The sequence below is a fragment of the Streptomyces malachitofuscus genome, from assembly GCF_055571035.1.
The window spans coordinates 152365-204312 of the sequence record NZ_JBVIGA010000017.1; the positions used below are offsets into that span (position 1 = coordinate 152365).

The window sequence follows — 51948 nt, forward strand, 5'->3', positions numbered from 1 at the left end:
GCCTTACGGGCCTCATCGGCGTACGGGGACCTGGCCTCGACCATGTCGGCGAGGATGCGGATCGCCGTCGCCGACGCCTCGGCGGTGCCGCAGCCGACCAGCGCCTCCAGCCACGCACGCACATCGGCACGCTTGTGTCCGGCCGCCCCGAGAATGTGCTCGACCTTGCCGGCACGCAACGTGTCGACCTCGGCGTTCGGATGGAGCCAGTCCGACGGGCGGCCGGGGCACTCGTGCCACATCCGCAACCAACCGGCGCTCCGCTCCTTGTCGAGACGAGGGGGAATCCGCAGTCGGGTCGGTACGCGCAGTGTGCCCTCCTGATCGGGCAGCGAGGGACGGACCGCCGTCTGCTTCCAGATTTCCTCGGTGAGGAACGCGTCGGCCCAACTGATCGCCTCCTTCACCCGACCGGGCAGCAGGGGAAGGTATGCGGCGGGGTCCTCGGCAGGGGCGAGTCGCGGGAGGGAATCGACCACCAACGTGGCCGAGACCCGGATCATCTCCTCGTTGAACGCCGAGGAGTCGAGCAGATTCTGCCGGTCCTCGTTGGTCTTCCAGGCGCCGTTGAGGATGCCGCTCAAGGACATCTCGTACTTGGTGGGGAAGAAGGACCAGAAGCGGCCCCGCCCCCGCGCCTGCGGACTCACCCGGAGTCCGCTCTTCGGGTCCTGCTCCAGGTCCGGGACGGCCCACGCCAGGTCGAGGGTGAGCCGGTCGTGCAGCTCGCCGGCGTCCGCGCGTGCGGCCGGACCGGGTTCGTGCGTGGTGGAGAAGACACGCCACCGGGCGCTCGTGGGCGTCCGCCCCGTCCGCTCCTCGAACACGGTGTGCAGATCGCCCGACTGCTCGGTGGTCAGCACCCGGCGGACGGCCGGACGAGGCCGGCGGTCCTCGAGGACCACCTTCGCGACATGGGGCGACAGGAGTTGGAAGCCGAGCGGAAACTCCTCCCGGGACGAGCCACCGGCCCGCCCGCCGTGCATGTCGAGCGCCAACCTGCCGACGGCGTCCTTCAGCAACGGCAGGCGGACGACCGTGGTGGCCCAGCCCAACAACTCGTCGAGAACGGGATCCTGGGCACGCTCGGCATCGGCGTCGAGAGGACGCGCCATGCGCAGGACCGGCGCCTCGAACTCCTCACCCAGCCGCTCTCGTACGCCGGGGACGGAACGGATCTTCTCACGTGCCCATTCGCGATCGAAACCGAAGGATCCGGAAGTGCTGAAGAACTGGGGGGCGTCGGTGACCACCAGCACGGATTTCACACCCACGCCGAAACGGCCGATCTGGCCGCCTCTCTTGCGCGACATGCTCATTCGGAGAATCGTCTCCGCGCCCTCGGGGGTCACCGGGTCGCCCTCGTTGGCGCAGTAGAGGTGGGCGTCGGTGAGGACGACCTGGACACGGCCTCCGGGCTGAGCGGCGATTTCGTCCGCGGCGTTCTGTACGAGTTCGAAGAGTTGACGATCCCCGTAGCCGCCCTGCGTGATACGACGTTCGCCGTTGGCATGCTCCGGAATGAGACCGGGATCGACCTCGTACGTCTGCAGTACACGAGAGGACTGTTCGAGAACGGTACGGATAACCTGCGAGGAGTGAGCGGACATTTCTATCTCGATTCTCGTGCGAGGTCAATGGCCTGAGAGACGGTCGAGTGGATCGGGCCAGGACGATTCAGCCGGTACGACCTGCGATGACGCACGGCCAGCGGGTCAGTCGTCGTCGACGTCGAAGTCGTCCGAGGCGGTCGGATCGAGGGATCCGGGAAGGCCGCGGAAGAGTTCGCGGGCGTGCTCGATCGATAAGCCGTACCAGGTGAGGATCTGCTTACGCTCCGTGGTTGAACCGGCCGTGAAGAGGGCCAAGTAAATGGAATCGATTTCGCGCATCGAGTACGGGGGCGTGTCGTACGGGAGTTCCGTCTCCCCGGGAGGGTCTTCCATAGCTGTTTCGGTTCCTCCGGTCGTTTCGAGGATCCCCGCACCATGAGCGCGTTCGGGGTGAGCGAGTGGAATTGGATACACCTCACCCCTTGTCGCAGGGGTGTCGTTCCGAGCGAGGCGGACAGTGCCGCCGTCAGGATCCTAGAGGATTCACTCGATCGTGTCACTCCCAATCCCGGCTCGATTTAGGGGAGTTGGGGATTCCGCTTCACTGGATGTTCCCGACTGCGAATCGCATCTCGGGTGCAACTCGTTGGATTCCTCGACGTTTCGGGACTTACTGGATGAAGTGGACAGCCGGACTGGTGATCGAGGCGGTCGGCGCTTCGTCAAGCGACAGTTGACGCTCGTCGCCGTGTCAAATTAGCCTGTCCGGGACCCTGGGCACAACGACAACGGTGAAGAGCGGGAGGCCAGATGGAGGCCGGCGAGGAGTTCGGGCCCTGGTTGGCCCGTCAGCTCAAGATCGCGGGTATGACGCAGGCGGAGCTGGCGGAAGAGCTGGGACTGACCCGAGCCGCCGTCTCTGCGTGGATCACCAAGCGTTCGGTCCCGCGTCCGACCGTCATGGGCGAGATCGCCAGGGCGCTGGGCACGGACCTGGGCACCATTCACACCCGCACCACCGACACGCAGGCCGGTCTGCCCATCACCTGGTACCACCGCCCCGGCTACCGGGACGGCGGCCGGGACGGCGGGAACGCCGCCGCGTTCGCCTTTGACGCGGACGTCCAGGTGCTCGCGCGGGAGACCTGCCAGAACAGTCTCGACGAGCGCCTCGTGGAGAACGGGCGCCCGGTCCGCGTGCGCTACACGATCCACGAACTGACCGGCGAGCCTCTGGAGGCGTTCCGCGCCGCGATCCTCTGGGACGAACTCCAACCCCACTACCTGGCGGTCTCGGAGACAGCCGCCGATCAGAAGGTCGGACGGGTCGTGGACGCCGGAGTGCGCGACATGTTCGAGAAGGGCCGCCTGATCCTTCTGCGCGTCGACGACTACAACGCCTCGGGGCTCACCGGTGACGACTACGACGACGGAAAGTTCGCGGCCGTCGTCCGCCGGCAGTTGGAGAGTCTCAAGTCGGGTAGCAGCGCGGGCGGTTCGTACGGCCTCGGCAAGGCGACCCTCTGGGCGACCAGCGCGCTCGGCATGGTCCTGATCAATTCCACGCTCTCCGTTCCCCATGAGGGCCGCACCGAACGCCGTGTCATCGGACGACTGGAACTTCCGTGGCGCTCCGTCGAGGGCCGAGAGTGCGCGGGCCCCGCCTGGTTGGGGCGCCCCGACCCCGAGACGCCCGGCGCGGAGGTGGTCCGCTCGTGGTGGGCGGACACGGAGACGGTCGAACGACTTCACCTCGCCCGCGACAGCGACGAGCCGGGAACGTCCTTCCTCATCGTCGGCGCCCACGACGTGGCGAGTCTCGCGTCGGACAAGGCGGACTCGGTCATCGACGAGGACGAGAACGGTGGCAGCGAGGACGACGGGACTCGTGACATCACCGTCATGCACCGCCGCCTCGTCGAGGCGCTGGGCCGGGACTTCTGGGCGGCCATGACCGGCGGGGGCAGCAGACTCCCCTTGCTGGAGACGTCCGTCCGGACACTGCGCAATGGCGAGGTCGTCATCCCGGAGGAAAAGGTCGACCCCGGCGTCACGCAGCCCTCACGTACTCGGGCGTTGCGGGCCTTCTACGAGGGGACGACTGTGGACCGGCTCACCCAGGCCGGCCAGGTGGCGCTCCGCAACGTTCCGCTTCGTCTGCCCCTCGCCGGAGGACGCCGGGGAACGCTCGGCATCCACCAGGGGGTCCTGCTGGTCACGGAGGCGGAGGACAGGGACGGCGTGCCGAATCAGGTGCACTCGTTGCGCGGCAACCGCATGACCGTCAGGAAGGCCGGCGTCAGTGGGTTGCCTCTGGGCGTCAACACCTTCCAAGCGGTTCTCCTGGTCGGACAGGCCGCAGGCGAGTCGGCACCCTTCGCGGTGGAGGCGGAGGAGTTCCTGCGCGCCGCCGAACCACCCGAGCACGACCGCTGGGGCCAGACCGAGGAGCTGACCCTGCGGTGGTCGCACAGCGCGCACTATCGGATCTCCAGGTTGACCACCGAGGTCAACGCGGCGGTGAAGGAGTTGGTGGTCCGGCCGAAGAGCGCCGGGTCGCAGGAGAACGCCAAGCTGCGCAAGAAGCTCACCGTGCAACGCAAGACCTCTGCTCCCAAGCGAGCCTCCGGCCCGACGCTGCCTGAGCTGGACGGGCTGACCGCCGAGATCGGGGCCGCCGGGGAGTGGAGGATCACCGCAGAGGTGAAACTGCCGCGCGCCGACGAGCTGCCCGCGATGAGCCCGGTGGTCCTGTTGGACGTCCGATCCGGCAGCCGGCCGAAGCTCGACTGGGCCGAGTTGGTCGCCGTGGACGGATGCGAGGTCGAGGGCGGAGCACTACGTTTCGCACCGCATGCCCGCCGAGCCGTCTTCAGGGGCTTCACCGACGTCACCAGCCATCCGGTACGCAGCGAATTCACGCGGCTCGTTCTGGAACTCCGTGCCGGTGCGCAGGGGAGTGAGGCATGAAGTTCTACCCGTACAAGCGACTCAACCGTCCGATCGCCCTACGGGTGACGTCGGCGACGCTCAAGCTGCCCGATGGCACCTTCGACCCCTTGGACACCTCCGCCTATTCCGTTCCGCAGCGGACCGTGGCTCTGGGCGTGGCCCAGCACGAGGACTGGATCTCGGCCAGGATCGGTCTCTCCGCCACCCTGCCTCCCGGCGCCACCGACGCGGACGCCCCGTGGAGCGACCTGCGAGTCCTGGCGGTGCTGACCGACGGGGACACCAATCTTCGAACCACCGTGGAGCTGCGGCAGGACGCTCCGGACAGCAAGGAGTGGTCGGGTCAGATCGAGGTGCTCCGGGACGACCACGCGGGACGTGCGAGTCTCGCCGCCTACGCCGTCGCCACCGTCGACGGCGTGGAAGGGCGGTCGATCACCGAGACCGATGCGGACTGGACCGTCGACGTGGTCGCCGAAGAGCCGCTGGGCGGCCTGCGGCTCGACGTGAAGCAGGCCGGCTTCTCCAAGAGCGCGAGGGAGTGGCTGCGTCCCTACGCCGACGTGCCGTGGGTGATCGACACCTCGGGTCGACTGCCACTCGTGATGATCAATACGGACGTCGAGGGGTTCTCGGACCTCCTGGGCGGCAATGGCGGCGGGATCGAGAACAAGATTCACGAACTCCTGCTCTCCCAGATGGCCACGGATGTCTGGACTGCGGTGTTCCACAGTGCCGTGGGCGATCTGGAGGTCGAACCGGACGGCTCGCCGGTCTTCCCCACCGACTGGAGGGGAGAGGTTCTGCGGGAGATGCTCCCCGACGTGGCCCCGGGGCTGCACGTCGAGGAGGCACTGCGCCGGGTCCATCGACGGCGGACCGACGACGCCGGCTGGGTGGAACTGCAGACCCGAATCCACTACGCCGCCGTACGTCGCGCGGGTGCGAGCAAGGCGGTCGCCACCGCCCTGCGCGCGTTGCAGCAGATGAACCGAGAGGACAGCGAGTGATCGAGAAGCCCCATCACGTTCCCGAGCGGCTCGGTCTCCTGTCCGGAGCCGCCGCCGACCCCTTCCTCACCGAGGACCTTCTCAGAGGGGTGCAGGGACACGGCGGTGTCGACCTGGCCAAGGTCGTCGAGCGCCTGCCGGAGGACGACGCCAGGTGGGCGGTGGAGCCGCTGAGGGACCTGGTGGACGACGCGATGTTCCAGTTCAAGGAGAATCGGACGGACGCCGACGGCTGGTTGGCGCCCCGATTGCACGCGACGCTCCGCCTCACCCGGCGGGAAGCCGCGGACAAGAGGATCTGGAACCACATCGCGCTGGCCGTCGCGCCGGACTACGTGGCGTGGAGGCACCCCCCGACGGCTTCGGAGGGCAAGGTTCCCCGCATCAACCCGGTCCGGTTCAAGGGCGCTCCGGACCGTCAGTGCTTCTCCCGGTTGTGGTGGGCGGCGGAGATGTTCCGCAACGGCGCCGACTACACGCCGGTGGTGAGGGCCTGCTCCAACCAGGACCTCATTCACAACGCCCTGCGCGTGAGCCTGGTGGACCACAGGCCCACGGCTCAGGCCCTGGTGCGGATCCTGGAACGAGGCATCGCCACCACCGGGCGGGAGATCAACGGGCTGATCACGGCGATCAACACCGCCGGCGCCACTGTGATCTACGACGCGTTCGCCGAGGACGAGCCACGCGAACCCGGGGCGCTGCGCCAGTGGATCGCGGATGCCGAGTCCGCGCCGCCCGTGCCCCGGCACGTTCTGCCCACCGGGCCGGATGAGGAACCCGTCCGGGAGGATTCGGTGGCGAAGCTCACCGAGTACTTCGCCGACCTCTTCGAGACGGCACCGGTCAGGGGACGGACACCGCAGGGCTGAGAGGAGGGGTCACTTGCCGGTGAGCGGGTGCCCTTCCCACTCACCGTGCTCGCGTACCTTCGCCGGCTCGCCGGGCCGCCAGGCCTCCAGATCCGCGACGGCCTGCTCCAGCCTGGCGCGCGCCTGTTCGTCCGACAATTCGGGTTCGAGGACGTGCCGCAGCACGTGCAGGGCGAGTAGGGGCGGCACGGCGTTGCCGATCTGCTGGGGCTGGTCCTTGCCGCTCCAGGGGTATGCGACCGGAAAGGTCTGGAGCACTCCGGCCTCCGCGAAGGTGAACCGGGCGCACTCTTCCGGGAGGTCCTCTTTCGTGTCCTTGTGCACCAGCCGGTTCCGGGACACCTTTCCCGTGATCGTCGCGGACGGCGCGTCGTGGTCGCGTTCGCCCCGCGCGCCGGGGTCGCCGCCGGTCCCGTAGTTCGAGACGACGGTGAAGGCGGGGCGGTCCGGAAGATCGGGCGCGATGCTCCGTGCCTTCTTGAGAGCCGTCTCCATGGACACCCATGACTTCTTCGGAGTCCTGTCCACGGCCGTCTCCTCGGGGTCCCAGAGGAGGGCACCCTCCTCCTTCGACGCCCGGGTGGGAACAGGGCGACGGTAGCGCTCATGGGTCTCGGCCACCTCGGGGATCTCGGCCTCACCGCGCCGGGCCATGAGCACCGCGCGCTTGCGGGTCTGCGGGACCCCGAACGCCTCGGTGAACATCAGCTGCGTCCTCGTCCGATAGCCGAGGGTGGCGAGCACCTCGGTGTACTTCTCCCACACCGGCATGACAGCCGGGACCTGCTCCAGGATCACGGCCTCGAAGGGCTCCAGCCCTGGGCGTCGGGACCGCTCGATCACCCACCACAGCGGTTGGAGGACCAACCCCGTCCGCTCGTCGCCCAGTTTTTCGAGTTCGGCCTTCTTGCTCTTCAGCACGGCTCCCAGGGAGCTGTACTGCGCGACCAGGTCATTGAGGTCCGCGTCCTCGGGAGCGAGATCCCTCGAGGCCCTGAGTGCCTTCAGAACGCGATCGATTCTCTCCTGGGAACTGCCGTCCTCCTGGAGGCTCTTCCGGATGGCCTTGCGTTCCACCGCACGGAGAGCGTCGACCTCGCGCTTCTCGGCCTTGATCCGCTTGGCCTCGGCGGCCTTTTCCCCGAGTTCCTCGGTGATCTCCCGCCAGGTGCGGGAGATGTCCTCCCACTTCGTCTCGTCCCCGCTCACGACGGCATGCAGGCGTTCGATGTACCCGAGGACATCGTCCAGGGCTCTGCGACCTGCACCGTGGCCCGCCACGGTGAAGGTCTGGCAGGGAGGCCCCCCAGTCAACACCTGTGCGTGGGGAAAGTGCGATGCACTGTACTTCCTCACGTCGCCGTGGAAGGTGTCCATCCCCGCGGCCTCGCGGGTGGCGCATGCGTCGTCGTCCCATTCGATGCCGGTGACCTGATACCCCAGGACATCAGCTGCCACATCCAGTCCGCCCGGCCCCGCGAACAGATCCAAGATGCGGAAACCCGCAGGTGGGGGCGGTGCGTTCTCGATGTGACTCATGGGCTTGAAGTGTAGCCGGCGATCGGGGGTGCCGTTCCCCCCTTTGCCTGTGCTCCCGCGGGCGACCGAAGCGCGGCCGAGATGGCTGCGCCGAGCGCTGCGCCCACGGGCGGAGGAGTCGCGTGTCCGATCTGTCGGTAACGAGCTGTCTTCCGTCCCGTGATCCGCCACTCCGGTGGGAACGACTGGAGTACGGCCGCCTGGTCCACCGTGATCTTCAGCATCTCTGAGACGTCGTTCGAACGCGGCCACACGTAGTCCGGCCCCGGCACCTCGTCGGCGAACGCACCGGCGTTCACCCCCATTCGTGCCCAGGCACGCTTCGTGCCGGTCGGACCGAGGTCCGGCCCGCCCCTGTTGTCCGAGCCGCCGACGAGCGTCGGTGCCACGGCCCGCGCCTGATCCGCCCAGGCGTCCGCCTCGGCCCAGCCCCGGGCGCCCATCGAGCGACGAAGCGCCCGACCGGCCGAGACGTGTTCGCTCACCGTCGGGGTAGGAGGAGCGAAGGTGCGGGCCCACGGCTTCTTGAGCGCCACCAGAACGCCTTGCAACCGTTCCTGCGGGACGCCGAAATCGGCCGCATTCAACACGAACCAGTGGAAGTCGTAGCCGAGATGCGTCAGCTCCGCCTCGATGAACGACCTGATGTCCGCGTACAGGGGCGAGTCGACGAGGGCGGGCATGTTCTCCAGCAGCAGGGCGCGCGGCTGGACGGCGTGGACCAGGTAGACAGCGGCCTTGAGCAACCGCAACTCGGGCTCGCTGTCCCCACGTCCCACTGCGGCGGAAGCCTTCACTCGGGGAAGTCCCGCCGAGAGGAGATCGACGTCCAGGGCCTCGGGATGCTCCTCCGGTAGGAAGTCGATCAGGTCCTCGCAGACGACGTTCCACTGCGGACGATTGGCCAGCAAGGTCTCGCAGGCCTGAGATTTGTTGTCGAGCAGCAGCGCCGGTGAGAAGCCGGCGCTCTCCAGCCCCGAGGCAAGACCGCCCGCGCCCGCGCAGACGTCCACGAAAACCAACGGGTCAGCCATGTGTCCCCCCTCTTCCCCCGCGTTACATACGGTCCGACGGTCCCGCACTCTCCTCGGGGCTCCCCTCGCCCCGCTTCTTCAGCGTCACCGTGGCCTGCACTGCCGCCGCCACCTCGTCGGGCGGGACGTGTTCCCAGAACCGTAGAACGGTCCATCCCGCGGACGTGAGATGTCCAGTGGTCTCCTGGTCCCGTGCCATGTTCCGGTCCAGCTTGCGGCGCCACCACTCCGCGTTGGCCTTGGGGCTCGTCGCATGCTCGGGGCACCCGTGCCAGAAGCAACCGTCAAGGAACACCGCGATCTTGGCTCTGGGAAAGACGATGTCGATCGTCCGTCGGGACATGCCCGGCACGGGCACGTTCACTCGGTATCGGAACCCCGCGGCATGAAGAATCCTCCGCACCGCCACCTCCGGGACCGTGTCGCGAGAGTTCTGGCGACTCATGCGGGCGGAGACGCTGGGGGAGGAAGGGACAGCACCAGGCACACCAGCATTCTGCCGGCGCCACGGATGGCGCGGGAGGCAGCCCGCGCGCACCCAGGCTGACCAGGCCCGCGTGCTTCTCCCACATGCTTCCCTGGATTCACCGTATGACTGATGAGCCTTCCTACCCAGCCGCTGTCCGGGAGTCGTACGACACCGTGGCTGACGCCTACGCCGCCCTCGTCAAGCCACCGTCCGAGCTGGACCCGTTGTCACGCTCGACGCTGACCGCGTTCGCTGAACTCGTACAGGCATCCGACCGAGGACCGGTCGCAGACCTGGGCTGCGGTCCGGGCAAGGTGACGGCGCACCTGGCGGGCCTCGGGGTATCGCCAATCGGCCTCGACGTGTCCCCGAAGATGATCGGACTCGCGCGAACCGCCTTTCCAGACCTGCCGTTCCTGGTGGGCTCCATCACCGCCCTGGCGTTCGCAGAGGGCGCGCTCGGTGGCATCTTGGCCTTCTGCTCCACCCACCACACGCCTCCCGAGCTGCTGCCAGTCGTGTTCGCCGAGTTCCACCGCACCCTGGCGCCGGGTGGACATCTTCTCCTCGTCGGCCACGTGGGTTCAGGTGAGCATCGCCGCCCCACGCAGGCCTACGGCGGCCACGCCGTGTCCTTCGAGTCGTATCGCCTGCCCACCGACCGGCTCGCGCGCTTGCTGGACCAGGCCGGGTTCACCATCGACGCTCAGCTGGTGCAGGAGCCCGACGAGGAGTTGAAGTGGAAGAGCGCAAGCTTCCTCGCCCACAAGCCGACCACCGAGGAGGCCGGCTTGACCTCTCAGCCCCCGAGACGTCTCAGAAGTGAGTGCTGAGTGCCCTGACCTGCTGACGAAGCGCTTCCAGGTCGTGCAGGAGCGAGCATCGCCGGTCGCCATAGACTCCCCACATGGTGCAGAGCAGCGCAGCAGACGTCGACGCCTACCTGGCCGAGGCCCCCGAGGAGCGCAGGGACGTTCTCGTCAGGTTGCGGCAGCTGTGTCGGGCCGAGCTCAAGGGGTTCGACGAGGTCATGGCGTACGGGATGCCGGTGTATGAGCGGGGCGGGGTCGCGGAGATCGCGTTCGCGAGTCAGAAGCAGTACATCTCGTTCTATCTGATGCGCGGCGACGTCCGGGATGCGTTCGAGGAGCGGCTGGCCGGACAGAACATGGGCAAGGGGTGTCTGCGGTTCCGCAGGCCGGAGGGTGTGGATTTCGAGCTGGTGCGGGATCTGCTGCGGGCCACCGCGGCCGCGCCGGGTGCCGTCTGCTGAGTGACGGTCGGCGCGCCGGCGGGGAGTGAGCCGCCGTCCCGGACGGCCGCTTCACAGGAACGCCGCCATGCCCATCCCCACCCCGAACAGCACGAAGAAGACCCCCCAGGCGAGATGCGCCGTCGCCGAGTACGACACCCTCCCCGGCCTGCCGTCCTTCGTGTGGACGACGACCACCCGGCGTGGGTCCCTCGGGTCGTAGCGCAGGACGACCGGGATGCCCGCGTGCAGGGGGTGGGACTCGTGGTTGAGCGGGGTGCGGCGGTAGGTCTGGGTGGGCGGGGCGTCGGGGCGGTCGACGGGCGGGGCGTGATAGCGGACCTGCGGGGGATGGATCGTGGGGCCCTCGCGGCGGGCGCTGCGGGCCACCTCGCCGCGGGTGCGGACGCCCCGGACGCCGAGGCGGTGCAGGGCCCGCCTCCGGCGCAGGGCGTCGCGCAGGACGTGGGCGCCCCAGGCCGTCGCGGCGGCGGCCATGACGAGCGTGATCGTGACCCATGGCTGGTCCATGTGGCCTCCCCCGAAGCCGATTTCAGTCGTCCCCAGGGAGACGGATGCGGTCGGGCGCCGGTTCCGGCCGGTGGTGCACCTGGGCGTCCGTTCGCCGAGATTCAGGGGACGGACGCGCACGGCCGGTCAGTCGGCTCCGTGGCACTCCCCGTACGGCCGGCCCGAGCCGCACCAGCACGCCGCCGTCCGCTCCGGGGGCCATGCCACCGCGCGGCCCCGGGCCGCCAGGGTGGTGGCGTACTGGGGGAGCAGGGCCGGGTCGGCGGGGGAGCTGAGCTCCGAGGCGGCGAAGGCCTCGTACGACGGGACCGTGCCCGTGACGATGCCCAGGTTCGGTGTGCCCGACGACGCGAGCTCGCGCAGAGCCGCCTCTATGGTCGCCAGGTGGGCGTCGTAGGACGGGTACTCCTCCGCCAGGTCCGGGTACGCCTCCGTCAGTTCCGTCAGCTCGTTGGCCGGCCAGTGCAGGACCGCCACCGGGAACGGGCGGGACAGGGCCTCGCGGAACGCGCCCAGCTCCGCGCGCAGGCGGACGATCTCCGCCTCCAGTTCCGCCGGGTTCTCCGAGCCGAGCGACCACACGCGCTTGGGGTCGTGGAGTTCGTCCAGGGTGATCGGCAGGGTGTGGACGGTGTCCGCCAGGGCGTCCCACTCGTCGTGCGCCGCGCCGAGCATCCGCCGGACGCGGTGGCGGCCGAGGAGGAGCGGGTGGGTGGCGCGGGGAGGGGTGGTCCCCTCGGTCAGGAGGAGGCGTACCGCCTGCGTGAACGTCTCGTGTGCCTGTTCCAGCTCGTCGTGCGACTCCAGGGACTCCGCGACGATCACCCAGGGGGCGGGGTCGCGCGGGGCGGCCGCGCGGATGCCGGTGATGATCGCGCGGGCCTCCGCCTCGTGGCCGTACTCCCACAGGTTCGAGGCTTTGAGGGCCCGGACCAGGTACGGGGCGTCCAGTTCCTGGGAAGAGGCCAGGAGCCGGTCGTAGAGGGCGGTCGCGGCGGGGCGGTCGCCGGAGAGTTCGCGGTGGGCGGCGGCTCGCAGGAGCAGGGCCTCGGCGTCCTCGGGGTAGAGATCGGCGGTCCGCTCCAGTCGGGCGGCTTCGGCGGTGTGGTCGACGTTTTCGGCAGGCGTGTCGGGGCGCATGGGGGACACCGTACTGCCGACGGGTGACAGGGGGTGAGAGCGCAGGGGCGGGCGGTCCGCGCCAGGACCGTTCTGTCGCTCCCTGACTGTCACCTCCACCACCAGCGCCGGGACCGTTGCTGCGATGTCCGTGCCCGTGGCGTCCGGCACACCGGCCGCGGAACCGTCGTGCCCGGCCGGACGTTGAGGTGGTGCCGGGGCCCGGACTCGATCCGGACCCGCGATCCGGTATAACTCCGGTAGGGGCAGGTTCGACACGGCTCCATGAGACAGCGACAGGGAGGGGGGCCACGGGTGATCCGTCATCGGGTGACCGTGCGTTCCGGCTTCGCCGTGCTCCTCCCGCTGCTCCCGGTCGTGCTGCTCCTGCTGCCCGCCGCCGGTGGCCTCTCCGTGGTCGACGTCGCGCTCGCCGCGACCGCCGCGGCCGGCACCGCGCTCTCCGTCTGCGCGTTCGTCGCCGCGCGCTGCGCGCCCGCCGTCCCGCCCACCCGGGTGCGCACGGCCATCCGCGACCGGGACCGGCGTACCGCCTTCCTGCCCCAACGCGATCCCGACGCCAAGGGACGCACCCGGCCCCGAGCGCCCGGACACGCCCTCCCGGCGACCGCCGCGTAGGGCACTTCTTCACGCTCGTTCGTTCACCGTGCCCCGCTGCGGGTCGTCCTGCCGTCATTCCCCACCCCGGTTCTTCCGGTACTTCCGGCACGACGAGACCCCCGGAGGGCTCACCCATGTCCGTCTTCGCAAGCCTTGTCGACCACCTGGCCGACCTGCTCCAGCCGCTGTTCGGCCTCTCCGCGGCGGCCGCCGCGATCGTCCTGTTCACCGCGCTCGTACGCCTTCTCGTCCACCCCCTCTCCCGGGCCGCCGCGCGCGGGCAGAAGGCCCGGGTGGCGCTCCAGCCGCGCATCGCCGAGCTGCGCCGCAAGCACCGGCACAACCCCGAGAAGCTCCAGCGGGCCGTGCTGGAACTGCACACCGCGGAGAAGGTGTCGCCGCTGTCCGGCTGTCTGCCGAGCCTCTTCCAGCTGCCCGCGTTCTTCCTGCTGTACCACCTGTTCTCCAGCGAGACGATCGGCGGACGCGCCAACGAGCTCCTCGGACACCGGCTGCTCGACGCTCCGCTCGGCGGACGGTGGGCGGACGCGCTCGGGGACGGCGGGGTGTTCGGCGGGGCGGGGCTCGTCTATCTCGGGCTGTTCGCGGTCGTCGCGGTGGTCGCCTGGTTCAGCTACCGGCTGTCGCGGCGCATGATGGCCGCCCAGCCGATGGCAGCCGGCGCGGGGGACGGCGAGCAGGTGCCGGGACTTGGCGCGGTGACCAAGGTGATGCCGTTCATGTCGTTCCTCACGCTCGTCACCGTCGCCGTCATGCCGCTGGCGGCCGGGCTCTACATGGCGACGAGCACGACCTGGAGCGTCGTGGAGCGGGCCGTGCTCTACCGGTGAACGCCGTTCACGCACGGTCCAGTACGTGAACCGGGTCTTGCGGAGTGCACCGCCGACTTGGAGGATCGACCAGTCCTCCGACGGCTGCGCCCCGCCGCATCCGGATCGTTTCCGTCGGACGGGCCCCGCGATCGAGGGAGACGTGACCATGAAGCTGCTGCGAGTCGGTACGGAGGGACAGGAGCGGCCCGCGCTGCTCGACTCCGAGGGGATCCTGCGGGACCTCTCGGGGCTCGTCGCCGACATCGACGGGGCTCTGCTCGCCGACGGGGCGGCGCTCGACCGGATCCGCGCCGCCGCCGACACGGGCGAACTGCTCGCGCTGGACGAGGAGGGGCTGCGGATCGGACCGCCGCTGGCGCGCATCGGCAAGATCGTGTGCATCGGGCTCAACTACCACGACCACGCCCGTGAGACGGGGGCCGAGCCGCCCGCCGAGCCGGTGATCTTCTTCAAGGCGGCGGACACGGTCGTCGGTCCGAACGACACGGTGCTGGTGCCGCGCGGGTCGGTCAAGACCGACTGGGAGGTCGAGCTGGCGGTCGTGATCGGGCGGACGGCGCGGTATCTGGAGTCGGCGGAGGAAGGGCTCGCGCACGTCGCCGGGTACGCCGTCGCGCACGACGTCTCCGAGCGGGAGTTCCAGATCGAGCGGGGCGGGACCTGGGACAAGGGGAAGAACTGCGAGACGTTCAACCCGTTGGGGCCGTGGCTGGTGACGGCGGACGAGGTGGGTGATCCGCAGGATCTGTCGCTGCGGCTGTGGGTGAACGGGGAGCTCAAGCAGGACGGGTCGACCGCTGATCAGATCTTTCCGGTGGGGGAGGTCGTGCGGTACGTCAGTCATTTCATGACGCTTTATCCCGGGGATGTGATCAACACCGGGACGCCGGCGGGGGTGGCGATGGGGCGGGCCGAGCCGAAGCCGTATCTGCGGGCGGGGGATGTGGTGGAGCTGGAGGTCGGGGGGCTGGGGCGGCAGCGGCAGGTGTTCGAGGGGGCGTGAGGGGGGAGGGGGGTGGGGGTGTTTTTCGCCCCCGCCGCCCCTTCCCGTCCCGTTCCTGGGGCTCCGCCCCAGACCCCGTTCGCGCAGTTCCCCGCGCCCCTAAGCCTCCTGGGCCTGGGTCAAGTAGTGGTCCAGGGCTTCCACCACCATTTTGTGGTCCTCGAGTTGGGGGAGGCCTGAGACCGTCACCGCTCCGATGACGCCTGCGCCCTCCACCGTGATGGGGAAGGAGCCGCCGTGGGCCGCGTAGGTGTCGAGGTCGAGGCGGGAGGAGGCCTCGAAGGTCGTGCCCTTGGCGCGGTGGCGGGCGCCCACCAGGTAGGAGGCCGAGCCGTAGCGCTCCACCACCCGGCGCTTGCGGGCGATCCAGGCGTCGTTGTCGGGGGCCGAACCGGGCAGGGCGGCGTGGAAGAGCTGCTGGCCGGAGCGGTGGATGTCGATGGCCACGGGAGCCTGGCGCTCCCGGGCCATCTCCACCAGCAGGGAGCCGAGCGCCCACGCGTCGTCGTACGTGAACTGCCGGAAGACCAGGCGGCGTTCCTGGGCCTCGAGCTCCTCCACGGTCGGGGTGAGTTCGGGAGTGGTCACAGCGTCACCGTCACCTTCTCGTGGGCGGAGCGGCGGGCCGCCTCCAGTACGTCGAGGGCGGCGGCCGCCTCCAGCGCGGTCACCGGGTTGGGGGCGCCGTCCAGGAGGGCACGCGCCACGCCCGTGTAGTAGGCGGGGTAGTCGCCCGGGAGGGTCGGTACGGCGGTGCCGCCGCCGGTCACCGGGGACTCGCCGGCGCCGACGCGGCCCCACAGCTCCTCGGGCTCCGTGCCCCAGCCGGGGCCGGGACGCGCGCCGTCGCGCAGGGCGGCCTCCTGGGGGTCGAGGCCGTGCTTGACGTAGCCGGCCTTCGAGCCGAGGACACGGAAGCGCGGGCCGAGCTGGGCCGTGGTCGCGGAGACGTAGAGGTGGGAGCGGACGCCGCTGGCGTGCGTGAGCGCGATGAACGTGTCGTCGTCGGTCCGCGCGCCCTCACGGCGGATGTCCGTCTCGGCGTACACGGAGGTCACCGGGCCGAAGAGGACCAGGGCCTGGTCGACGACATGGCTGCCGAGGTCGTAGAGGAGACCTCCGATCTCCGCCGGGTCGCCGGACTCGCGCCAGCCGCCCTTGAGCTGCGGGCGCCAGCGCTCGAAGCGGGACTCGAAGCGGTACACGTCACCGAGCCCGCCCTCGTCGATCAGCCGGCGCAGGGTGAGGAAGTCGTTGTCCCAGCGGCGGTTCTGGAAGACGGAGAGGAGCAGTCCGCGCTCCTCCGCGAGCGCCGCCAGCTCGCGGGCCTCGGCCGCCGTACCGGCGACGGGCTTGTCCACGACGACCGGCAGCCCGGCCTCGATCGCGGTGGTGGCGAGCGGGACGTGCGTCTTGTTCGGGGACGCGATGACGATCAGGTCCAGCTCGTCGGCGCGGTCGAACAGCTCGTCCGGGGTCGCGGCGAGGCGTGCGTCCGGGAACGCGGCGCGGGCCTGCTGCTGCCGCTCGGGGTTCGAGGTGACCACCGTGTCGAGCGCGAGGCCCTCGGTCGCGGCGATCAGCGGGGCGTGGAACACGGAGCCCGCGAGGCCGTAGCCGACGAGGCCGACGCGGAGGGGAGTGCCAGTCATGGGACTACTTTCGCAACGCTGTTGCCAAAGTGCAAGCGGGAGGGAGAATGGGCGGGTGATGAGGTCGAACGAGGGCAGCGGTGCGGGCGGCGGCGCGGGCAGCGGTGCGGGTGGCGGCGCGGGCAGCGGTGCGGGTGGCGCGGGGCGCGCGAGCGGTGCCGGGCAGCTGGGGGTGAACCTGCTCGCCCTGCGCAGCCACAACACCGCGCTCGTGCTGGATCTGCTGCGGACCGCCGGAACGGAGGGCATCAGCCGGCTGGAACTCGCCGAGCGGACCGGGCTCACCCCGCAGGCCGTCAGCAAGATCACGGCCCGGCTGCGGGAGGACGGGCTCGCCGCGGAGGCCGGACGCCGGGCGTCCACGGGCGGCAAGCCGCGCACGGTGCTGCGCCTGGTGCCGGAGGCGGGGCACGCCGTGGGTGTGCATCTCGACCGCGACGAGACACGGGCGGTGCTGGTCGACCTCGACGGGACGGTGGTGGCCCGGCGGAGGGCGCCGCTGGACCTGGGGGCGGGGGCGGACACGGTGCTCGCGGGCGTGGCCGGGGTCGTCGAGTCGCTGCGGGCGGAGATGGCCGGCAGTCGGCGCGCGCCGCTCGGGGTGGGGGTGGCGCTGCCGGGGCCGCTCGATCACCGGCGGGGAGTGCTGCACCGGGTGACGGGGTTTCCCGAGTGGGACGGCTTCCCGCTGCGGGACGCGCTGGCGGAGCGGCTGGATGTGCCGGTGGTCGTCGACAAGGACACCAACGCGGCGGCGCTGGGGCTGGCGGTCGGGGGAGTGGGCGGTTCGTTCGCCTACCTGCACCTGGGGACGGGGCTCGGGGCGGGGCTGGTGATCGGGGGGAGTGTGCACCGGGGGCCGCGGACGGGGGCGGGGGAGTTCGGGCACCAGGTGGTGCAGCTGGACGGGCCGCCGTGCGGGTGCGGGGACCGGGGGTGTGTGGAGGTGCTCTGTCTGGGGGCGGTGGCTCGGGGGGAGGTGGAGGAGGCGGCGCGGGTGCTGGGGGCGGCCGCGGCGAATCTCGTGGGGTTGCTGGACATCGATCTCGTGCTGCTCGGGGGGCGGACGATCGAGGCGGCGGCGGAGACGTTCCTGGAGGGGGTGCAGGCGGTGTTGGCGGCGCGGGCGGGGCGTACGGGGGAGGCGACGGTGCCGGTGCGGCTCGCGGGGGGTGGGGTGCTCGGGGTTGCGGAGGGGGCGGCGCAGCTGGTGCTGGCGCCGGTGTTCGGGCGGGGGGACGCGTGAGGGTGTGGGCCGGGGGGTGTCTGCGCAGCCCGGCGTTTGCGGGGTGCCTCCCCCACTCTCGGCTTCTCCCCCACCCTCGGCTGCGCTCGGGCGGGGGGACCCCCATGAGCGGGAGGTACCCCCACCGCCCACCCGTGCCGCCCTGGGGGCACCTCCCAGGCCGTTGAGGCACTGGGGGAGGCACGACTGCCCGCGGCTGCGCAGGGGCATTCCCTCATGATCCGGGGCTGTTTAGGCTGGGGCGCACGCAGGAACGCGTACGGCAGGAGATCCCGCACATGGCAGACCGCAAGCCGATCGAATCGTGGCTCACCGACATGGACGGGGTGCTGATCCACGAGGGCGTACCGATCCCCGGCGCCGACGCCTTCATCAAGAAGCTGCGCGAATCCGGCAAGCCCTTCCTGGTCCTCACCAACAACTCGATCTACACCGGGCGCGATCTGCACGCCCGGCTGCGCCGCATGGGGCTGGAAGTCCCGATCGAGAACATCTGGACCTCCGCGCTCGCCACCGCCCAGTTCCTGGACGACCAGCGTCCCGGCGGCTCGGCGTACGTCATCGGCGAGGCCGGACTGACCACCGCGCTGCACGACATCGGTTACGTCCTCACCGACCACGAGCCCGACTACGTGGTGCTCGGGGAGACGCGCACGTACTCCTTCGAGGCCATGACGAAGGCGGTCCGTCTCATCAACGACGGCGCCCGCTTCATCTGCACCAACCCCGACGAGACCGGCCCCTCCGTCGAGGGACCGCTCCCGGCGACCGGCGCCGTGGCCGCGCTGATCACCAAGGCGACCGGCAGGCAGCCGTACTTCGCGGGCAAGCCGAACCCGCTGATGATGCGCACCGGGCTCAACACCATCGGGGCCCACTCCGAGAGCAGCGCGATGATCGGCGACCGCATGGACACCGACGTGCTGGCCGGCATGGAGGCCGGGATGCAGACCTTCCTGGTGCTCACCGGCCTGACGAGGCCGGAGCAGGTGGAGAACTTCCCGTACCGCCCCTCGCAGGTCGTGGACTCCATCGCGGACATCGTCGACCTGGTCTGATCCCGGCACGGTTCACCCGTACGGAGCAGTCGGCGCCGGAGCGGGGATGCGGGTGCCAGGACCGCGCGGGACCCTCCAGGTGTGTCTGGAGGTTCACGATGGGTTCCCTGCGCATCACTCTCCGTGCGGACGGGGGTCGCCGGGAGGAACGCCTCCCGTCGGGCACCGGACGGCTGCTCGCCGGGGTGGCCTGGCTGGTGCTGCTGCTCGGGCTGTGGCTGTGGGGCGGTCCGGCACCGGCCGGTGCGCCCGCCGGGCTGACCGGGCCCGCGACCGGCGACATGGCGGCGGCCGGACGCCCGTCCCCCGCGCACTCCACCGCGGTGCCGCGCCGTCTCGACATCCCCGCTCTCGGTGTACGGGCTCCGGTGACCGCCCGCGGTCCGGACGAACACGGGGCCCTCGCGCCGCCCCCGCCCGGCGCGGTCGCCTGGTACGCGGACGGGGCGGCCCCGGGCGCTCCCGGCACCGCGCTGATGGCGGGGCGGATCGGTGACGCCGGGAACCCGCCCGCCGTCGGACAGGAGATCAGGGTGGTCGGTGCGGACGGCGAGACCGCCGGGTTCACCGTGCGGGACGTCCGGGTCGTCGACCGGGACCACTACGACGCCCGGCAGGCCCACGCCCCGCGCCGCGACGGACGGCCCGAGCTGCGGCTGATCGCCTGCGCCGGGGCCTGCGTGGACTACGTGATCGCCACCGCGTACCCGGCCGGCGGCTGAGACACCTGGCCCGGCCGGCGGCCCGCTCCCCGGAGGCCGCCGACCGGGCCGGTCCTCGACCGCGCGGACGGCACGGGCCGCGGGAGTGACCCGGCGGGCCGCGCGGGAGGCCGGGAGGAGCCGGGGAGCGCGGGAGCACCGGCCGGACAGGGGCGCCGCCCGGCCGGGTCGGTGCGCACGACTCTAGAACGAAAGCGGAGCCGGGCCCAGGGGTGATTGACGCCAAGTCCCGTGCCCGTAGCGGTCCGTGATCGTCGCAGGTGGCCGCGGTCGCGGGCCCCGCCGACGCCGGTGCGGCCCCGCACCGGGCACCGTGCTGTAACAGCTCACGGACAAGGTGGGATCGGCCTCGTGGGTGCCGCGGAGCGTATGTCAGGATTGGGGCTCGGAACACATGGAACAAGTGCACCCAAGGGGGGTTGGATGTACGGCAGCAGGGGGGTCGGGGCGTTCGCCGGGAGGCGGGCGTCCGCAGCGGTGCTGGGGGCGGCACTGCTGATCACGGGGTGTTCCTCCTCCGGCGACGACAAGGGGGAAGGCCAGGGGGACGGGGCCGGCGGGGTCATCACGCAGCAGCCGAAGGAGGCCGACCCCTTCTGGGTCAACCCCGAGGGTCTCGCCGTGCGGAAGGTCGCCGAACTGCAGCAGGACGGCAAGAAGGGCGAGGCCGAGCAGATCCGCAAGATCGCCGAGCAGCCCGTCGGCGAGTGGATCAGTCCGGAGAACCCCGAGGAGCAGGTGCGCGGCCTCACCGAGGGGGCCGACAAGGTCGGCCGTACCGCGCTGCTGGTGCTCTACAACATCCCGCACCGTGACTGCGGCCAGTACTCGCAGGGCGGCGCCGCCGACGGCAACGCCTACCGTGAGTTCGTCGACGCGGTCGCCCAGGGCATCGGGGACCGTCCGGCGACGGTGATACTCGAGCCCGACGCGGTGCTGCACCTGGTGGACGGCTGCACCCCGCAGCAGTTCCACGAGGAACGCTACGACCTCCTCAGCGGCGCCGTCGCCAAGCTCAAGGGCCTGAAGAACACCAAGGTGTACCTGGACGCGGGCAACGCGGGCTGGGGCAACCCCGACCAGATCTTCGACCCGCTCAAGCGGGCGGGCATCGACCAGGCCGACGGCTTCGCGGTGAACGTGTCGAACTTCTACTCGACCGAGGACTCCATCGCCTACGGCAAGCAGCTCTCCGCCAAGGTCGGCAACAAGCCGTTCGTCATCGACACCAGCCGCAACGGCAACGGCCCCTACACCGAGGGCGCCGCGGACGAACGCTGGTGCAACCCGCCCGGCCGCGCGCTCGGCGAGACCCCGACCGTGGACACCGCGGACCCGCTGGTCGACGCCTACCTGTGGGTGAAGCGGCCCGGCGAGTCGGACGGCGAGTGCAAGGGCGGCCCGAAGGCGGGCCAGTGGTGGGCGGACTACGCCCTGGATCTCGCCGAGGCCAGCGACTGAAACCCGTGTGGTTCCGGTCGCTGTGAGGCGCTGAGGGGACCGGGGCAGGCCGGCCCGTCTGCCCCGGACAGCCCGTGTCCCGGAAGGACCTCACCGACCGGAGCACAGGTCGTCGACCTCGCCGCGGTCGGCCGCGAGTTCCTTCTCGCCGTCGTTCAGCTCCCGTTGGGCGAGCGTGCACACCCGCTCGATCCACCGCTCGGGGTCGAGCGGGACGACGGAGGCGCGCGAGCCGTCGAGGAGGGCGAGGGTTGCGCCGTCGGGGCTCGGGGAGCCCGTCGCCCCGTATCCGACGTGGTAGCGGTACAGCTCCTGACGCTCCGCCACGTCCCACACCAACTGCTCACCGGCCTCGGTGGTGGTGTGCAGGACACGGTCGTCCAGGAAGTTGCCGAACCAGTACACGTCGTCGTAGGTGAGGTCGAGATCGGTCCAGTCCTTCTTCCCGACGTCCCAGCGTCGCACCTGTCCCCCGGAGAACAGCACGACCAGCAGTTCTCCGTCGGGGGACAGAGCCATGGACCGTATCGACCGCTCGTCGCCGTCACGCGGGAACCACCGGGTGAACTCCCCGGTGTCGAAGTCCCAGACCCCGACCTCCTCCAGCGTGCGCACCACCGCCTGGGACGTGCCCGGGACGGCACCGGCGAAGGTCCAGGCCGCCTCGTTGGCGAGCTGGTACTGCTCCTGGACCGAGGGCTGATACGTCCTGCCGTCCTGCTCACCGGTGTCGAGCCGCCAGCGGGAGACGTAGGACAGTCCGGAGATCACCGCGTGGGTGTCGTCCGGGAAACCGATGCTGATCCACGACGGGGTGAGGCCCGTGAGGGGATCGGGCCCGGCCGCGGTCAGGCCGGACGGTGCGGGGAGCTCCAGCCGGTGCTCCTCGGTGAGCCGGGTCCTGCCCGAGTCCTCCCCGATCCGCCACACCAGGACCGTGCGCTGGTCCTCGGCGATGGTCAGGACCCGCTTCCCGTCCGCAGTGAACGCGGCGTACAGGGCGGCCAGCGGCTGTGACGCCCGCGCCGAGGCGAGCAACCGCCGGTCGGACAGGCCGAAGAGCCGCAGTCCGGTGCCGTCCCTGTCCACCACCGCCATCCTGTCGTGCGCCGCGTCCAGGGTGCGGATGCGGTGGATCAGCGCGTTGGTGTCGAACTCCCCGGGCGGCCGGACCCGTACGGTGACGATGCTCCCGCCGACGCCGACCGCCGCCCGCAGGTCGTCGGGGGGCCCGGCCAGGGCGACCGGGGGTGCGAACGGACGGCCGGTGACGTTCTGGTCCTCGACCGCCGGAGCCGGGGTGTCGAACGTGGCGGGCCATCCCTTCTCCAGGTCGAGGACCAGGAAGCGCAGCCGGCCGAGATCGGCGCCGATCCGGCCGGTGGGGTTGACCAGATACCGGCCGGACGCGTCGAGGCGGGGCGCGTACAGGGGGCACAGCCCGGGGAAGGCGGTGTTGTTCCAGTTCCGGAAGCGACGCGGTGTCCCGCCGAGCCGCCAGGCCTCCAGCACACCCTGTTCCGTGCAGGTGACCAGGACCTGCCCGTTGCCGCTGACCGTGGCGGAGGCGGTCGCCCGCTCGCCCCAGGGGCGGTGGAGCTTCCCGCGCTCCATGTCCCAGGAGACCAGCCTGCCGCGCCGGTCGTCCGCCTCGGCGCCGACGGGCACGATCCGCGCCACCACCGTGCCGTCCGCGCCGAACCACGCCTGCGCCGCGTCCCAGCCGCGGGGCGGGGTGAGCGTCCGGCCGGTGCGGCGGCCGGCGTCGGTGCGCCACACGAGCACGCCCTCCCGGGGGATCGCGGCGAGGACACGCTCACCGTCGCCGTCGAAGCGCAGGTCGTTCACGCCCCGCAGGTTGTCCTCGACGTCCGCGACCTTGCGCAGGGGGACGAGCTTCAGGGCACGCGGGTCGGGGTCGGCGGTGTCGCGCACGCCGAGCGAGACCAGGCCCCAGTCGCTCGCCCGGGCCACGACGCTCCCGTCGGGGGAGACCGCGATACGGGCGTTGTCGCTGTCCTTGGTGCGTGAGCGGGGTTCCTGCCGCTTCTTCCCCCGCAGGTCCACGTCCACGAAGCCGCCGTTCCTCAGCAGGGCGTACAGCCGCTCGCCGTTCTCGGTGAGCGCGACGCTGTCGACCTCGTCACGGTTCTCCAGCGCGATCCGCTCCACGTCCCGGAACCGCAGGTACTGCGCGAGCAGCGCGGACCGCGCGTCCGGGCGGGCGTCCGTGCGGTACGCGGCGGCGGTGAAGAGCGAGGAGGTCACCAGTGACACGTCGTCGTACGTCGCCGCCTGCTGGGCCAGCCGGTCCGACGCCAGCCGGCGCTGCTCCTCCAGCAGGTTGAGATACAGCACGGACACCACCGAGGCCGCCACCACGGCCAGGACGGTGACCGCCACGCCCAGCCGGCGCAGCCACCGCCGGCGCCGCTCGTACTTCTGCGCCTCGCGTCGCTTGCGTTCCCGCAGGGCGGTGCTCGCCGCGATGAACTCCCGGTCGTCGTCCGTCAGTTCGTCGTCCCGCTCGGCGAGCCACTGCTCCGCCGCGGTGAGCGCGGGATCCTCCAGCAGGGCCCCGTCCGGCCGGCCCTCCCGCCACCAGCGGGCCCGGTCGTAGCGCAGCTCTCCGCGCCAGGCGAGGAACGCGCGGTCGCTCTCCAACTGCTCGGCCAGCGGCTGCCAGTGCTCGATGAGGGCCTCGTGGGCCAGCTCGACCGTCTCGCCCCGCTCGGTGTCCGCGCCCAGCACCAGCACGCGCGCCTCGGCCAGGCGCCGGGCGATGGCCCACCGCTCCTCGCCCGCGTCGCGGCGGGCGAGCCGGGCCCGCAGTGCCGTGGTGCCGCCCGGGGGCAGCTGGATCAGCGCCCGGAGCAGTCCGGCCGCCGCCTGCGGGGGCGCGCCCCGCAGCGCGCGGCGCCAGGCGGAGTCGGCGGTGCTGCTCAGGACGCCGCCCACGCCGCCCAGTTCGCGGTAGGTGTCCAGGCGGAGCCGGCCGCCGACCTGTCGTTCCCACAGGGTGGTCAGGGCGAACCCCAGCAGGGGCAGGGCCCCGGGCCGGCCCGCCGCGTCCTCGACGAGCCGGTCGGCCAGCCCGCTGTCGTACTCCACTGCGGGGAAGGACCGCAGTGGCAGCCGGACCACCTCGGTGAGCTGCTCGCGGCTCATCAGGCCCAGGGGGTGGGCGGGGGCGCCGCCGACCAGCCGGCTCAACTCCGCGTGGCGCAGGGCGGCGTCCTGGAAGTCGGTGCGCAGCACCACGAGGACGCCGACGCCGTGCCGGGCGCAGGCGTCCCGGAGGGCGTCCACCAGCTCCCGCAGTTCGTCCTCGGGGCGCAGCAGCAGGGTCTCCGCCTGGTCGAGGGCCAGGACCGTCCCCGGGGCGGAACCCCGGTGACCGCGGTCCGTCAGGTCCGTCGGGTCCGTCAGTGTCTCGCGGACCGTGCGGGCGTCGGGCAGCCGGCCCTCGGCGCGCAGGGTGACGACCTCCATCCCCTGTTCCCGCAGACGGGGTGCCACGCCGGCCATCAGCAGGGAGGACTTGCCCGATCCGGAGGGCCCCGTCAGGGTCACACAGCCCTCGGGCAGCCCGTCCGGGCAGAGCAGGTCGACGACGGCGGTGACGTCCTCGTCCCGGCCGAAGAAGTGCGCGCTGTTCTCCTCGGTGAAGGGGCGCAGCCCGGGGAAGGGGGAGGCGGGCGCGAGGAGTCCGGCCAGGGCCGGTACCTCGTCGAGGACGGTGCCGGTCGGGATGCAGAAGCTCTGGCCGCGTCTCGGTGACGAGACCGACGCGACGACGCCCACCACGGCGCCGAGTTCCAGGTCCCACACCGCCGAGCCGCTGAAGCCGCGCTGGACCGGGTCGGCCTGGGCGTCGGACGGGGACATCTGCAGACGCCCGGTGCCGGTGCGGGCGCGCAGCACGGCGGTGTGCCAGCCGCCGCCGGTGCCGTCGTCGGGCAGTCCGAAAATGATCGCCGGGTGGTTCCACACCGTGCGGGGCGCCACCATCGGCACCGGGCGGGCGCCGGGGAGCGGGCCGGCCAGCGACAGGACGGCGACGTCCCCGCTGCCGTCCTCGCGCACCGGTACCCAGTCGCGGACGACGGCCTCGGTCTCCTCACCGGCCCTGAGGGCGAGACGGACCCGGACGGGGGAGGGCGGGGGCTCGGCGCGGGTGAGGGGGAGCCGGGAGGCGCCCAGGACGACATGGGCGCACGTCAGGACGAGGGTGGGGGCGATGAGCACCCCCAGGCCCCCGATGTGTCCGTCGGCGGCCGCGACCTGGACGGTCGCGGCGGCGAGGACGTCCTCGGCCACCTGTTCCGATGCGGTCGACTCGGCCATCTCCCGTTTCCCCCGCCACGGCTGTCCCGGACGCCGGCACTGTCGTACCGAGGTCACACCGGTGCCGCGCGCCCGGCAAGATTGTTTCGGGCCAACGCCGACCGTCCGGCCGGCCGCCGTACGCACGGGAAAGGGGGCGCCCCCTCACGGAGGGCGCCCCCTGTCCCACATCCGTGCCGCTAGGGCACCTGGACCCACTGGGCCTTGCTGGGCGTGCCGTCGCCGGTGTTGACGAAGAGCATGTACCAGCCGGACTGGACCAGGTTCCGGTTCTCCGGGACCGTCACGGTGATCTTGTCGCCGTCGGTCTCGAAGTCCAGCGCGATGGAGCGCTGGTCCACGTCGGTGACGTGGGTGGAGGCGCTCGGCCGGATCAGCCGGGCGCTCTTGACCGACGCGGCGTCCTTCGAGGTGAAGGTGCCGGACTCACCGCGCTCGATGGTCTTCGGACCGCCCGACAGGTCGGGCTGCTCGGTGTCGCCGTACAGGTACGGCGGGGTGTAGATCTCGATGCGCTGCTCGAACTTGCCCGGCTTGGTGTTGGCCTTGTCGGCGTAGAGCGAGTCGGAGCCGAAGACCATCACGCGGCCGTCGGGCAGCAGGATCGAGCCGGAGTGGTAGTTGCGGCCCACCAGCGGATCGGCGACCCGCTCCATCTCGTTCTTCTCCGTGTCGTAGATCCGCGCCTCGAGGATGTTGGAGTCGCTGCGTCCCCGGTAGTCCTCCGAGCCGCCCGTGATCAGCACGTCGTCGTTCGGCAGGACCGACGCCTGCGGGTAGCGGGTGCCCTTGTCCAGCGAGGGGCCGTCCACGAACGTGGGGTCGTCGGCCTTGAGGTCGACGATCCGGGTCTTCTCACTGGACAGCTTGGACTCGCCGACGCCGCCGCCGCCGATCACCATGTACTTCTCGTCCTGGGCGGGCGGCAGCAGCACCGTGCCGGACGTCTCCATCATGTTCGGGTCGCTGAGCCCGGGGATCTTGTCGAACTTGTTGGTCTCCAGGTCCCAGACGCCGGGCTCGCGGCCCACGTCGTCCGGTCCGTAGCCGGCGTTGGAACCCGAGTAGAAGATCTTGCCGTTCTGCATCAGGAACAGCGCCGGGTACGTCGGGAACTGACGCTCCTCCTCGGTGTACGTCCATTCCTTGGTCTTCGGGTCGTAGACCTCGTTCTTGCCCGGGACCAGCTGGCCGATGTCGTCGAGGCCGGAGACGCTGAGGATCTTGCCGTCGCTCAGGGTGGTGAGCGTCGGGTACCAGCGGGACTCCTTCATCGGATCGACCTTGATGTACTTCTCGGCGACCGGGTCGAACTCGAAGGCGTCGTCGATGCCCTGGAAGTCCTTCTTGTCCAGGGCGAGCTTCTCGGCGATGCCGTAGGTGTTCTTCGCGTCCTCGCCGGTGAGACCCTGCACGGTGTAGTTGTCCTGCGTGCCGGTCGCGTACTTGTTGCCCTCCTTCTCCGCCTCGACGTAGGTGCGGCCGTAGCCCGGGGTGTTGCCCAGGAACTCGCCGGTCTCCTTGTCGAAGTTCTTCTTGGCCCGGGGGACGAGCACCGGGTCCTTGGAGACGAAGGTCTTGCCGTTCTCCTTGCCGGTGAACCTGGTGCCGGCCGGCAGGGTGATCGGCTTGTCCGGGTTCTCGTTGTGGACGACCATCAGGCCGCCCGCCTTCTTCACGTCACCCTTGAGCTTCTCGTACCGCTTGGTGCCGCCCGCGATGAGCAGGTTGCCGTTGGCCAGCTGGGTGTGGCCGGTGCAGAACAGGTCGGCGGGCGTCGGCACCTTCTTGATGGTCCCCTTGACCGGGTCCCAGATGCGGGTGTCGTACTTCTTCGCGTCGAAGTTGTCCTGGTTGTTGCCCGAGCCCGCGACGAGCAGCACCTTGCCGGTGCGCAGCAGCGCCGCGTGGATGGTGTTCTGCCGGTACTCCTCGGGAAACTCGATGATCTCCCACTTGCCGTTCGCGGCCTTGTACTCGGGCTGGTTGATCTTGTACTGGTGGTATTTCTCGGTGCCGAAGCGGTACAGCCACGGCCCGTTCATTCCGGCCAGCGCTAGTACCACCGCCGTGCCTATCGCGATCCGACGGGCGCGACGGCGGCCTGCACGGTCAGTCATTCCTTACGTCCCCCAAGTCCACCCAGGGCGATTTGCATGGTCTGGTCGTTGCCGGGGTTGCCGCCCCCGGGTCCTCCCGGCCCTTCGGGGCCTCCTGATCCGCCCGGTGCGCCATGGGAACCGGCCCAGCTGGGCCGGGCGTGCGGCTGGTGCGGGGCGTGCTGCTGCGGCAGCTGCTGCGTCCGGGGCGCTTCGTCGTCCTCCGGCCGGCGTCCGCCCGCATGGGCACCGGGCTTCTTGCGGTCCTGCCGCATACCGTGGCGCCAGGCGAACATCGGCGCGGCGGTGATCAGCAGGGCGAAGGTGGCCCAGATGACCATCGCGGGGTGGGAGTGTCCGTAGACGAAGCCCGCGGTGATGGAGCCACCGAAGATCAGGATGAAGTACCAGTGGTACCGGAAGGTGCCGAACCAGGTGTCCGGGCTGGCCGAGTCGCCCTTGGGGGTGACCACGAACTTGCTCTTCTTGCGCAGGACGGAGTCGATCAGCGCCTTCGCGTAGAGCGGGGCCGACAGCGCGGACATCACCATGCCGGCCACACCGCCGGAGCCCTCCGGCTCGTGCGGCGAGACGTTGTGGCGGCGGTTCCAGATGTAGAGGCCGATCTGCAGCGCGGAGGCGTTGCCGTAGAGCATCAGCCAGATGGTGGGGTCGATGTTCACACCCGAGGCGCCCAGGCCCAGGAACAGCGCACAGCTGATCGCCGCCAGGATCCAGTTCAGGGCGGACATCGGGTAGAAGATGATCATCATCGTGTAGTTGAAGAGCTTGCTCGGCGGGAGCGAGTAGAAGCCCTTCCAGTACTGCCCGAGGATCGTCTCGTACGTACCGCGCGACCAGCGCATCTGCTGGGTGAAGAAGTCCGTCCAGGCGTTGGGGCCCTCGCCCACCGCGAGCACGTCCGGGGTGTAGACCGAGCGCCACTTCTTCCCGGTCGCCGGGTTCTTGTGGCGGTGCATCTCGAAGCCGGTCGCCATGTCCTCGGTGATCGAGTCGTACAGACCGCCGATCTGCTTCAGCGCCTTGATGCGTACGGCGTTGGAGGTGCCCACGAACATCGGCGAGCCGTAGCGGTTGCCGGCGCGCTGGATCAGGGCGTGGAAGAGGAACTGCTGGGACTCCGCGGCCTTGGTGACGAAGTTGTCGTAGTTGCCGTAGACCTGCGGGCCGATGACGAAGCCGACGTCCGGGTCGCGGAAGAAGCCGAGCATCCGCTCCAGGTAGTTCGGCAGGGGCACGTGGTCGGTGTCGACGGAGGCGAAGTAGTCGTAGTCGTCACCGTGCGCGTCGAGCCAGGCGTTGTAGTTGCCGTGCTTGGTCTTGGCGCGGTGGGCGCCCTTCTTCTGGTTCCACTTCGCGATGCCCTTGCGGGAGAAGTGGCGCACCCCGAGCCGGGCGCAGACCTCCTTCACCTCCGGGTCGTCGCCCTCGTCGAGCAGCCAGACGTGCATGGTGCCCCGGTGGCGGATCCTGACGGCCGCCTCCAGGGTCTTCGTCACCATCTCGATCGGCTCCTTGCCGGGCACGAACGAGGTGAGGAACGCCACACGGGTGCCGGTCTCGGGCACCACCGGGATCGGGTCGCGGGCGACCAGGGTGGCGTGCGCGTTCGACAGCACGTTCATGCAGCGGAAGAACTCGATCAGGCCGATCGAGACGAGCATGACGATGTCGAGGGTCGGCAGCCACTCGAACTCCACGTAGTCCCGCTCGGTCCAGTGCGAGGGCTGGAGCAGCCACACCAGCAGCACCAGCGACAGCACCGGAGCCGCGGCCAGCATCAGCGCGATGCGGATGCGGTGCGGCTCCTGGCCGATCAGCGAGCGGTACTGGACCTTGTAGGGCTTGTTCGGATCGGGCTGGGTGAGGGGACCCGCGAGCCGGCTGTAGTGCTCGTAGTCGTATCTCGGCAGCGTCTTCTTGATCCGGCGGAACGTGCCCGTGTTTCCTGTCCGATGGGCAGGCACCCTGAGCTGGGTGGTCTGGGACGGGTCGTTGTCCTCTCGGGCGCCCGTCGGCGTCGACGTCATGAGTCATCCCCCCACACGCGCACCCGCGCGTGTTTCGTCGCTTCCTCACGTCCGCTGCGGTCCCCCTCGACCTTCACAGACGCATCAGTGGTGAACGGCTGTCACCACGTCACCCACACTGTATAGACACGGCACAGCGCTGTTCCGGTTGCATGATGCCCCCCTCGGCATCGCTCCATGAACGGGACCCTCGCCCCGCCCGGTCGGCAACCGGCTTCTTGCCCCCCAACAGCCGCGTACCCGCAGCATCTTGAAGAGACCAGGTTCTACGGTGTTCATCATGATCGCAAGATGCGAAACGCGGTGTACACCGGACATACGTGACCATTGTGACGCCTGCGTGGAGCCGGTGGGTCACCGTCACATACGTGGGGCGGGGGATTTCCGCTCAAGGCGCGCGAGAGGAAATCCGGCCAAAAGCGACGGGCTCCCCGTCTGCACGAGGAGCCCGTCCTGTCGGTGCGCCGCCAGGGACTCGAACCCCGGACCCGCTGATTAAGAGTCAGCTGCTCTAACCAACTGAGCTAGCGGCGCGCGCTGACGGCCGTAACTCTACAGGACCCCCGAGGGTGCCCCCGACCACCGTCCGCCCGCCCTCGCGGCCGGCCGGTCGCGGCGTCGCGCCCTTACATCATTCGGACCGTCAGCATGCGCGCCGGGAAGACCGTTGCGAAACTGGCCGTCGTGCACAGGTGTGGAGGAATTGCGCAGGCGTGTGAGGGGAATCGCATGGGGTCTCCGGTGTTCGAGGAATTCGATCCGGCGGGCGACTGCGACTGCCCCGGCTGTGTGCACTGGCGACGGGTGCTGCCGCATTCCCCCGCCGGCCGTTCCCCGGGGCATCCGGCGGCGCACCGGACCGCTCTGGTCGTGGCCGCCGTGGCCTCCGCCGCCATCGGTGCACCCGCGTCCCCCGCGCTCGCGGTCCCGCCCGCCCAGCAGGCCGCCGGTCCGGACGTTCGCGCAGGTGAAGGCCCCGGGAGTCCACAGGGCCCGACGGCCCCGCTGCACGGCCCCGGCGGCCGGGCGGCCCCTCCCGCCGGACCTGCGCGGGCGGCCGCGATCAGCCGCGCGGACATCGTGGCGCGGGCCCGGGAGTGGGTCGCGCGGAAGGTCCCGTACAGCGTGTCCGCGTTCTGGTCCGACGGATACCGGCAGGACTGTTCGGGTTATGTGTCGATGGCCTGGAACCTGCCCGGGAACGAATGGACCGGAAGCCTCGGAAAATACGCCCAGAGAATCAGCAAGAACGAACTCCAGCCGGGTGACATGCTGCTGTTCCACCATTCCGCCGACCCCTACAACGGGTCCCACGTCGTCCTTTTCGGCGGCTGGACGGACGCCGCGCGCTCCCGTTACGTGGCGTACGAGCAGACCCGTCCGCACACCCGCCGCAGCACCACTCCCTACGCCTACTGGAGCAGTTCGGCGCGCTATGTGCCCTACCGCTACCGGGGGGTGACCGACGGCGCGGCGGGCGCGGGAACGGCGGCGGCGGGAATCCCGCCGCTCCTGCCGCCCCGTACGCCGTTCCCGGGAGCGGCGTATTTCGGCCCCGGCGCGCACAACGCATACGTCACGGAACTCGGCCGCATGCTCGTGCGGCGCGGTGCCGGGCGCTTCTACGGCGCCCCGCCCGGCCCGCGCTGGACGGACGCGGACCGCAGGGCGACCCGGGCGTTCCAGGAGGCGCAGGGGTGGCGGGGCGGAGCGGCGGACGGGCTGCCGGGGCCGTCGACCTGGGAGCTGCTGGTGTCCGGCGAGGGCCGGGACATCCCTACCGGAGCTTCCGCTTCCGCTGCGGCGGAGGGGGCGCCCGCCCTCTTCTCGCACGGGGTGCCGGGCTATCCGGGCCGGGCGCCGTTCCGTCCCGGCGCCGAGAACGTCCACGTCACCCGGCTGGGGAGGCAACTCGTGCTCAAGGGCTTCGGCCACCATTACAGCGACGGCCCGGGGCCGCGCTGGGGCGAGGAGGACCGCCGCAACGTGGCGGCCTTCCAGCGCGCCCAGGGCTGGCGCGGCGGAGCGGCGGACGGCTGTCCGGGCCCGGAGACCTGGCGGCGGCTCTTCTCATGACCCACCCCGGACGCCGCGTCCCGGCGTCCGGGTCCCCGACGTGACGCATCTGGCGCGGAGGCTGGAGGCACGCATGACCACCACGACGTCCCACGTCCCCGAGCACATGCCCGAACCCGGGGAGCCGGCGGACGGTGCCCGAGCCGTGCGCCCGCCGTGCGCGGAGCCGTCGGACGGTGCGGCGACGGCCGGGCGACCGGTGCGGCTCATCCACAGCGAGTCCACCACCGAGATCCCCGTCCATCTGCTCTTCCGCGACGCCCCGGGGCCGGCACCCGTGCGGTTGCGCCCCGCGGTGGTCGCCCGCCGGTCCGGCGGGGGGCGGGACAAGGAGGAGTCGCCCCGCGCCGCCGCCCCGCGGGTCGACCTCGACCTCGTGGAGCGTCCCGCCCGGGTGCTGCCCGGTGCCGTGGGGGTGCTCGCCGGGCTGTGCGGGGCGGCCGGGTGCGTGGCCACCTCGTGGTGGGCGGGGATGCTGCCGCCGCTCGCGGCGGAGGTGCTCGGTCTCACCGCACGCGCCGGTGCGGCCGGGCCCGGACCCGCGCAGTGGGCGGCATACGCGGCGGCCGGGGCCCTCGGGCTGTTCGGGTTCGGCGGGCTGGCCCGCGGGCGGACCGGGCGGGCCTGGGTGCTGGACCTGTTCGGCCGCTACCGGGGGACGGTGCGGCGGACCGGGCTGCTGTGGGTCAACCCGCTGCTGCTGCGCCGCCGGGTCGATGTGCGGCTGCGGCACTGGCGCGGGGAGCCGATGCAGGCGGCCGACCGGGGCGGGGTGGCGCTGCGGGTGGCCGTGCTGGTGGCGTGGCGGGTGCGGGACACCGCGCGGGCCACGCTGGGCGTCGAGGACCACGAGGCGTATCTGCGCGCGTGCGTCGAGGCGGCGCTGCTGCGGGTGCCGGTGGCGGCGCCGGGCTCGGGGCGGGGCGCGACGCAGGCGACGGAGGACTCGCTGACCCGGCTGGTGGCGGCGGACGCCGCGCCGGTGGGGGTGGAGGTGTTCGCGGTGCGGCCGGTGCGGGTGGAGTACGCGCCCGAGGTGGCCGCCGCGATGCACCGGCGCCAGATCGCCGCGCTGGACGCCCAGCACCGGGCGAGCGTGCTCAGTTCGGTCGTGGATTCGGTGGAGGACACGGTCACCCGGCTCACGGTGCGAGGACTCGTGGACCTGGACGACTACGAACGCAAGGTGCTGGTGAAGGACCTGACGGTGGCGTTCTGCGCGGGCCGCGGGGAGACGGGGCCGTGAACGGCCGGAGAACAGGGCCTGCGATTGGTATGGACATGTTCAGCCCGCGACCATAATCTGAGACTTGGTCTAGACCTACCTGCACGGCTCACTGAAACTCCCCCACGTTCTCCAGGAGCGGCAGCATGCGCACACGGACCAAGCTGTACGCAGCCGCGGTGGGACTGGCCACGACCGGAGCGCTCGTGCTCTCCTCCGGTGGTGCCAGCGGCCACGGCTACACCGATCTGCCGATCAGCAGGCAGAAGCTCTGCCAGAACGGCAGCGTGACCAACTGCGGCGCCATCCAGTGGGAGCCGCAGAGCGTCGAGGGCCCGAAGGGCTTCCCCGCCTCCGGTCCCGCCGACGGCCGGCTCTGCTCGGCGGGCAACTCCCGGTTCGGGCAGCTCGACAGCCCGCGGACCCCGTCGGGCGGGGCCTGGCCCACCACCCGCGTGTCGGGCGGCCAGAGCTACACCTTCCGGTGGCAGTTCACGGCCATGCACGCCACGACCGACTTCAAGTACTACGTCACCAGGCCGGGCTGGAACCAGAACCACGCCCTGTCCCGGTCCGACCTCAACCTCACGCCGTTCCTGACGGTGCCCTACAACGGCCAGCGTCCGCCGCAGACCCTCTCGCACAGCGGCCGCCTGCCCTCCGGCCTCAGCGGCCACCACGTGATCCTCGCGGTGTGGACCGTGCATGACACGGGCAACGCGTTCTACGCCTGCTCCGACGTCACGTTCTGACCGCCGCCCGGACGACCGAGCACGTCAAAGGGCCTCTCGCTCCCACGAGAGGCCCTTCAGGGTGCGCCGCCAGGGACTCGAACCCCGGACCCGCTGATTAAGAGTCAGCTGCTCTAACCAACTGAGCTAGCGGCGCATGACTCCCGCCGACCGCTTCCGCGGGCGGCGACGGAGAAAATACTACCTGGTCCGCAGGGATGCTTCCGACCGCCGCCCGCGGAGCCTAGATCGTCAGCGAGAGCAGCACCGGGGCCGCGTTGCGGTTCAGGGTGTCCGCGGCCTGGCGCAGCCGGTGGGCGTGCTGGACCGGGAGGGACAGCGCCAGACAGCCCACCGAGGAGCCGGCCGTGATCGGGACGGCCGCGCAGACCGTGCCGACCGCGTACTCCTGCAGGTCCAGGACCGGCACCGTGGGCGGCTGCGACGCCAGCCGGGACAGCAGCAGCCGGTCACTGGTGATGGTGCGGGAGGTGAGCCGGGCCATCTTGTGCCGGGCGAGATGGTCGCGCCGGCCGTCGTGGTCGAGCTGGGTGAGCAGGCTCTTGCCCACCGCCGTGGCGTGCGCCGAGAAGCGGAAGTCCACCCACTCGTTGACCTTCGGGGTGGCCGGGCTGTCGGCGTACTGGGTGACCCTGACCTCGCCGTCGATGTACCGGCTGAGGTAGACGGCGGCGCCCACGGAGTCGCGCAGCCGGTCCAGGGTGTGCTGGAGCTTGTCGCGCAGCGCCCGGTCGTGTCCTTCGGCGGAACCGAGGCGGGTGAAGGCCGCCCCGGTGACGTACGCGCCGTCGGCGAGCTGCTCGACGTAGGCCTCGCGGCGCAGCATCCGCAGGAGGGTGGTCAGCCGCTCCGTGCCGAGGCCGGTCTCGCGGGCGAGTTCGGTGTCGTTGACTCCTGTGGTGTGCCGCGCCACCGTCTCCAGGACGCGCAGGGCGTCCTGGACCGAGTGGTACGACGCGGTCGGCTCGTGCCTCAGCGCCACGGTTTCCCCCTGCGCTCGCTCTTGGGGCCGCAATCCGGTCAGCGAATCCCCTCCACGATAGCCGTCAAACGGCCGCTGGGAAGCGGGGGTTGACAAGATTGCGGCCCTCTCAACTGCGACGCCGACCACTGGCATATGCCAGGGGAACGACCCACCGTTATGACGTGGGCCATCCGCCCCGCGCGTCGCGATTCACTCCCGCCGGGGGATCCCGGTCAGGAGGTGGAGCTGAACTTCGGGTCGCCGCCGGTGCCGAGGAGGGTGCCGCCCTCCCACAGGCCGATCTCCCAGTAGATGGTGGAGTTCTCCGGGATCTCGTCGTGGAAGCTGTCGCACACCTGCCAGCCCGCCCCGGAGCCGCCGTGCTCGTAGCAGCGGAAGTTGTCCCCGGTCCGGTTCACCGTGCCGCGCACCTCGATGTGGTGGCCGTCGGCGAGGGTGTCCCGGACGTAGAACTTGTCGCCGTAGGGGCGGAAGCAGGCCAGGCCGGCCGTCGCGCGAGGATTCTCGTAACCGGTGACCTCGTTGCAGTTGGCGTCGAGTGTCGGGGAGGTCGACGTGCTGGAGGCCCGCTCCGAGTAAAGGGTGGCCGCGGAGGCGGAGGTGCCGAGAAGGGCGACGAGTGAGAACGCGGTGGTGGCGACGAGTACTGGGGCGGTGAATTTCACTGAGTGGTTCACTCCTGAGGTGTGAAGGGGTGGTTCCCGGACACCCGCCCGGTCCGCGGGCTGTGGGCGGACTTCCGCGTCGGCCCTTGGAGTGGCGGGCGCGATATGACGTGTTCATTACAGTATGGGCGGATTCGCGTCACTGTAAGGCGGTTCTCGGACACGCGTCGTCGGGAACCGGCCCCGTCCCCGGTACAGAGCGCACGCACCGCGCGTCATGCCACCGCCCCGTCCGACTCGAGGTCGCACGGGGCGGTGGTCTGCGGGGGTGGTGGGCCTGCGGTCCGCGGCACCACGTTCAGAGCACGGCGCTCAGGAATTCCCTGGTGCGGTCGTGCTCGGGCTCGCTGAAGATCTTCTCCGGGGTGCCGCTCTCGATGACCCGGCCGGAGTCGAACATCAGAACCGTGTCGGAGATGTCCCGGGCGAAGCTCATCTCGTGGGTCACGCAGAGCATGGTGATGTCCGTGCTGCGGGCGATGTCCCGCAGCAGGTCCAGGACGCCCGCGACCAGCTCCGGGTCGAGGGCGGAGGTCACCTCGTCCAGCAGCAGCACCTTGGGCTGCATCGCCAGCGCGCGGGCGATCGCCACCCGCTGTTGCTGGCCGCCGGAGAGCTGGGCCGGGTGCGCGTCGCACTTGTCGGCCAGGCCCACCATGTCGAGCAGGCCCTTGGCCCGCTCCACCGCCTCGTCCTTGGACATGCCGAGGACGGTGACCGGCGCCTCGGTGATGTTCCGCAGCACGGTCATGTTCGGGAAGAGGTTGAACTGCTGGAAGACCATGCCGATCTTCTTGCGGACCTCCCTGACCTCCTTGTCGGAGGCCGGGAACAGCTTCTGCCCGTCGACCGTGATCGTGCCCTCGTCGGGCTTGAGCAGGGTCATCAGCAGCCGCAGGATCGTGGTCTTGCCCGATCCGGACGGCCCGATCAGGGTGACGTGCTTCCCGGCGTCCACCGAGAAGTCCAGGTGGTCGAGGACGGTGTTGCTGCCGAACCGCTTGGTGACCTGTTCCAGCCGGATCAGCTCCCCGCCGCCGGCCGCGGCCTTCTTCTCGGGATTGGGCAGGGTCTCGGGGGTGTCAGTGGACAAGGCGTCGCTCCAGGGCTCGCAAGGCAAGGGAGGCCAGGTAGGAAATGACGATGAAGGCCACGCCGATCACCGTCAGGGGCTCGGTGAACTGGAAGGTCTCACGGGCGAAGAGCTGTGCCTCGCCGAGCATCTCCAGCACGGTGATCGCCATCAGGATCGGGGTGTCCTTCAGCATGGCGATGACGTAGTTGCCGAGGGCCGGGACGACACGGCGGATCGCCTGCGGCAGGATCACCGCCGTCCAGGTCCGGCGCAGCGGCAGGTTGAGGGCCGTGGCGGCCTCCCACTGCCCCACCGGAACGGCCTCGATGCCGGCCCGGTACACCTGCATCGTGTACGTCGAGTAGTGCAGGCCGATGCCGACCACACCGGTGGTCAGGGCGGAGAAGGTCAGCCCCCACTCGGGCATCACGTAGAAGAGGAAGAACAGCTGCACCAGCAGCGGCGTGTTCCGGATGAACTCGGTGACCGTGCCGACGGGCCAGGTGACCCAGCGCGAGGGCACCCGCATCAGGAGCGCCCACACCAGGCCCAGCACGAAGGAGATCACCGAGCCGATGGCCAGGACCTGCAGGGTGACCAGCAGTCCGTCCCAGAAGTGCGGCATGAAGTCGGCGACCGCGCCCCAGTCCCAGTTCACGAGACACCTCCCACACCCGTGACCTCGGGCTGCCGCGCGGCTCCGGCGCCGGCCCGGGGTTCCTTGCCCACCCCTGCCTTCAGCTTCTTCTCCAGACCTCGCATGCCCCGGGTGAGGAGGAAGGCGATGACGAAGTAGATGAGCAGGATGTACGTGTAGATCTCCGCGCTCTCCTGCAGAGCCAGGCGCACCAGGTTCCCGCTGAACGCCAGGTCGCCCATGCCCATGAGGGACACCAGCGCGGTGCCCTTCAGCAGCTCGATCAGGAGGTTGGAGAACGGCGGGATCATCTCCGGCACCGCCTGCGGCAGCAGGATCAGCCGCATCCGCTGCCACGGGGTGAAGCTGAGGGCGATGCCGCCCTCACGCTGCGCCGGGTCCACGGCCGCGATCGCGCCGCGCACGATCTCCGCGCCGTACGCCCCGTAGGTGAGGCCCAGCGCGAGCGTCCCCGCCCACATCGGCACCAGCTGCCAGCCGAAGCTCAGCGGCAGCACGAAGTAGATCCAGAAGATCATGATCAGGGCGGAGGTCCCGCGGAACACCGTCGTGTACAGGGCCGCGAGGAAGCGGACCGCCCGCGACTGATGCGTGCGGGCCACGCCGACGACGAACGCCACCGCCGCGCCCAGCAGGGCGCTGAAGACGAGCAGCTGGACGGTCGTCCAGATGCCTCTGAGGACCAGTTCCCAGAGTCCGGATGTCATCCGCAGAGCTCCTTCGCGGTCATGTCCGTCATCTCGTTCTCGGTGAACCCGAAGGGCTTGAGAATCCGGAGCAGCTCGCCGCTGTCCTTGAGCTTGTGCAGCTCCCGGTTGAAGGCGTCACGCAGGTTGCTCTCGCTCGGCCGGAAGGCGAAGGCGCCGCCGTCGACGTGCGGCTTGCCGCCGACGATCGGCTTGAACGGCTCGGTGACCTCGGCCTTGGTGGACTTCTTCACCACTTCCCGGGTGGTCAGCGCCGTACCGGCGAAGACGTCGGCGCGCCCGGTCTCGACCGCGTTCAGCCCGGCCACCTGGTCCGGCACGATCAGGATGTCGCCCCGGTCATAACCGGCCTCCACGGCGTACGCGATCTCCGCGTAGCCGGTTCCGGTCGCGAACTTGGCCTTCTTCTCGACGACGTCCTTGTAGTCCCGCAGACCCAGCGGGTTGCCCTTGCGCACGATGAACGAGTCGAGCATCTGGTAATCGGGGTCCGAGAAGATGACCTGCTCGCACCGCTCGGGGTTGATGTACATCCCGGCGGCCACGATGTCGAACTGCTGGGAGTTCAGGCCCGGAATGAGGGAGCCGAACTCGGTGGGCACCGGCTGGACCCGGTCCACTCCCAGCCGCTTGAAGATGACCCTCGCCAACTCCGGCGCCTCGCCGGTCAGCTCGCCGTTCTTGTCGATGTAGCCGAAGGGGATCTCCCCGGCGATGCCGAGCCGGGCGACGCCCTGCGCGCGCAGACGGTCCAGCAGCTCACCCCCTTCGGTGTCCGAGGCGGTGGCCACGCGTGAGCATCCGGTCGCCGCGAGCGCGCCGAGCGCCGCGACCCCCGCGAGCAGCGACCGGCGGGAGGGCCCGGATATGCGATCACGCCCGACCGCGGGCGGCATTCTGTCTGGTGGTGAAGCCATGGCGGCGCGGCTACCCGAAGCGATGCGAGTTATTCCGGCCAGTTTCGGCCCCGTTCGGCGGTCGGGCGGTCTTGACCCGCGCGGGACCATGGGGGACATGGCAGACCGATATCTCGAGATCTCCCTGGTCAAGCGAGGAGTCACCGGCACGGCCCGGCTGCTCGACGACCGGGCGCCGATCACCTGCGAAGCCGTCTGGAAATCCCTCCCGCTCTCCGGCGACGTCTACCACGCCAAGTACGCGCGCAACGAGATCTACGCCCTGTTCCCGCCGTTCGCGGACACCGAACCGCCCCTGGAAAACCCGACAGTCACCCCCATTCCGGGTGATCTGTGCTATTTCTCCTTCGCCGGTGCCGAGTTGGGCACCAAGGCCTACGGCTACGACCGCGAGGTCCGCCCCGGCACCACCGTCGTGGACCTGGCCCTGTTCTACGAGCGCAACAACCTGCTGCTGAACGGGGACGTCGGCTGGGTCCCGGGCATCGTCTGGGGCCAGGTGGTGGAGGGGCTCGACGCCCTGGCCGACGCGTGCAACGACCTGTGGCGCACGGGCGCGGCCGGGGAGACGCTCAGCTTCCGGCGGGCGTGAGGCCGGACCCTAGTACAGCGCGTGCGCCGCCCGCAGGACCAGGTCGTCCCGGTGCCGGGCGGCCACGATCTGGAGTCCGACGGGCAGTCCGTCGGCGTCGGTGCCGACGGGTACGGACGCGGCGGGCTGCTGGGTCATGTTGAAGGGGTACGTGAACGGGGTCCAGCCCGTCCAGCGGCGGTGACCGGAACCCTTCGGCACCTCCGCCCCCGCCTCGAACGCCGTGACCGGCAGGGTCGGGGTGACCAGCAGGTCGTAGGTGTCGTGGAAGCGGCCCATCCGGCGGCCCAGGTCCATCCGCACGTCCACCGCGGCCAGATAGTCCAGCGCCGAGAAGCGGGCGCCGGCCCCGCAGATCTCCCGCAGCCCCGGGTCGAGCAGCGCCCGCCGCTCCCGGGGCAGGTGCTGGACCACCCGCGCGGCACCGGCGAACCACAGGGTGTGGAAGGCCTCCACCGGGTCGGTGAGATCCGGGTCGGTCTCCTCGACGTGGGCGCCGAGCCCGGCCAGCCGCTCCACCGCCCGCCGCACCGCCGCCGCGACCGCCGGATCCACCCGTACCTGCCCGCCCAGCGACGGCGAGTAGGCCACCCGCAGTCCGCGCACCCCGCCCGCCAGGCCCTCCGCGAAGGTCCCGGACGCGGGCCCGAGCGCCGACCAGTCCCGCGAGTCCGGCCCTCCGATCACATCCAGCAGCAGGGCCGCGTCCGCCGCGTCCCGGGTCATCGGACCGACGTGCGCCAGCGTGCCGAACGCGCTCGCCGGATACAGCGGCACCCTCCCGTAGGTCGGCTTCAGCGCGAAGATCCCGCAGAATGCCGCCGGGATCCGCACGCTCCCCCCGCCGTCCGTCCCCAGGGCGAGCGGTCCCGCCCCCAGCGCCACGGCCGCCGCCGCGCCCCCGCTGGATCCGCCCGCCGTCCGGGACGGGTCGTGCGGGTTGCGCGTGACGCCGTGCAGCGGGGAGTCCGTCACGCCCTTCCAGCCGAACTCGGGGGTCGTCGTCTTGCCCAGGAACACCGCGCCGTGCTCCCGCAGCCGGGCCACCGAGGGCGCGTCCTCGTCCCAGCGGCCGCCCGGGTCGACCGTCCGTGAGCCCTTCAACGTCGGCGCGCCGCGCAGCAGCAGGATGTCCTTCACCGTGACCGGCACCCCGTCGAGCAGCCCGCACGGCTCACCGCGCCGCCACCGCTCCTGTGAGGCGGCGGCCCGCTCCAGCGCGTCCTCGGCGAGCAGCCGGACGAACGCGTTCACCTCCGGCTGGATCTCCTCCGCCCGCTGAAGTGCGGCGCGGGTCACCTCCACGGGGCCGATCTCCCCGCTGCGGTACCCCTCGACGAGCCGTACGGCGGTCAGTTCGGTGAGCTCGGACATCCGGCCTCCTCGGAGACGTCAGTGACCGGGTACATACCCGCGCTGCTTGTCGACCACGTTCACCAGCGGCTCACCCGCGGCCCACCGCTCGAACAACTCCACGAACTGCTCGCCCAGTTCGTCCCGCCAGCCGACCGTGTCCCCGCTCATGTGCGGCGACACGATCAGCCCCGGCAGCTCCCAGAGCGGGCTGTCCGGGGTGAGCGGCTCGGTCTCGAAGACGTCCAGCGCGGCGCCGGCGATCCACCGGCCGCGCAGCGCCTCGGCCAGCGCCTCCTCCACGACCAGCTGCCCCCGGCCGATGTTGACGAAGTGCGCGGACGGCTGCATCACACCGAACCGGCGGGCGTCGAACATGCCCCGCGTCCCCTCGGTCAGCGGCGCGGCGGCGATCACCCAGTCCGCGCGAGCCAGCAGCCGGTCCAGGTCCTCCGGCCCGTGGACGCCGTCCCGCGCCGCGCGCCCGACCAGCGCCGTCGTCACCCCGAGCGCCTCCAGGGTGCCGGCGATCGCCCGGCCGATCGGCCCGGAGCCCACCACACAGGCCCGGGTCCCGGCGAGCCCGCGTGTCTCCCGGTGCCGCCAGGTCCGCTCCCGCTGCAGTCGCAGCGTCCGCGGCAGGTCCTTGGCGAAGGCCAGGACGAGGGCCGCGACATATTCGGCGATCGGCCGGTCGAAGACCCCGCGCGCGTTGGTGACCACGGTGTCCGAGGCGGCCAGTTCCGGACAGAGCAGATGGTCCACACCCGCGCTCGCCGTGTGCACCCAGCGCGGCCGGGGCCCCTCACCGGGCCACGCCCGGCGCACCGCGTGCGAGGTGAAGTCCCACACCAGCAGCACGTCCGCGGACGGCAGTCGCTCGGCGAGCGTCGACTCGTCCGCGTGCTCGACCCTGACCCGGCCGGTGAGCCTGCCGAGACGGGGGAGCGGATCGGCGTCCAGCACGAGCAGCGTGGGGGTGGTCATGAGCCGCCGTTTCTCCGGTCCGGCCGGGGTTTTCGGGACGGGATGGCAAGAGTCTGAGATGCGCGGATTGACCACGCTCGCACCCCAACCTACCGTCGTCAACACGGGCGTTCCCACGATCCGTTGCGTGCTCGTCTCCCAGCGTGAGGCCGGTGCTGACATGGACGTCTCCTTTCTCGGCGGTCCGGGCCCGCAGCGCGGTGTCGGTGTGGTCGCCCCCTTCGACTTCGCGCTGGACCGCGAGCTGTGGCGCTGGATACCGGACGACGTGTCGCTGCACCTCACGCGCACCCCGTACGTGCCGGTCGAGGTGAGCCTCGACCTCGCCCGGCTGGTCAGCGAGCACGAGACGCTGGGCGACGCGGTGCGCACCCTCACCGCGGTCACGCCCGAGGTCGTGGCGTACGCCTGCACCTCGGGCAGCTTCGTCGGCGGGATCGTCGGCGAGCGCGCGATGTGCGAGGCGATGAGCCGGGCCGGCGCGGTCCCGGCGATCACCACCTCCGGCGCACTCCTCGAGGCGCTGGTGGAACTGGACGTCCGCCGGGTCGCGCTGGTCACCCCGTACACCGTGTCGGTCACCCGGGCGCTGGAGAGCTACGTCGCCCGGGCCGGTGTCACGGTCACCGGCTGCGCGTACATGGGCCTGACCCGGCACATCTGGAAGGTCACCTACCGCGAGGTGGTGGACATGGCCAGGCGGGCGGCGGTCCGCGGGCGGCTCGGCGCGGCGGACGCGCTGTTCCTGTCCTGCACCAACCTCCCGACCTACGACGTCATCCCCCAACTGGAGGCAGAACTGCGCATACCGGTCATCTCGGCCAACCAGGTGACCATGTGGGCGGCGCTGCGCCGACTGGGTACCCGAGCGGTGGGACCGTATCAGGCGCTGATCGACGCGTCGGCGCGCTCCGGAACCGTTCTGCCGGGCCAGGCGTCCGGCTCCGTACTGCCCGACGTGCCGGAAGAGAAGCAGCAGGAAGGCTGGACATGACCGCACTGGGATTCCTCTACCCGGGCCACTCCGCAGAGGACGACTATCCGCGTATCGAGCAGTTGCTGGGCAGCGACGTCCGGGTGGACCTGGTGCACACCGACATCGGTGAGGACGCCCACCGGGTGGACGCGCTGCTGCAGATGGGCGCGCCCGAACGGCTCGCGGCCGGTCTTCAGCAGCTGCGCCTGTCGGGCGCGGAGGCGGTGGTGTGGGCCTGCACCAGCGGCAGCTTCGTGCACGGCTGGGACGGCGCCCATGAGCAGGTGCGCAGCCTCGCCCTCGCGGCGGGGATGCCCGCCTCGTCCACGTCCTTCGCCTTCGTGCACGCCCTGCGGGAGATCGAGGCACGCCGGGTCGCGGTCGGCGCCACCTACCCGGACGACGTCGCCGCCCTCTTCGCCGCGTTCCTGCGGGCCGGCGGGGCCGAGGTCACCGGCGTGCGCAGCTCCGGGATCATCACGGCCGCGGAGGTCGGCACCTGGGGCGAGGAGGAACTGTTCGCCCTGGCCCGCGCGGCCGACACCCCCGACGCGGACGCCCTGCTCCTGCCGGACACGGCCCTGCACACCGTCGCCCACATCCCCGCCCTGGAGAAGGAGCTGGGCAAGCCCGTCCTCACCGCCAACCAGGTCACCGCCTGGGAGTGCCTGCGCCTGGCCGACCGCCGGGTGAACGCCCCCGAGCTGGGCGCGCTGTTCACCCGGGAGCCGATCGTGCAGGTGTGAGGGATCTCGCATCCGGGCGTACGGTTCCGTCGCGCGCCCGCGCCGTGCCTCCGTCGCCGCCCTTGCGCGCCCCGCGGCCCGGGTAGTGACCGGTCGGCACGCCGACCCGCGGGGCGACTCCGGCGGCGTACCGATCGACCGGCACGGCACCATGGGCGTCGGCTCCCAGGCCGACGCGCGGCGGCGCGGACGAGTCCGCGGCGGACGGGGTGGGGTCCGGGCTCCGCCCTGTCGGCCGGCAGGTGCGGGCGGACCTGCCGTCCCCGCGCCGGAACGGCCTCCGGCCGGAGTCGGCCGGAGGCCCTCTTGCGGGGGCGCGGGACAATGGACGGTGGCCCGCTTTCCCGGGGGCCGCATCGCGACGTACGTGAAGGAGACGTCATGGCGGAGCACACGCCGCGTCGGGACCAGCCGCGGCTACGCCCCGCGCCCCTGCTGTTCGAGCCCGCGGAGGCGGCCTCGGATCCCGAGCACTTCTTCGACCTGGAGTCGATCGAGGATCCGCGCGCGCTGCTGGAGCGGGCGACCGAGCTGACGCTCGCGTTCCGCGCCGCAGCGGACCGGGCGACCGAGTTCCAGGCGATGGCGGCGGCGCAGCTCGCCGACCCCCGGCGCTTCGACCGGCTGACGCCGGCGGACATCGCGGAGCGCGCCGAGTGGACCGAGGACTACGCGAAGAAGATGGTCGAGTTCGGCCGGGGCCTGATGCGGGGCGGGGAAGGTCCGGGGCACGTCGACCCCGTGTGAGTCCCGCGCCCCGAGCCTCCTCGAACGGGCGTGGCATATGCCGGGTGGGCAAGATACTCGCTCGGCCGCCTCGCCGTCACCGATTCGGGCAACTCTGCGGAACCGTTCCCTCACGACGGGTAGACGTATCCGTCATGAGCAGCACACGGAATGCCTCCGACGTCAGCGGTGTCACCCCGGACGGCGCCGCCTGGCTCGCCTCGGCCGGAACGTATCCGCGCAGCACGCTCTCGCACTGGCAGGAGCGGCCGGCCGCCCCGGCGGTGCTGCCCTGCGGTGTGGTCTTCGACGTGGTGAGCGCGCCCGCGGTCTTCGGGCGGCGGATGCTGGACCGGATGTGGGAGGAGGGCCCCGGCTCGGGCCCGGTGGCGGAGTTCCGCGGCCGGATGCTGCTCTTCGCCGCACCGGGCACGGCACAGCGCCTCCCGGTGCTCATGGAGTGGGAGGAGTGGGGCGCGCGCGGCGCGCGGACGGACGGTGTCCCGCCGCTGCTGTGCCACGGCACCGGCGACGCGGTGACCGTCCCCGCCCCCGCTCCCGGCTGCGCGGTCCCTCTGCCCGCCGCCCGCTGGCTGGTCGCCCCGGACACCCGTCGCCCCTGGTTGCCGGGGCCGGAGGTACTGCTCTGGGCGGCGGTCCGGGCGGCCCGCGCGGCCGTGCGGATATCGATTTTTCCTCCCGCGGATCGTGATGCTAATGTCTACGACGTCAGCAGGCGCCGCTAGCTCAGTTGGTTAGAGCAGCTGACTCTTAATCAGCGGGTCCGGGGTTCGAGTCCCTGGCGGCGCACGACACGAAGAAGGCCCCTCGCCTCGAGCGAGGGGCCTTCTTCGCGTCCGGTCACCCCGTGGTGATCTTCACCGTCCAGGCCCCCGACGCCGTACGCCCCTCCACCTCCACCCGTACGGCCTCCCCGGGCACCGTGAAACTCTCGCCCAGGGCGACCGGCGCGTCGGCGAGCGGCGGGTAGACGGAGTCCTCCCAGCAGGCGCCGGTGCGCGGATGGGCGTCGACGACCTCGATGGGCCCGCGCCCGGAGCGCGTGTCACTGCTCACCCGGTAGACCAGCACGCCCTGCCGGCAGGCCGTCGCGTCGTTGCCGACCGGCCCGCGCGCCTCGAAGGCGAGCGCGCTGTCGGGACCGGTGCGCACGACCGCGAGCTTGGTGCCCCGCCCCAGGCCGAAGGACGGCGCCCCCGCGGCACCGGTCACCGGCGTCCCCGGGCCCGCCCCCAGCGGCTCCAGCGTCAGCCGCACCTGCCCCGCCTCCCGCACGCACCGCACCTGCCGGGGCTCCAGCCAGCCCAGCTTCCACTTGTGCCAGCCGAAGAGGTCCGGCGCGAGCGCGAACTGGCTGCCCATCAGGTCCCAGTCACCGACGTGTGTGTCCCAGTCGCCCTTGCCGTCCACGGGCCGGTGGTAGAGGTCGGGCAGGTCGAAGACGTGCCCGGTCTCGTGGGCGAGGACGAGCCGGTCCGGGGGATGGTTCTCGAACACGGTGACGACCCGGCGGATGTCGGTGCCGTCGGCGCGCAGGGGCCGGTCCAGATTGACGACCTTGGTGGCGTCGGAGTCCACGCCCGGCGCGTACGGGTCGGCGACGAAGTACACGACGTCGTAGCGCGAGTAGTCGACGTGCCGGTCGGTCACGGCGAGCGCGTCGCGCAGATAGGCCGCGCGATGGGCGACGGTCCAGTCGCGCTGTATGGCGTACGCCGTGGAGGGGCGCGGCATGCGGATCCACCGCCGCAGGGGGTGCGGGCGCAGGCTGAACCTGCCGTAGGAGGCCCGCTGGAAGAAGCGGCTGGTCGCCGGGAAGTGGTCGGCGGCGAGTTCGGCGGGCGTGACCAGAGGACGGGAGTCGGGGAAGGACAGGAACACCATCACCGCGTCCAGCCGGCGGGCGGGGCGCGGGTAGGCGGCGTTCCAGGTGTCCAGGCCCTCGGAGTGGTGGGTGTCGGTGCGGGTGAGGGCGCACGGGGCCGCGGAGAAGGGCTCGGCCACGGAGGGGACGCTCACCATCGAGGTCGCGGCGAGCGCCGACATGGTGGCGCACATCGCCGCCGTGCTGCGCATCCGGGGCCGTACACCCGAACGGCTCAACCGGTCCCGCAGTGCCTCACGGCCGAGTTCCCTCGGGGTGAGCTGACGCGGCACGAGGACCTCCTGGAGACGGTTCGCGGAACACCGCACCCCAGACTCTGGTGATTTGTCGTACTACGCCCTGTTCAACTGCACCGGACGGGTGAGAACAGAGAGAATCCGGGCGGGGCAGGACGAAGTCGACACCCCGCGCACTCACGGAACGTCACAACTGGTCGGGGGCCCGCATAAGCCGTCCACGCGCGGGCAGAAACGATCGAGCAGAGATGCGCGACCGTCCAGGAGACCGGACAGTGGCTGGAAGGCCCCGGCGCGGGCCTCTATGATCGGCACACTTTCCTGGTACTGAGAGACTTTCTCGCACGGACAGCGGCGGACAGCGATCGAGTGCACTGCGGGAGCGAGTGGTGAGCGGAACGTCCGAAGGGCCGGCGCCCGCGACGGAACTCGACCGGCCGGCCGTCACAGAAGGTGAGATCATCACGTCTGCCGGTACCGAACCCCCGGTGCTGTGCTCCCCGTCGCCCCCCTCCTACCGCTCCGTCTTCACGGCCGCGCCGCTCGCCATGGCGGTGGTCGACCGCGAGGGCACGGTGACCGGAGCCAACGCCGCCCTCGCCGGACTGCTGGGCCGCGACCAGGACACCCTGACCGGCGCCGTCGCCGCCGACCTCGTGGACCTGGCCTCCGACGCCCGCACCTGGCACGCCTACCGGGAGATGCTGCGCGGACGGCGCGCCCGGCTGCGCTGCACACGCCGGCTCAAGCACCCCGAGGGGCACGTGCTGTGGGTGCGGGTCACCGTCGCCCCGCTGCCCGCCGACGACGGGGGAGTGCTGCTGTCCGTCGCCGACATCAGCGACCACCGGGAACTGCAGCAGCGCCTGCGGCACCTGCGCATGCACGACCCGGTCACCCGGCTGCCCAACCGCACCCTGTTCTTCGAACGGCTGACGGCCGCGCTGGAGGCGGAGTCGTACGAGGAGAGCGGCACCGGCCGCATCGGTCTGTGCTACCTCGACCTGGACGGCTTCAAGGCCGTCAACGACACCCTCGGCCACCGCGTCGGCGACCAGCTGCTGGCCGCCGTCGCGGAACGGCTCCGGCAGTGCGCCGAGAACGCGGCCAGGACCGGCACACCGCTGGTCGCCCGGCTCGGCGGGGACGAGTTCGCGCTGCTGGTCGAGGACTCCACCGGCACCGAACAGCTCGCCGACCTCGCCGAGTCGCTGCTCGACGCGATCCAGGCGCCCTTCGACCTCTCCGGCCGCAGGCTCTCGGTCTCCGCGTCGATCGGGGTGGTCGAGCGGCATGCCGCCGGCACCACGCCCACCGCGCTGATGCAGGCCGCCGACACGACGCTGTACTGGGCGAAGGCCGACGGCAAGTCCCGCTGGACGCTGTTCGACCCGGAGCGCAACGCCCACCGCGTCACCCGCCAGGCCCTCGCCTCGACGCTCCGCCCGGCCATCGACCGCGGGGAGTTCGCGCTGGAGTACCAGCCGCTGGTGGGCATGGAGGACGACCGGGTGCACGGCGTGGAGGCGCTGATCCGCTGGCACCACCCGCGGTTCGGCACCCTGACGCCGAATCGGTTCATCTCACTGGCGGAGGAGGACGGCTCGATCGTGCCGCTCGGCCGCTGGGTGCTGCGCACCGCCTGCCGCCAGGCGCGCGAATGGCAGGTGGAGCACCCCGACGGGCCGCCGATCTTCGTCAGCGTGAACGTGGCGGTCCGTCAGGTGTGGGACTCCGACCTGGTCGCGGACGTCGCCGACACCCTCGAGGAGACCGGTCTGTCCCCGGAGCTGCTCCAGCTGGAGCTGACCGAGTCGGCCGTGATGGGCTCCTCCGGCCGGCCGATCCAGGCCCTGAAGGCGCTCAGCGACATGGGCGTACGCATCGCCATCGACGACTTCGGCACCGGCTACTCCAACCTGGCCTACCTCAGCCGCCTCCCGGTCTCCGTGCTGAAGCTCGACGGCTCCTTCGTCCGGGGCTTCCAGCTCGAGGACCGCACCGCCAAGGCGAGCCCGGCGGACGAGGTCATCGTCGAGGCGATGGTGCAGCTCGCCCACCGGCTCGGCCTGACGGTCACCGCGGAGTGCGTGGAGACCTCGGCGCAGGCCAAGCGGCTGCGCCGGATCGGCTGCGACACCGGTCAGGGCTGGCTGTACTCGCGCCCGGTGCCCCCGGACCGCATCTCCGAGCTGCTGGCCACGCCCGGCGTCCCGGACGTTCAGGCGGGCGTGGGCAACCCGTAGACGTCGGCGATCAGCTCGTACGAACGCAGGCGTACGTCACCGCTGTGCGCGTTGGCGGTGAGCATCAGCTCGTCGGCGCCGGTGCGCTTCTGCAGCTCGTCCAGCCCGGTGCGGACCTCGTCCGCGGTGCCGTGGATCACATTGGCGTTCCACGAGTCGACGAACTCCCGCTCCATCGGACTGAAGTCGTACGCCTCCGCCTCCTCCGGCGTGGGCACCAGCCCAGGGCGGCCGGTGCGCAGCCGCACCATGTTCAGCGCCGCGGCGAGCACCTGCCGACGGGCCTCCTTCTCGTCGTCCGTGGCGAGCGCCGAGACGCCGATGAGGGCGTAGGGCGCGTCGAGGACCTCGCTGGGACGGAAGCTCTCGCGGTACAGGTCGAGCGCCGGGATCGTGTTCTGCGCCGAGAAGTGGTGGGCGAAGGCGAAGGGCAGGCCGAGCATGCCGGCCAGCCGGGCGCTGAAACCGGAGGAGCCGAGCAGCCAGACGGGCGGGCGGTGCGGCGACTGCACCCCACCGGGCGAGGTCGCCTGCACCGGGCCGGGCACGGCGTGGATCCGGCGGTAGGGATGCCCGTCGGGGAAGTCGTCGTCCAGGAAACGGGTGAGCTCGGCGAGCTGCTGCGGGAAGTCGTCGGCGCCTTCGTTCAGGCGCTCGGCACGGCGCAGGGCCGCCGCGGTGGCGCCGTCGGTGCCGGGAGCGCGCCCCAGCCCGAGGTCGATCCGCCCCGGTGCCATGGCCTCCAGCGTCCCGAACTGCTCCGCGACGACCAGCGGGGCGTGGTTGGGCAGCATCACCCCGCCGGAACCGAGCCGGATGCGGTCGGTGTGCGCGGCCAGGTACGCCAGGATCACCGCGGGCGAGGAGGAGGCCACGCCCGGCATGGAGTGGTGCTCGGCGACCCAGTGGCGGTGGAAACCGCGGGACTCGGCGAGCCGGGCGATCTCGACGCTGGTCCGCAGGGCGTCGCTCGCGGTCAGGCCCGCACCGACGGTCACGAGATCCAGTACGGACAGGGCAACCGGGGCGGTGCCATGGACGGTGCCCCGTATCTCGTCTGCGGCCACGGTGAGGTGCCTCCTGCTGATGTGTGACGCTGAGCTCCGGTGGCACAACGGGGGAGGGCCTGTACGTATTCCCCCCGCGGGGCTGCGGGGAGGGGGCGGCGCATCAGCGGGACCGGTCGTCCTCCGCGGCCGGCAGGAGCTGCGTACGGGCCAGATGGGCGTACAGCCCGCCCTCGGCCATCAGCCGGGCGTGGGTGCCGCTCGCGGTGATACGGCCGTCGTCCAGGACCAGGATCTGGTCGGCGTCCTGAACGGTGCCTTCTTCACGACCAACGGCTGTACGAGCACCACTGCCGCCGAGGCCGTGACCAGGGCCGGGCCTGCTCCTGCCTCTGCTCCCGCGCGCTTTCACCGGCTCCGTTCCCTTGTTCGTGCGTGTCCGTAACGGTGATGCACGGTTCAAGGCGGGCCCGCCCACCTGGGCTGGCCACCGTCGCCGACCAGCCCTGCCGTCGGAGCAGCCGATGCTCGTGCCGAGTGTCGGCGGGCTGCCGGTCCCGGGCGTGAGCGGGGCTCAACCTGGCGCAACCAGGGTCGAATTGTGAGCGTGAGTCCTTGCGTGTCGCACAGCAAGTTGTCGCCTACGACCGTCCCACGGCCGGATCGCAGGCAAAGGGCCAGTCAGGAGGCTGCCCCTTACGTCCGTCGCCGGGCTCACCGAGGGCGGTGGGCCCGATACTGCCGAAAGAACCGAACCTGCGCCGCCTCGGCAGGTTGCCGCTGGTTCGCGGGCGGCGCCGTGGCGACAGGACGAAGGGGGCGTACCCGGGGTGTGCGACGCTGGAGCGGCTGCGGTCGACGGCACATGACCTGAACTGCGAAGTCGCGCTCTCGCACCTCGTGCCATATATCATCGGCGATATGGGCAACGGGCGGTACTCGATCGAGATCGAGCCGGAGGTGCGGCTGTGGCTGGAGAACATTCCCGCCCATCACTACAAGCAGGCGGAACGAGTTGCCGACCTGCTCGCCGAGCAGCCCACCACACTCGACGAACCGCACTCCCGCCATCTGGGCGGCAAGCTCCGCGAGCTGCGCTTCCGCCTGGGCGATACCCATCAGCGGATCACCTACTGGCTGGCACCCGGCCGACGTGTCGTGCTGCTCACCGTGTTCCGCAAGACCAAGATGCGCGAGCAGGCCGAAGTGGACCGCGCCCACGCCGCACAGCGATTGTGCGAGGCAGAGCATGAAGCCGCCGCCGAGCACGACCTCTACAGCCGCAACCTCAAGGAGAACCGATGAACCACAGCGAATGGAGGACCCGTCGCCACCACCGGCTGCTGGGCGAACACCTGGACGCCGACCCCGAGTACGACCGGGTCTACGAAGAGGCCGGCCTCGCCATGACGTTGGGCAAGGCCGTCTACGACCGGCGTAAGCAGCTGGGCCTGAGCGAGGCCGACCTCGCCGATCGCATGCACGTCGGCGTCGATGACATCGAAGGGATCGAGACGGCCACCGAGCTGCCGCCCATCGCCGTCATCATGCGCCTGGCCCGCGCACTGGACCTCACGGTGGACGTGCACCTCGCCGGCGGAGACGAGCCCACCGTCACCATTGTTGCCCCAGCGGCCTGAGGCGGGGAGGAACCATGCAGGACCGGCCTTCCGCGCTCGCCCGTGAGCTCGGGCAACTCGTCCACGACCGGCGCATCGAGCTCGGGCTGTCCCAGGCTGAGCTGGCCGAGCGGTGCGGGATGAAGCAGCCGCAGATCTCCCGCTTCGAAGGCGGCGGGACCGTGCCCACGCTTCCCCTCCTGCGCCGCCTGGCTCAGGCTCTCGGCGCCGACCTGACCATCAGCCTCACCCCGCACGACGAAGCCGCTTGACAGTGGAAGTTGGGCTACTGCGATCCAAACTCCAAGGTGTGTGTCGCCAAGACCATCGACGGCAACATCAACACCGTGATGACGGATGTTGACGACGTCCACATCAACCGCCTTCGGGGGGCGCTGACAGCGTAGGAGTCACATACGATCGAGAGGCGAATGCGGCCTACACCTCGTTCGTCGATCCACGGACGCGTCCCAAGGCGGCGCGTATGTATCCCTGTGATCCGGCCGAGGTGGGTGGCATGATCAATCTCGACTTCGAGGAGAACAGGTGCCTCATCGGCATTGAAGTCCTGGCGGCCAGTTCGAAGGTGCCCCAGTACCTGCTCGACCGAGCGGAGCGGATCGACGTGGAAGGCGCTTGAAGGACCGGGTCCGCGCGGATTAGCTCCTGGCTCTGCGAGAGGCGCCCTTCGTGGACGCAGAGCGGTCAGGGATGCCACCGCACCCGGTGTTCCGCCAGGTGCGCCAGGACCGCCTGGTTCGCTTCCCAGCCGTCCGGGAATTTGACCAGGGTGCCCAGCTGGACCGGTTCGGTGGACGGGTAGTCGTCCAGGAGGTCGGTCACGCCCTCGCGGCAGACGACGATGCAGGCATGGCGGTGGCGGGAGGCCAGGACGCACAGGCGGCCGGTCTCCAAGTGGAACGCGGTGGCGTCGGGGCGGCCGGAGAGGGGATGGAGGACTTCCCAATCGTGATGTCAAGCCGCGAGCGTGACGGGAGGTGAAGCTTGGTAGCACTGTCCGTCACGGATCATCGCCCACAGGACGTTGA

47 protein-coding genes, 3 tRNA genes and 2 pseudogenes (1 of these 52 only partly in view) are annotated in these 51948 nt (G+C 71.0%); 26 read left to right on the top strand and 26 right to left on the bottom strand.

The window, feature by feature from the left end; translation table 11 throughout:
- Positions 1–1610, bottom strand: the 5' portion of a protein-coding gene (locus ACZ44S_RS24525; RefSeq protein ID WP_466932474.1) for a DEAD/DEAH box helicase. The gene continues 3139 nt to the left of window position 1, outside the view; 1610 of the gene's 4749 nt are visible here — the first part of the coding sequence; its start codon is at positions 1608–1610; its stop codon lies beyond the left edge, outside the window.
- 105 nt (positions 1611–1715) lie between these two features.
- On the bottom strand, positions 1716–1946 hold the full coding sequence (locus tag ACZ44S_RS24530) for a hypothetical protein (RefSeq protein WP_466932476.1): 231 nt from the start codon (positions 1944–1946) through the stop codon (positions 1716–1718).
- Between the two features lie 417 nt (positions 1947–2363).
- Between ACZ44S_RS24530 and ACZ44S_RS24535 the strand changes: the two genes are divergently transcribed.
- Genes ACZ44S_RS24535 through ACZ44S_RS24545 form a run of 3 tightly spaced genes read left to right on the top strand, consistent with a single transcriptional unit; the run spans position 2364 to position 6387 of the window.
- On the top strand, positions 2364–4523 hold the full coding sequence (locus ACZ44S_RS24535; RefSeq protein WP_466932478.1) for a helix-turn-helix transcriptional regulator: 2160 nt from the start codon (positions 2364–2366) through the stop codon (positions 4521–4523).
- Complete coding sequence (locus ACZ44S_RS24540; RefSeq protein ID WP_466932480.1) at positions 4520–5515, top strand: hypothetical protein; 996 nt, start codon at positions 4520–4522, stop codon at positions 5513–5515. The genes ACZ44S_RS24535 and ACZ44S_RS24540 overlap by 4 nt, the downstream gene beginning before the upstream one ends.
- Positions 5512–6387 (top strand): DUF6339 family protein, encoded by an 876-nt coding sequence (locus tag ACZ44S_RS24545; protein ID WP_466932482.1) that lies wholly within the window; start codon positions 5512–5514, stop codon positions 6385–6387. The genes ACZ44S_RS24540 and ACZ44S_RS24545 overlap by 4 nt, the downstream gene beginning before the upstream one ends.
- Before the next feature lie 9 nt (positions 6388–6396).
- On the opposite strand, the gene ACZ44S_RS24550 is transcribed toward ACZ44S_RS24545, so the two are convergent.
- The 3 genes from ACZ44S_RS24550 to ACZ44S_RS24560 are packed head-to-tail and all read right to left on the bottom strand — an operon-like array spanning position 6397 to position 9405.
- Entirely contained in the window at positions 6397–7926 is a 1530-nt protein-coding gene (locus tag ACZ44S_RS24550; RefSeq protein WP_466932484.1) for a DNA cytosine methyltransferase, read from the bottom strand.
- The gene (locus ACZ44S_RS24555; protein ID WP_466932486.1) at positions 7923–8960 is read right to left on the bottom strand and encodes a DNA cytosine methyltransferase; all 1038 of its coding nucleotides are present in this window, start codon (positions 8958–8960) and stop codon (positions 7923–7925) included. Before ACZ44S_RS24555 ends, ACZ44S_RS24550 begins: the two co-directional genes overlap by 4 nt.
- Positions 8961–8982: 22 nt before the next feature.
- The gene (locus ACZ44S_RS24560; protein WP_466932488.1) at positions 8983–9405 is read right to left on the bottom strand and encodes a very short patch repair endonuclease; all 423 of its coding nucleotides are present in this window, start codon (positions 9403–9405) and stop codon (positions 8983–8985) included.
- Positions 9406–9551: 146 nt separating this feature from the next.
- Between ACZ44S_RS24560 and ACZ44S_RS24565 the strand changes: the two genes are divergently transcribed.
- A complete protein-coding gene (locus ACZ44S_RS24565) occupies positions 9552–10262 on the top strand; it encodes a class I SAM-dependent DNA methyltransferase (protein WP_466932490.1) in 711 nt (236 codons plus the stop codon).
- A gap of 74 nt (positions 10263–10336) precedes the next feature.
- Positions 10337–10702, top strand: coding sequence for an iron chaperone (locus tag ACZ44S_RS24570; protein WP_466932492.1), 366 nt, complete (start codon positions 10337–10339; stop codon positions 10700–10702).
- Between the two features lie 51 nt (positions 10703–10753).
- Here ACZ44S_RS24570 and ACZ44S_RS24575 read toward each other — a convergent pair whose 3' ends face one another.
- Entirely contained in the window at positions 10754–11212 is a 459-nt protein-coding gene (locus ACZ44S_RS24575; RefSeq protein WP_466932493.1) for a hypothetical protein, read from the bottom strand.
- Positions 11213–11338: 126 nt separating this feature from the next.
- Complete coding sequence (locus ACZ44S_RS24580; RefSeq protein ID WP_190164227.1) at positions 11339–12352, bottom strand: SEC-C domain-containing protein; 1014 nt, start codon at positions 12350–12352, stop codon at positions 11339–11341.
- A gap of 264 nt (positions 12353–12616) precedes the next feature.
- On the opposite strand from ACZ44S_RS24580, the gene ACZ44S_RS24585 reads away from it, so the two are divergent.
- From ACZ44S_RS24585 to ACZ44S_RS24595, 3 genes are all read left to right on the top strand, one after another.
- Positions 12617–12970: a DUF6412 domain-containing protein gene (locus ACZ44S_RS24585; protein WP_466932495.1), complete on the top strand. Its 354-nt coding sequence runs from the start codon at positions 12617–12619 to the stop codon at positions 12968–12970.
- A gap of 116 nt (positions 12971–13086) precedes the next feature.
- The gene (locus ACZ44S_RS24590; RefSeq protein ID WP_466932498.1) at positions 13087–13803 is read left to right on the top strand and encodes a YidC/Oxa1 family membrane protein insertase; all 717 of its coding nucleotides are present in this window, start codon (positions 13087–13089) and stop codon (positions 13801–13803) included.
- Positions 13804–13951: 148 nt separating this feature from the next.
- On the top strand, positions 13952–14809 hold the full coding sequence (locus ACZ44S_RS24595) for a fumarylacetoacetate hydrolase family protein (protein WP_466932500.1): 858 nt from the start codon (positions 13952–13954) through the stop codon (positions 14807–14809).
- Between the two features lie 99 nt (positions 14810–14908).
- Here ACZ44S_RS24595 and ACZ44S_RS24600 read toward each other — a convergent pair whose 3' ends face one another.
- Together ACZ44S_RS24600 and ACZ44S_RS24605 are read right to left on the bottom strand one after the other, a co-directional pair.
- Positions 14909–15397, bottom strand: a complete 489-nt coding sequence (locus ACZ44S_RS24600; protein WP_466932502.1) for a heme-degrading domain-containing protein — start codon at positions 15395–15397, stop codon at positions 14909–14911.
- On the bottom strand, positions 15394–16461 hold the full coding sequence (locus ACZ44S_RS24605) for a Gfo/Idh/MocA family protein (protein ID WP_466932504.1): 1068 nt from the start codon (positions 16459–16461) through the stop codon (positions 15394–15396). Before ACZ44S_RS24605 ends, ACZ44S_RS24600 begins: the two co-directional genes overlap by 4 nt.
- Before the next feature lie 58 nt (positions 16462–16519).
- Between ACZ44S_RS24605 and ACZ44S_RS24610 the strand changes: the two genes are divergently transcribed.
- The 4 genes from ACZ44S_RS24610 to ACZ44S_RS24625 all read left to right on the top strand — a co-directional run bounded on the left by ACZ44S_RS24610 (position 16520) and on the right by ACZ44S_RS24625 (position 20948).
- Positions 16520–17707 (top strand): ROK family transcriptional regulator, encoded by a 1188-nt coding sequence (locus tag ACZ44S_RS24610; RefSeq protein ID WP_466932505.1) that lies wholly within the window; start codon positions 16520–16522, stop codon positions 17705–17707.
- A gap of 278 nt (positions 17708–17985) precedes the next feature.
- Entirely contained in the window at positions 17986–18765 is a 780-nt protein-coding gene (locus ACZ44S_RS24615; protein WP_190164234.1) for an HAD-IIA family hydrolase, read from the top strand.
- 98 nt (positions 18766–18863) lie between these two features.
- A complete protein-coding gene (locus ACZ44S_RS24620; protein WP_466932508.1) occupies positions 18864–19487 on the top strand; it encodes a class F sortase in 624 nt (207 codons plus the stop codon).
- A 423-nt stretch (positions 19488–19910) separates the two neighbouring features.
- Entirely contained in the window at positions 19911–20948 is a 1038-nt protein-coding gene (locus tag ACZ44S_RS24625; RefSeq protein ID WP_466932510.1) for a glycoside hydrolase family 6 protein, read from the top strand.
- A gap of 90 nt (positions 20949–21038) precedes the next feature.
- Here the strand turns inward: ACZ44S_RS24625 and ACZ44S_RS24630 are convergent, their stop codons facing one another.
- From ACZ44S_RS24630 to ACZ44S_RS24645, 4 genes are all read right to left on the bottom strand, one after another.
- A complete protein-coding gene (locus tag ACZ44S_RS24630; protein ID WP_466932512.1) occupies positions 21039–25295 on the bottom strand; it encodes an nSTAND1 domain-containing NTPase in 4257 nt (1418 codons plus the stop codon).
- A gap of 179 nt (positions 25296–25474) precedes the next feature.
- Entirely contained in the window at positions 25475–27415 is a 1941-nt protein-coding gene (gene glxA / locus ACZ44S_RS24635) for a radical copper oxidase GlxA (protein WP_466932514.1), read from the bottom strand.
- A complete protein-coding gene (locus ACZ44S_RS24640; RefSeq protein ID WP_466932516.1) occupies positions 27412–29445 on the bottom strand; it encodes a glycosyltransferase family 2 protein in 2034 nt (677 codons plus the stop codon). The genes glxA and ACZ44S_RS24640 overlap by 4 nt, the downstream gene beginning before the upstream one ends.
- Before the next feature lie 460 nt (positions 29446–29905).
- Positions 29906–29979, bottom strand: a tRNA-Lys gene (locus tag ACZ44S_RS24645).
- A 195-nt stretch (positions 29980–30174) separates the two neighbouring features.
- Here ACZ44S_RS24645 and ACZ44S_RS24650 point away from each other — a divergent pair.
- The 3 genes from ACZ44S_RS24650 to ACZ44S_RS24660 all read left to right on the top strand — a co-directional run bounded on the left by ACZ44S_RS24650 (position 30175) and on the right by ACZ44S_RS24660 (position 33498).
- Entirely contained in the window at positions 30175–31521 is a 1347-nt protein-coding gene (locus ACZ44S_RS24650; protein WP_466932518.1) for a peptidoglycan-binding protein, read from the top strand.
- A gap of 73 nt (positions 31522–31594) precedes the next feature.
- A complete protein-coding gene (locus ACZ44S_RS24655; protein WP_466932520.1) occupies positions 31595–32767 on the top strand; it encodes an SPFH domain-containing protein in 1173 nt (390 codons plus the stop codon).
- A gap of 125 nt (positions 32768–32892) precedes the next feature.
- The gene (locus tag ACZ44S_RS24660) at positions 32893–33498 is read left to right on the top strand and encodes a lytic polysaccharide monooxygenase auxiliary activity family 9 protein (RefSeq protein WP_466932522.1); all 606 of its coding nucleotides are present in this window, start codon (positions 32893–32895) and stop codon (positions 33496–33498) included.
- A 62-nt stretch (positions 33499–33560) separates the two neighbouring features.
- Here the strand turns inward: ACZ44S_RS24660 and ACZ44S_RS24665 are convergent.
- The 7 genes from ACZ44S_RS24665 to ehuB all read right to left on the bottom strand — a co-directional run bounded on the left by ACZ44S_RS24665 (position 33561) and on the right by ehuB (position 38484).
- Positions 33561–33634: transfer RNA gene (locus ACZ44S_RS24665), tRNA-Lys, on the bottom strand.
- An 87-nt stretch (positions 33635–33721) separates the two neighbouring features.
- The gene (locus ACZ44S_RS24670; RefSeq protein WP_466932524.1) at positions 33722–34480 is read right to left on the bottom strand and encodes an IclR family transcriptional regulator; all 759 of its coding nucleotides are present in this window, start codon (positions 34478–34480) and stop codon (positions 33722–33724) included.
- A gap of 215 nt (positions 34481–34695) precedes the next feature.
- On the bottom strand, positions 34696–35148 hold the full coding sequence (locus ACZ44S_RS24675; protein WP_466932526.1) for a hypothetical protein: 453 nt from the start codon (positions 35146–35148) through the stop codon (positions 34696–34698).
- A 298-nt stretch (positions 35149–35446) separates the two neighbouring features.
- Positions 35447–36241 (bottom strand): ectoine/hydroxyectoine ABC transporter ATP-binding protein EhuA, encoded by a 795-nt coding sequence (ehuA, locus tag ACZ44S_RS24680; protein WP_466932528.1) that lies wholly within the window; start codon positions 36239–36241, stop codon positions 35447–35449.
- Positions 36231–36881 (bottom strand): ectoine/hydroxyectoine ABC transporter permease subunit EhuD, encoded by a 651-nt coding sequence (gene ehuD / locus ACZ44S_RS24685; RefSeq protein WP_190164245.1) that lies wholly within the window; start codon positions 36879–36881, stop codon positions 36231–36233. Before ehuD ends, ehuA begins: the two co-directional genes overlap by 11 nt.
- Positions 36878–37588: an ectoine/hydroxyectoine ABC transporter permease subunit EhuC gene (ehuC, locus tag ACZ44S_RS24690; protein WP_086702932.1), complete on the bottom strand. Its 711-nt coding sequence runs from the start codon at positions 37586–37588 to the stop codon at positions 36878–36880. Before ehuC ends, ehuD begins: the two co-directional genes overlap by 4 nt.
- Positions 37585–38484 (bottom strand): ectoine/hydroxyectoine ABC transporter substrate-binding protein EhuB, encoded by a 900-nt coding sequence (gene ehuB, locus ACZ44S_RS24695; RefSeq protein WP_466932530.1) that lies wholly within the window; start codon positions 38482–38484, stop codon positions 37585–37587. Before ehuB ends, ehuC begins: the two co-directional genes overlap by 4 nt.
- A gap of 118 nt (positions 38485–38602) precedes the next feature.
- Between ehuB and ACZ44S_RS24700 the strand changes: the two genes are divergently transcribed.
- Entirely contained in the window at positions 38603–39097 is a 495-nt protein-coding gene (locus tag ACZ44S_RS24700; protein WP_190164247.1) for a DUF3830 family protein, read from the top strand.
- Between the two features lie 9 nt (positions 39098–39106).
- On the opposite strand, the gene ACZ44S_RS24705 is transcribed toward ACZ44S_RS24700, so the two are convergent.
- Together ACZ44S_RS24705 and ACZ44S_RS24710 are read right to left on the bottom strand one after the other, a co-directional pair.
- Positions 39107–40471, bottom strand: a complete 1365-nt coding sequence (locus ACZ44S_RS24705; RefSeq protein ID WP_466932533.1) for an amidase — start codon at positions 40469–40471, stop codon at positions 39107–39109.
- Between the two features lie 18 nt (positions 40472–40489).
- Complete coding sequence (locus ACZ44S_RS24710) at positions 40490–41437, bottom strand: D-2-hydroxyacid dehydrogenase (protein WP_466932535.1); 948 nt, start codon at positions 41435–41437, stop codon at positions 40490–40492.
- 160 nt (positions 41438–41597) lie between these two features.
- Here ACZ44S_RS24710 and ACZ44S_RS24715 point away from each other — a divergent pair, with 160 nt between their 5' ends.
- The 5 genes from ACZ44S_RS24715 (at position 41598) to ACZ44S_RS24735 (ending at position 44695) form a co-directional block, all read left to right on the top strand.
- Positions 41598–42431: a maleate cis-trans isomerase family protein gene (locus ACZ44S_RS24715; protein WP_466932574.1), complete on the top strand. Its 834-nt coding sequence runs from the start codon at positions 41598–41600 to the stop codon at positions 42429–42431.
- Positions 42428–43159 carry a maleate cis-trans isomerase family protein gene (locus ACZ44S_RS24720; protein ID WP_466932537.1) on the top strand — a complete coding sequence of 244 codons (732 nt, stop codon included), beginning with the start codon at positions 42428–42430 and terminating at the stop codon, positions 43157–43159. The genes ACZ44S_RS24715 and ACZ44S_RS24720 overlap by 4 nt, the downstream gene beginning before the upstream one ends.
- Before the next feature lie 381 nt (positions 43160–43540).
- Positions 43541–43906, top strand: a complete 366-nt coding sequence (locus ACZ44S_RS24725; protein ID WP_190164251.1) for a hypothetical protein — start codon at positions 43541–43543, stop codon at positions 43904–43906.
- A 134-nt stretch (positions 43907–44040) separates the two neighbouring features.
- Positions 44041–44631 carry a bifunctional DNA primase/polymerase gene (locus ACZ44S_RS24730; protein WP_466932539.1) on the top strand — a complete coding sequence of 197 codons (591 nt, stop codon included), beginning with the start codon at positions 44041–44043 and terminating at the stop codon, positions 44629–44631.
- Positions 44622–44695, top strand: a tRNA-Lys gene (locus ACZ44S_RS24735). Before ACZ44S_RS24730 ends, ACZ44S_RS24735 begins: the two co-directional genes overlap by 10 nt.
- A 51-nt stretch (positions 44696–44746) precedes the next feature.
- Here the strand turns inward: ACZ44S_RS24735 and ACZ44S_RS24740 are convergent.
- Positions 44747–45964: a M6 family metalloprotease domain-containing protein gene (locus ACZ44S_RS24740; RefSeq protein ID WP_466932576.1), complete on the bottom strand. Its 1218-nt coding sequence runs from the start codon at positions 45962–45964 to the stop codon at positions 44747–44749.
- A gap of 452 nt (positions 45965–46416) precedes the next feature.
- Between ACZ44S_RS24740 and ACZ44S_RS24745 the strand changes: the two genes are divergently transcribed.
- Positions 46417–48273, top strand: a complete 1857-nt coding sequence (locus tag ACZ44S_RS24745) for a putative bifunctional diguanylate cyclase/phosphodiesterase (RefSeq protein WP_466932541.1) — start codon at positions 46417–46419, stop codon at positions 48271–48273.
- Here the strand turns inward: ACZ44S_RS24745 and ACZ44S_RS24750 are convergent.
- Together ACZ44S_RS24750 and ACZ44S_RS24755 are read right to left on the bottom strand one after the other, a co-directional pair.
- Positions 48249–49340: an LLM class flavin-dependent oxidoreductase gene (locus ACZ44S_RS24750; protein ID WP_466932543.1), complete on the bottom strand. Its 1092-nt coding sequence runs from the start codon at positions 49338–49340 to the stop codon at positions 48249–48251. The two genes, ACZ44S_RS24745 and ACZ44S_RS24750, sit on opposite strands and share 25 nt — an antisense overlap.
- Before the next feature lie 103 nt (positions 49341–49443).
- Positions 49444–49692, bottom strand: a complete 249-nt coding sequence (locus ACZ44S_RS24755) for a hypothetical protein (protein WP_466932545.1) — start codon at positions 49690–49692, stop codon at positions 49444–49446.
- Between the two features lie 509 nt (positions 49693–50201).
- Between ACZ44S_RS24755 and ACZ44S_RS24760 the strand changes: the two genes are divergently transcribed.
- From ACZ44S_RS24760 to ACZ44S_RS24775, 4 genes and pseudogenes are all read left to right on the top strand, one after another.
- On the top strand, positions 50202–50585 hold the full coding sequence (locus ACZ44S_RS24760; protein WP_466932547.1) for a type II toxin-antitoxin system RelE/ParE family toxin: 384 nt from the start codon (positions 50202–50204) through the stop codon (positions 50583–50585).
- Positions 50582–50920, top strand: coding sequence for a helix-turn-helix domain-containing protein (locus tag ACZ44S_RS24765; protein ID WP_466932549.1), 339 nt, complete (start codon positions 50582–50584; stop codon positions 50918–50920). Before ACZ44S_RS24760 ends, ACZ44S_RS24765 begins: the two co-directional genes overlap by 4 nt.
- Before the next feature lie 14 nt (positions 50921–50934).
- Positions 50935–51171, top strand: coding sequence for a helix-turn-helix domain-containing protein (locus ACZ44S_RS24770; RefSeq protein WP_466932551.1), 237 nt, complete (start codon positions 50935–50937; stop codon positions 51169–51171).
- A gap of 149 nt (positions 51172–51320) precedes the next feature.
- Positions 51321–51539 (top strand): annotated as a pseudogene (locus ACZ44S_RS24775) (DUF2283 domain-containing protein); the annotation flags it as partial.
- A 65-nt stretch (positions 51540–51604) separates the two neighbouring features.
- Here the strand turns inward: ACZ44S_RS24775 and ACZ44S_RS24780 are convergent.
- Positions 51605–51859 (bottom strand): annotated as a pseudogene (locus ACZ44S_RS24780) (helicase); the annotation flags it as partial.
- Between the last annotated feature and the right edge of the window lie 89 nt (positions 51860–51948).

Excerpts from the sequence above, each read along its gene's own strand:
- ACZ44S_RS24530 (WP_466932476.1), bottom strand. The coding sequence starts at position 1,946 with ATGGAAGACCCTCCCGGGGAGACGGAACTCCCGTACGACACGCCCCCG.
- ACZ44S_RS24535 (WP_466932478.1), top strand. The coding sequence starts at position 2,364 with ATGGAGGCCGGCGAGGAGTTCGGGCCCTGGTTGGCCCGTCAGCTCAAG.
- ACZ44S_RS24540 (WP_466932480.1), top strand. The coding sequence starts at position 4,520 with ATGAAGTTCTACCCGTACAAGCGACTCAACCGTCCGATCGCCCTACGG.
- ACZ44S_RS24550 (WP_466932484.1), bottom strand. The coding sequence starts at position 7,926 with ATGAGTCACATCGAGAACGCACCGCCCCCACCTGCGGGTTTCCGCATC.
- ACZ44S_RS24555 (WP_466932486.1), bottom strand. The coding sequence starts at position 8,960 with ATGGCTGACCCGTTGGTTTTCGTGGACGTCTGCGCGGGCGCGGGCGGT.
- ACZ44S_RS24560 (WP_466932488.1), bottom strand. The coding sequence starts at position 9,405 with ATGAGTCGCCAGAACTCTCGCGACACGGTCCCGGAGGTGGCGGTGCGG.
- ACZ44S_RS24565 (WP_466932490.1), top strand. The coding sequence starts at position 9,552 with ATGACTGATGAGCCTTCCTACCCAGCCGCTGTCCGGGAGTCGTACGAC.
- ACZ44S_RS24570 (WP_466932492.1), top strand. The coding sequence starts at position 10,337 with ATGGTGCAGAGCAGCGCAGCAGACGTCGACGCCTACCTGGCCGAGGCC.
- ACZ44S_RS24575 (WP_466932493.1), bottom strand. The coding sequence starts at position 11,212 with ATGGACCAGCCATGGGTCACGATCACGCTCGTCATGGCCGCCGCCGCG.
- ACZ44S_RS24580 (WP_190164227.1), bottom strand. The coding sequence starts at position 12,352 with ATGCGCCCCGACACGCCTGCCGAAAACGTCGACCACACCGCCGAAGCC.
- ACZ44S_RS24585 (WP_466932495.1), top strand. The coding sequence starts at position 12,617 with ATGAGACAGCGACAGGGAGGGGGGCCACGGGTGATCCGTCATCGGGTG.
- ACZ44S_RS24590 (WP_466932498.1), top strand. The coding sequence starts at position 13,087 with ATGTCCGTCTTCGCAAGCCTTGTCGACCACCTGGCCGACCTGCTCCAG.
- ACZ44S_RS24595 (WP_466932500.1), top strand. The coding sequence starts at position 13,952 with ATGAAGCTGCTGCGAGTCGGTACGGAGGGACAGGAGCGGCCCGCGCTG.
- ACZ44S_RS24605 (WP_466932504.1), bottom strand. The coding sequence starts at position 16,461 with ATGACTGGCACTCCCCTCCGCGTCGGCCTCGTCGGCTACGGCCTCGCG.
- ACZ44S_RS24610 (WP_466932505.1), top strand. The coding sequence starts at position 16,520 with ATGAGGTCGAACGAGGGCAGCGGTGCGGGCGGCGGCGCGGGCAGCGGT.
- ACZ44S_RS24615 (WP_190164234.1), top strand. The coding sequence starts at position 17,986 with ATGGCAGACCGCAAGCCGATCGAATCGTGGCTCACCGACATGGACGGG.
- ACZ44S_RS24620 (WP_466932508.1), top strand. The coding sequence starts at position 18,864 with ATGGGTTCCCTGCGCATCACTCTCCGTGCGGACGGGGGTCGCCGGGAG.
- ACZ44S_RS24625 (WP_466932510.1), top strand. The coding sequence starts at position 19,911 with ATGTACGGCAGCAGGGGGGTCGGGGCGTTCGCCGGGAGGCGGGCGTCC.
- ACZ44S_RS24630 (WP_466932512.1), bottom strand. The coding sequence starts at position 25,295 with ATGGCCGAGTCGACCGCATCGGAACAGGTGGCCGAGGACGTCCTCGCC.
- glxA (WP_466932514.1), bottom strand. The coding sequence starts at position 27,415 with ATGACTGACCGTGCAGGCCGCCGTCGCGCCCGTCGGATCGCGATAGGC.
- ACZ44S_RS24640 (WP_466932516.1), bottom strand. The coding sequence starts at position 29,445 with ATGACGTCGACGCCGACGGGCGCCCGAGAGGACAACGACCCGTCCCAG.
- ACZ44S_RS24650 (WP_466932518.1), top strand. The coding sequence starts at position 30,175 with ATGGGGTCTCCGGTGTTCGAGGAATTCGATCCGGCGGGCGACTGCGAC.
- ACZ44S_RS24655 (WP_466932520.1), top strand. The coding sequence starts at position 31,595 with ATGACCACCACGACGTCCCACGTCCCCGAGCACATGCCCGAACCCGGG.
- ACZ44S_RS24660 (WP_466932522.1), top strand. The coding sequence starts at position 32,893 with ATGCGCACACGGACCAAGCTGTACGCAGCCGCGGTGGGACTGGCCACG.
- ehuC (WP_086702932.1), bottom strand. The coding sequence starts at position 37,588 with ATGACATCCGGACTCTGGGAACTGGTCCTCAGAGGCATCTGGACGACC.
- ehuB (WP_466932530.1), bottom strand. The coding sequence starts at position 38,484 with ATGCCGCCCGCGGTCGGGCGTGATCGCATATCCGGGCCCTCCCGCCGG.
- ACZ44S_RS24700 (WP_190164247.1), top strand. The coding sequence starts at position 38,603 with ATGGCAGACCGATATCTCGAGATCTCCCTGGTCAAGCGAGGAGTCACC.
- ACZ44S_RS24705 (WP_466932533.1), bottom strand. The coding sequence starts at position 40,471 with ATGTCCGAGCTCACCGAACTGACCGCCGTACGGCTCGTCGAGGGGTAC.
- ACZ44S_RS24710 (WP_466932535.1), bottom strand. The coding sequence starts at position 41,437 with ATGACCACCCCCACGCTGCTCGTGCTGGACGCCGATCCGCTCCCCCGT.
- ACZ44S_RS24715 (WP_466932574.1), top strand. The coding sequence starts at position 41,598 with ATGGACGTCTCCTTTCTCGGCGGTCCGGGCCCGCAGCGCGGTGTCGGT.
- ACZ44S_RS24720 (WP_466932537.1), top strand. The coding sequence starts at position 42,428 with ATGACCGCACTGGGATTCCTCTACCCGGGCCACTCCGCAGAGGACGAC.
- ACZ44S_RS24725 (WP_190164251.1), top strand. The coding sequence starts at position 43,541 with ATGGCGGAGCACACGCCGCGTCGGGACCAGCCGCGGCTACGCCCCGCG.
- ACZ44S_RS24730 (WP_466932539.1), top strand. The coding sequence starts at position 44,041 with ATGAGCAGCACACGGAATGCCTCCGACGTCAGCGGTGTCACCCCGGAC.
- ACZ44S_RS24740 (WP_466932576.1), bottom strand. The coding sequence starts at position 45,964 with ATGTGCGCCACCATGTCGGCGCTCGCCGCGACCTCGATGGTGAGCGTC.
- ACZ44S_RS24760 (WP_466932547.1), top strand. The coding sequence starts at position 50,202 with ATGGGCAACGGGCGGTACTCGATCGAGATCGAGCCGGAGGTGCGGCTG.
- ACZ44S_RS24765 (WP_466932549.1), top strand. The coding sequence starts at position 50,582 with ATGAACCACAGCGAATGGAGGACCCGTCGCCACCACCGGCTGCTGGGC.
- ACZ44S_RS24770 (WP_466932551.1), top strand. The coding sequence starts at position 50,935 with ATGCAGGACCGGCCTTCCGCGCTCGCCCGTGAGCTCGGGCAACTCGTC.